Origin of the sequence: Cardinium endosymbiont of Oedothorax gibbosus, from assembly GCF_936981045.1 — a bacterium.
Classification (GTDB): domain Bacteria; phylum Bacteroidota; class Bacteroidia; order Cytophagales; family Amoebophilaceae; genus Cardinium.
Genome location: NZ_OW441264.1, coordinates 922,744 through 980,414, shown reverse-complemented (window position 1 = coordinate 980,414; position 57,671 = coordinate 922,744). Strand labels below are relative to the sequence as shown.

The window sequence follows — 57,671 nt, the reverse complement described above, 5'->3', positions numbered from 1 at the left end:
TTCCCAACGGACTATGTTACACCACTGATTCAGTAAGATAGGAAGATCTCTGTAAGATTGAATCCAATTTTTGTAGGTACTCCATATAATGGCTTCTGAGGTAGGGCGTACAATAAGTTCTTCCTCTAACTTAGCAGTAGGGTCGACTACCACACCACGACCATCTTGAGCCATCTTTAAGCGATAATGGGTCACAACGGCACATTCTTTGGCAAAACCTTCTACATGGTCCGCCTCTTTGCTTAAGTAAGATTTTGGAATGAGTAAAGGAAAATAACCATTTACATGGCCCGTTTCTTTAAAGGCAGCGTCAAAAATCGTTTGCAACTTTTCCCAAATGGCATAACCATAAGGTTTAATAATCATACAGCCCCGTACAGAAGCATTTTCTGCCAGACCTGCACGTACTACTAATTCATTATACCAAGCTGAAAAATTAGATGCTCTTGTAGGTAAAGGGGTCATATCTAAAGGAATTTTTATTGTACTTTTTGCTTGATCAAAGGAATGTATATGCTACTTTTTCTTGATAAGAAAATAGCCCAAAAATCAAGCCCTGTGCAAAAAGTTGCTGAAAGGACACCGGAAAAACAGAAGCCTCCATACGAGCCTAATTAAACTGTTTTTGGTTTCAGATGTAAGGTGCACTTTCTGATCACAACTTTTTACAAGGGGCGGTTTTTCTTGTTTCGTGTTGCCAGAAAGCTGAATAGAAGCAAGATATCATTCTTTTGATCAAGCAAAAAGCAGCATACAAGTTCTTTAATAACTAAAGAAAAACAAGCCTATAAGCCGGGTTCTGTAGTGTGCCATAGCACACTGCTTGTCATTTATCTGGAGCCATAATCACTTATGACCTCTAGCGGCCCACCCACATGTCTTAAAAACGAACGAGCAGCCCGTCACGCTATAGCGTAGACATGCCTATTTGGCCTTGCAATCCCTAAGGTTTACCCTGCCTCTATTGTCACCAATAGAGCGGTGAGCCCTTACCTCACCTTTTCACCCTTACTCTCTTATTACAGATAGCGGTTTGTTTTCTGTGGCACTTTCTGTCATATGGATTTGTCTCCATATGCCTTCCTGTTAAGAAGTAGGGTGCTCTGTATTGCCCGGACTTTCCTCTTTGACTTTAATAGCCAAAGCGACAAGCCAGCTTGTTTTTTCTATAATCAGTTGCTAATTTACAACGTGGAATAGCCTATTCCAACGGATACCACTGAAAAACGGTTTGCTTCTATCTGAAGACAACAAAACCATAACTGCCTTGCCCACAATATGATCTTCTGGAATAAACCCAATAAATCTAGAGTCGCCAGACTGATCACGGTTATCTCCCATTGCAAAATAATAATCCTTACAAAAAGTATAGTGTATTACCTCTTGACCATCTATCCAACATGCGGCTTTAGTGAACCGAATATCTTGCTTCCCCTCGAATCTTTCTATAGTAGTACGATACAATAGAATATTTTGCGCGTCCATTTGAATAACCATTCCCTTACTAGGCACCTGCAGCGGTCCAAAATTATCCTTGGTCCACCCCAAAGTAGGGTTAAAACCATAGATACTGGACGGAAAGACGCCTGCCTGATCTTCCACCAGATTTACTGACTGTATGAAAGTAGGCAGAATAGTAGTAAGTTGCTTAACTTTTTCTGGTGTAGTATAAATCGTATAGCCTTCACGACCGGGAACAGTAGACCGTATAGGGTTTCTAATACTATTTTTTTCAAACCAAGCAGTCGTCAAGATGCGCTTGGTTTTCATGAAATAACAATATTGCACCCTATCCGCTGGATCAGCTGGTGTATCGTTCACATAAAGTTGCTTGTGGACTATATGTACCAGATCACCAGGAAGTGCAATGCAACGCTTTATCCAATATTCCCGTAAATCAGGGGGGTCATGACCTTCGGTGGTATTAAAAACAATGACATCATTGCGTTTGATCTTACTCAATCCAGGTAAACGATATTGAGGCAATTCAATCCAGTCAAGGTAAGCAGGAATCCGTGTACCTGGAATCGTTCGATGGGTGATTGGAATTTGCAATGGAGTAGCTGGTGTACGGGCACCATAATGGAGCTTACTGACCAATACAAAATCTCCAGATAAAAGTGTTGGCTCCATCGAGCCAGAAGGTATAACATATAGCCCAATCACCATCCAACGAATTAAGGCAGCTACCATAGCGGCAAAAAAGACAGAACTTACCCCATTTCGAATGGCACCTACAGCTGAGCCAACCCCTCCCTGTTTTTTAGCTGCAAAAGAAGTCTTCATGCGTACGCCTCGTTATGAATAACAGCTACCATAGCTGATTAGTATGCAATATAACACACTCTTGGGAATTTTGCTAAAAAAAGGCTGGTCAGCTGCATGAATGGTGTATAAATGATTGTACTTTACATCTAAAAATAGAGCTAAACCACTAACCTAAGTTAACAACTTGGCAAAATTATAGCCCGCAGAAAGATGGAAAGACCCAAAGGACGCCGGTCCTCCTTATTTGGATGACCTAACAGATTATAAGGGCTCATACCTTTTGTTTCCAGAAGCAACCCATTCGGAAATTCGAAAGAGCCTCTACCTATAAACCCAAGTTTAAACCTTGGGTGATCTTTATCAAAGGTGATATTATCCTTCTTTAATTCCGTCCCAGTTGCGTCCATGGTTTTGTACACACCGCTAATACAAAAAAAAGGATGACGCCCCCCAAAAAAGCGACCATGGAAATAATCTTCTTTAAAATCTGGCCGAATAGCTCCAGTCCAGCTCCATATCAATAGCACGGGCAACCCAATGGTATATATCGAAGTGCTAAATTGCTCTTTCGTGCTTGTATCCACTTCTGTTTTTGTTAAACCACCTGTTAAGTACTGAACTGTTTAGCACATGTTAAGCATTTATTGCCAATAAACAAAATAAATTCACTAAACATCAATCCTTTATCCGTAAACGTTCCAGCTTCATTTAACTTGAGGAGAGGTTTAGGATTGCAATAGGTCAACTAAAAGAAGAAAAAACCGCCCCTTGTAAAAGCTTGCTCAACTTTTTGCACAGGGGTTAATTTTTTTTGCATACTTTTTGATCCAGCAAAAAGTATGATCAACATTCCTTTCTAGGTCAGGTTAACTGTCTCCTTAAATTCTTCATAACTGCCAGGAAATACCTTTACCTTTTTGTTTTCGATGTACCAAATTTTATTGGCGACCTGTTGAATAAAGCTACGGTCGTGTGATACAAATAAGCAAGTACCCTCATATTGTTGTAGGGCTTGTCCGAGTGCATCAATAGAATGCATATCTAAATGGTTGGTTGGTTCGTCGAGTAATAGAAAATTTGCTTGAGAAAGTAGTACAGTTGCTAAGGCAACGCGTGCTTTTTCTCCACCGGAGAGCACCTCTATTTTTTTAAATACATCATCTTTCGTGAAAAGAAACATACCCGCTATGGTACGAAGCGCTTGTTCTATCTGTTCCGTGCCATTACTATTATGGGTACGCAATGCCTCTATAATGGTATGCTCTAAATTTAAGGCTTCTAAGTGATGTTGTGCATAAAAAACCATCTCTACATTATTACCAAAGCTCCTTTGTTGCTGCTCAGCTAACGCATGCCCTGCTATAATACGCAACAGTGTGGTTTTACCACGTCCATTTGCACCAATTAAGGCGATTTTATCGCCCCTGTTGATTTCTACAATGGCATCTTCTAGAATCGATACGGAACCATACGATTTATGTATTTTTTCTATTACGGCAATAATTTTGCTTGGATTTTGCTTGATGGAAAATTGGAACTTTATGGTTTTACGATGCGCAACAGGTGCCTCTATTTTCTCTACCTTATCTAATGCCTTAATCTTAGACTGAACTAGTTTGGCTTTGCTAGTCTTTGCTCTAAAACGATCTATAAATTTTTGTGCGTGCTTCAGCTGTTTTTGTTGATTGGCATAGGCATTTTCCAGTAACGTACTCCTTTCTGATTTCTGTATTTCATAGTCACTGTAGTTGCCTACATAAACGGTAAATTTTTTATCAGCAATCTCTACAATTTTAGTAGTCGTACCATCTAAAAAGCTTCTATCATGTGAAACCACTATAAAAGCACTATCGTAGTTTTTTAAATAGGCTTCTACCCACTTAATGGAAACCAGATCCAAGTGGTTAGTGGGTTCATCCAATATCAACAAAGAAGGTTGTTGCAAAAGCAGTTTGGCAAACATAACCCGCATGCGCCACCCTCCTGAAAATTCAGAAAGAGAACGATCCAAATCTTTGGTTGCAAAACCAATCCCCTCTAACATGGCCTCGGTCCTTGACTGTATATCATATCCCCCTATCCGCTCAAAAGTTTCTTGTAGATTCGATAGCTGCCTCAGCAAATCATCCGAATAGTTGACCTCCATCTGTTGACACAAAGATTCAATCTTTTTTTGCGTAACCAATGCTTCACTGAAAGCTTGCATGGCTACATTGCGAATACTGTCCTGAGATTGATACGAAAGCAAGTCCTGGTTCAGAAAACCAATAGAGCATTCTTTTCTTCTGGTAACCTTGCCACCATCTGGTGTAAGGTCACCCGTAATAATCTTTAACAGCGTAGATTTTCCCGCCCCGTTAGGACCAATTAGGCCAATTTTATCTTTGGGCTTGATAGGAAGAGAAGCTGCATCATATAAAGTCCGCTTGCCCAAATGATAGGTAAGGTCATTGATTACAATCATGGAATTTATTAGCTTTTTCGAGCATGTTAAGGCAATGGTTGTACCACTTTTTGCCTGATACAAGGAATTTATACCTTACTTTTTGCTAGATCAAAAAGCAAGTAAAAAATCAAGCGTTGTGCAAAAAGCTGCTGTAATTGCCCCCGTAAAGATGAAAAACCAGCATCCGCCTTGCGGATCCAACCAAACTGATTTTCTGGTCCTTCTTAATGACAACTTTTTACAATACGCGTTTTTTTAGAAAATTACTAGTTATAAAAGGTGCACTTTCTAACCGCAATTTTTTACAAGGGGCGGTTTTTTTCGTAATTAGGGCCAACAAGTTCCATAACTGCTGAATGCATAATTCTATTTTCAATATACTATGTCTTGCAATAGCTACTGATTTTTTCCTTAAGTTCACACTATTGACCGTTTTATGCTATAGAGTGCAAATATAAGACAATTTTCATTACTATAATATGCTTACTGGATGGATAGCTGTATAGTAGGTTCTGTCGCGTTTATTCTAAAAAATGATTATTTTAGTATCGGTATTTAAAAAAGTAGTTATTATGTTTAATACTTCTCCCGAGTTATTACCATATTTTAAAGGTTATTGTTCTTCATCAGAAGTCATCCTGTTATTTGTATACATGAAGTGTCGTTTTTCCTTGAGCTATAGAGATTTGGAAGAGATGATGCGTATGAGAGGCGCAAGAGTTGATCATTCTACGCTACAGAGATGGGTTATTAAGTTTGTTCCTCTGATAGATAAAGCAGTAAGAAAAAGAAAACGACCAATTGGTAGTAGTTGGAAAATGGATGAAACCTATGTTAAACTAAACGGGAAGTGGATCTATTTATATAGAGCAGTAGATCGTTATGGTGATACAGTTGACTTTTTTCTATCTGATCATAGAGACAAGTCTTCAACGCTTTCTTTTTTTCGCAAGGCGATCACAGAAAATAATATTCCTAAGAAAGTAGTAATTGACAAAAGCGGTAGTAATAAAGCTGCCCTTGATGCGATCAATACAGATCTTGATCAAGATCATACCATTCAAATATTGCAAAACAAATATTTGAATAATAGAGTTGAACAAGATCATAGGTTTATCAAAAAACGGATAAAACCTATGCTGGGTTTTAAGAATTTTTATTCTGCTTCCATTACTATTTCAGGGATAGAAAACATTCGTATGATTCAAAAAGGACAAGTAAGAGGAGCTAAAAATCATCTTTCTACTTTTGAGAACTTTGCTATCTTAATGGCCGCATAATATCCAAAATTTGACTTAAACGAAAAACCTATACTAAGAAAACTATAGACGCGACAGAACCAGAAAGTGAACGATCCCTATTCATAATTGGAGTGAGGCTATGGCACATTTTTTGATTAAATTAGAAAATAGAATCTAATAAACCAAAAAAATAATTTACACACTTAATTGGACAGAGCCACATCATGCGCCATTTAATCTATAGGTTGATTATCTAAAATTATATAGTACTGTGTTGCATTTTAGATTTTTAAAGGTTTCAGTATCTATTGATCTGAGTTATTGGATCTTTTTATTATTGGTAATGGGTAATATAGGCGGCCAATATATTGAAAGCTTACTATGGTCTAGTATCTTTACCTTTAGTATACTCATCCATGAATATGGTCATGCGTTAACTGCTCTTTTTTTTGATGCAGAGCCCATTATTGTATTACAAGCTTTTGGTGGAACCACCCTCTTCAATACATCACGTACAACAGATAAACAACAATTTTTAATTACCCTTGCAGGGCCACTGTTTCAAGGATTATTGGCATTGATAGCTTATTTATTGCTTCAATTTAATATTTTTAGCAGCTATTTATTGAAACATCTGCTATTTGTGACGACGTATATCAATGGTAGATGGTTGTTGTTGAATTTAATACCCATTGCGCCACTTGATGGTGGCTGGTTGGTGCGTTATATACTAGAAAAAAGGTTTGGCCATAAGGGATATCTGGCCAGTATTATAATCGGACTGGTTGCTGCTGCCATGGCCATTCCTTTCTTCTATTTTCAAGGTTATCACTGGTTTTTTATCATACAGCTCTTTATATGTGGATGGCATTATTGTAAACTTTGGCAAAAAGAACGAGAATGGTAACAAAAGGGATAAGCATACATTTTAACCTTTAAAACCAAACCCTATTGTATGAAATGGAAATTTGGTTTATTCAGCCAAGCCCAGCTAGGGTTTATGAGCCTATTATTAATGGTAATGGGTATAGCTTGCAAAAGAGATGCACCTAGATATGAACCAGACCCTATTGATGATCAGGAATATATGGAAAGCCCTACCATAGGGCTAAATTGTAAAAAAAAGCCAAGTAAAAGTATACCTAACGAGGTTCAACCATGCGACCCGCTTGGGGATAAGCTGTTTCATTTTTGCCAAAGATTTGAAAATGTAAAGAAGCTTATAACAGATATAGGCTGGAACAAATACGTTACCTGTAGCGTGAGGCCACAGGATGATTTCACGGCATCCATAGCAGCTAAACTAGAAACAGTAAACCATGTTCGTAAAGGCCAACCTAATAGACTGCCCAATAGACTATTTATCTTTGTTGTAGAAAATCAAGAAGATGGCTCACGAGATGGCTGCATAGGAGCAGAGTCTATAACCATTAAATCCAACCGGGAATTACCGGACACCTTTGATTTAAAAGCATTTCTAATACATATTCCAGCAAATGATGTGGTACCAGAGCGCTTAGTTGCCTTGGTTAAATCGGAGCAAAACTGGTATTATTACAATAATAATGGTACTCGAACTGCTCTTTCTACTACAGGCGCGATGCATATAGCATCACAACACGGAACTATCTTTTTGTATGAAAAGATCACATAAATATATCCGGTTCAGCTACGTACCCATTTTAGCCAATGGTAGGGACGGTAAATGTATTTTAGCGCAGACGTGCAAAAGTGGTTAATAGATGGTTAGTATACTCCCCTGCTTATGGCCACCGATAAAAAATTTGGCGTGCAGTAAAATTAATGTCTTTTAATCAATAAGAAAACAGTATACAATTTACTGAAGCCCCCACCATTGGCTGAACAAATCTAACCAAACAGGGGGGTACAATGGGTTACTCCCTTGCTTTATGTTCCATAAATGGATCATCTTCAAGGTATTGTTTTTGCTTTTGCATCGCTCGTAATAGCCTATAAGCAGAGCCATATTTTTTTAAGTGGTAGTAGCCATAATACAAAGCTTGTGCAACTGCTTTATCTTTTTTGTCTTGTGCACGCGCTACTTTTAGGTAATACAAAGATTTTTTTAGATATTTTTCTAGGGCTGCTATAGTTTCTACCCACTTATTACCCGCCAATTCAGTTGCATTTTTTGTATGGATGTAGCCATATAAAGGACTTGTATAGGGTAGCATTCCTGCTTGTACCAGATGGTGCAAACTGCTGATCTTACTATGCTTAGCAAGGGGATGATCATATACTACCCATCTAAGGCTAGCAGAAAATGGTCGTGGGAACCAACCCATCCAAACGGGTAATAAGCAGTCAATCCCTATCCATTCCCTAGCATGGGACAATAGGCACCGCACCGTTACCTGCATAGACCCGCACCAGTCAACCAGTCTAGGATTTTCCAGTTGTGCCTTATCTCCTACTGACTTTAGGGTATGAACATATAGTTTTATGGCTTCATTATAAAATAAAAAACCTATCTGAAGAAGCGTATCATATTGATATGGATGATCTTTTAACACTTGTTGATAATAACGAATGGCCTCCTGCATACGCCCTTGATATTCCAGAAGATACGCATATGCATAACATGCATCTATCTTTTTATGTTGCACCCCAACCGCTAAAGAAGCAGCATAATCATTTATTTTTCCAGAAGCTTCATAAATTAGGCACTTTTCTTCTAATAACTCATTATTAAAAGAAAATTGAAGAAGTGCTGCATTAAGAATGGTTATGGCCTTATCAAAATTTTTAAGCTTATGATAATGAATAGCAGCCATCGCACGCGCAACTGCAAATTGTGGCCCTTGTACTGCTACATAGTCTTGATAATAACGCAACGCCGCTTCTGGCTGATCAGCATTATGATACACAATAGCCATATATAACAATGGCGTAGGTTTTTCCGGTAAAATACGCCTGCAAATAACAAATTGCTCGATTGCTTGATCAACCACCTCTTGCCTATAGTAGCCCATGCCCCTATTTAAGAAATAACGCCATAGCGCAGCTAGGTTGCCAACAGCAAAACTATGCAATTGTTTATTTTTTTGTAACCCCAATTTTTTAGCCTGCGCATAGGCTGCAAGTGCTTCATTCAATAAAGTGGATGCTTCTTCCGAAGCAATATGATCCCGCAAAAGTCGATCGTAAATAACGCCTCTATAATACCACGTAGCAGGATGGTTGACCAGTTTACTATCTTTAATCGCTTCATCTATAGCTAGTCGAGCCTGTTGCGCATTAGAGAGAGGGGATGGGTCAGCGGATTGGGAAGCATTGGCCGCACCATCTACCGATCCAACCATAGCCTCACCAGATTTTGCCTTAGCGCTTTTCTGCCTATCTTGGCCTTCAAAGATACGCACAATGCGCGCTATGGACGAAGGGATAGCAAAAATCTGATGGGGCATAACCAAACACATGAGCAAGCAACAAAGTGTATATATGCTTGTTTTATTGATTATCACCCAATACTTTTTTTTACCCATATTTTAATGTATTATTTTACCACTTGGCACCTGAACAGGCTTGCTAGCATAAAAACGCTTTCGATCGATTTTGTATTTGCTATAGACCTACCTCTTGCAAGGATCAGCGTGTGCAAATCATGTGTTAACCCTCACAAGGTAAAACAGAATTTTGAAAAAAATATACAAGTGAAATAAAAAAATAACCAAAGCGCACACTAGATCCGCCCATAAAATACCCATATACTGGACTGATGGTTCTGTCGCGTTTATTCTAAAAAATGATTATTTTAGTATCGGTATTTAAAAAAGTAGTTATTATGTTTAATATTTCTCCCGAGTTATTACCATATTTTAAAGGTTATTGTTCTTCATCAGAAGTCATTCTGTTATTTGTATACATGAAGTGTCGTTTTTCCTTGAGCTATAGAGATTTGGAAGAGATGATGCGTATGAGAGGCGCAAGAGTTGATCATTCTACGCTACAGAGATGGGTTATTAAGTTTGTTCCTCTGATAGATAAAGCAGTAAGAAAAAGAAAACGACCAATTGGTAGTAGTTGGAAAATGGATGAAACCTATGTTAAACTAAACGGGAAGTGGATCTATTTATATAGAGCAGTAGATCGTTATGGTGATACAGTTGACTTTTTTCTATCTGATCATAGAGACAAGTCTTCAACGCTTTCTTTTTTTCGCAAGGCGATCACAGAAAATAATATTCCTAAGAAAGTAGTAATTGACAAAAGCGGTAGTAATAAAGCTGCCCTTGATGCGATCAATACAGATCTTGATCAAGATCATACCATTCAAATATTGCAAAACAAATATTTGAATAATAGAGTTGAACAAGATCATAGGTTTATCAAAAAACGGATAAAACCTATGCTGGGTTTTAAGAATTTTTATTCTGCTTCCATTACTATTTCAGGGATAGAAAACATTCGTATGATTCAAAAAGGACAAGTAAGAGGAGCTAAAAATCATCTTTCTACTTTTGAGAACTTTGCTATCTTAATGGCCGCATAATATCCAAAATTTGACTTAAACGAAAAACCTATACTAACGAAAATATAGACGCGACAGAACCAATAAAAATGCCTTTATACATGGATTTTGTAGTTTTAGAGTATGGAAACGCCACGCTATACCCCAAGTGATATACAAGGCCTGCCTACATTGCCAGGTATTTATCTATTTTACAATCACAAAGAGGAGGTTATTTATGTAGGTAAAGCAAAAAATATAAAAAAAAGAGTGAGTGATTATTTTGCTGCTGGTAAAGTGCATAACCTAAAAACGGCACGTATGATTACGCACATTGCCTCTATTGCCTATACCGCTTTACATTCCGAATATGAAGCGCTTCTTTTAGAAAACAACCTGATCAAAGCGCTCCAACCACGGTATAATATTTTACTAAAAGATGGAAAAACCTATCCTTATTTATGTATTACAAATGATCGATTCCCTAAAGTGGTGATCACCCGTAAAACAGTACCTCCTTTGGGAAAATACTACGGCCCTTTTACCAGCGCTTACGCTATTAAACAAACCTTAGGGGTGGTCAAGAAGTTATTTACTTCCCGTACCTGCAACTATAATCTTTCGGAAGCAAATATAACCCAAAACAAGTTTAAAGTTTGCTTAGATTACCATTTGGGCCATTGTAAGGGTCCTTGCCAGGCTTTTCAAGATGAAATAAGTTATCAGATAGAGATAGATCAGATAGAGGCTTTGCTTAAAAATAATTTTGCTTCTGTAAAAAGGGTGTTCAAGGAACAAATGCTAGCAGCTGCCCAACTACTTGATTATAAACAAGCGCAACGTTTTAAGGAAAAGTTAATGGTATTGGATCAATACCAAGAGAAATCTTTAGTGATCAATCCGCTGGTTAGCGATTTGGATGTAGTAGCCATCATTTCAGATCAAAACCATGCTTTTATAGGTTACTTGCATATTAAGCAGGGGGCTATTGCTTTTACCCAACACCGTGTACTGACCAAAAAGTTGGAAGAGGAAGTGGCTGATTTAGTGCCTTTAGTAGTCTGTACGCTTCGTTCTTGCAGCAATAGTAGTGCGCCAGAAGTTTTGGTTAATCTTCCGATGAACCTAACGGTAGGACCCTTTTCTATAACCATGCCTAAGATTGGCGACAAGCGGAAATTGGTAGCGTTGGCGCTACAAAATGCCTTATTATGCAAAAAAGACTTTTTACATCAAAAATCTAATTTTCAAGAAAAACCTAATCTAACGCTTGTAACATTACAACATGATTTAAAGTTAAAAGGTGTGCCTTATTGGATAGAATGTTTTGACAATTCCAATATTCAAGGAGACCATCCAGTAGCTGCTATGGTTTGCTTTAAAGATGGCAGGCCTTCCAAAAAAGACTACCGTCGCTATCATATTAAAACCGTAGTAGGCCCTAATGATTTTGCCTCTATGTATGAAATCATCAAGCGACGTTATAGTCCAAAGGAACAAGAAAGATTACCTGATCTAATTGTAATAGATGGTGGCAAAGGACAACTCAATGTTGCCCTACGGGCGTTACAGGAATTGGGTATCTATAGCAAAGTAGCCATTATTAGTATAGCCAAACGATTAGAGAAGCTCTACTTTCCCAACGATCCCTTCCCCTTGTATTTGAATAAACAATCTCCTTCCCTTAAACTACTCCAACAGCTGCGCAATGAAGCCCATCGTTTTGCCATTACCTTTCACAGAAAACAACGTAGCAAAAGTACATTCCATTCTGCGTGGCAAGATATTCCTGGTATCGGTCCCAAAACATTAGATAGATTGTTACAGCAATTTGCTAGTCCTAAAGCGATTCAAGCCAGTTCTTTAGCAGCATTAGCCGCAATCATTGGTCCATCAAAAGCTAAGCTATTATATGATTATTTTTTAGCTCAAACTATTTTACCTGAAGATAGATCACAATAGATTATAGATTATAAATGTCAGGCTTTCTGCGTGCCATAGTGGTTATACCTACTTATAATGAACGGGAAAACATTGAGTCTTTATTAACAGCTATTTTTGCATTAAAAATAGGGGTACATGTGCTGGTAGTAGATGATCACTCCCCAGATGGCACAGCTGGTGTAGTGATCAGGTTACAACAACGCTATCCTCATCAATTACATCTTTTAAGTCGGCCTCAAAAAGAGGGATTAGGTCAAGCCTATTTAGCAGGGTTTGGTTGGGCACTCATGTATGATTACGATTATATTTGCAGCATGGATGCTGATTTTTCACATGCACCTCTTGATTTGCTTCAACTTTTAACCAGGTGTGCCACACCTACAATCGATATAGTCATTGGCTCCCGTTACATTACAGGTGGGCGTGTGGTAAATTGGCCCCTTTCTAGGATCTTATTATCCTGCATGGCCAACTGGCTTGCACGATCTATTACAGGCATGCCTATTAAAGATACTACAGCTGGATTTGTTTGTTATCGGCGGACCATATTGCAACATATTTTGAATAGGTCTCTTTCAAAAGCTATTTGTGATGAGCAATTTTTAGGACAAGAGCAGTCGAGCACCGAAGCGTACTCAGATATGTTTAAGAAGTATACACAAGCTTCGACAACAAAATTGCCATTAGCCATGGAGTTTCAAAAGAATCATAATATAGTTTCTGTAGGATATAGTTTTCAAGTAGAAATAAAATTTCTAGCTTATCAATATGGTGCCAAGCTGGTGGAATTGCCTATTACTTTTATAAATAGAGTACGGGGTAAGTCTAAAATGGGTTTAATAATGGCAGGGGAAAGCCTTTTTCGGCTTATTCAAATGAAGTGGCGGAGTTGGAAAAGACAATAAACGTCAATTCTAGATTAGATTTATTGTAAATCAGCTATATTTATACTAATTATAGAAGGTTTTTTGTCTTTTAGGCTATAAGCAGTTCCATGGAAAAGCCAAAATTAAAGTGTAGTAACGTGAGTTCGGGATTAGATTATTTTTTCATTTGATAATCAATATCAATGAAAATTTATAAAATTTGTTTTATTAGACAGTTAAATAGGTAGTTGAATAACAAATAATTCTGGTAATCAGTTTATTATATATATTATATTTATAACAATTAGATATAAAAACTTGTTAAATAGGTGCAAATATTAACTAAATAATTGATATTAAATTGTTGTAAATCAGTCAAATAAATCCCGAACTCACGTTAGTAGTAAAGTATACTGGACTGAAAAAATCGGACAAAAATATTTTAATTTATTTTCCGTATCGTTTAATTTGGTTCTGTCGCGTTTATTCTAAAAAATGATTATTTTAGTATCGGTATTTAAAAAAGTAGTTATTATGTTTAATATTTCTCCCGAGTTATTACCATATTTTAAAGGTTATTGTTCTTCATCAGAAGTCATCCTGTTATTTGTATACATGAAGTGTCGTTTTTCCTTGAGCTATAGAGATTTGGAAGAGATGATGCGTATGAGAGGCGCAAGAGTTGATCATTCTACGCTACAGAGATGGGTTATTAAGTTTGTTCCTCTGATAGATAAAGCAGTAAGAAAAAGAAAACGACCAGTTGGTAGTAGTTGGAAAATGGATGAAACCTATGTTAAACTAAACGGGAAGTGGATCTATTTATATAGAGCAGTAGATCGTTATGGTGATACAGTTGACTTTTTTCTATCTGATCATAGAGACAAGTCTTCAACGCTTTCTTTTTTTCGCAAGGCTATCACAGAAAATAATATTCCTAAGAAAGTAGTAATTGACAAAAGCGGCAGTAATAAAGCTGCCCTTGATGCGATCAATACAGATCTTGATCAAGATCATACCATTCAAATATTTCAAAACAAATATTTGAATAATAGAGTTGAACAAGATCATAGGTTTATCAAAAAACGGATAAAACCTATGCTGGGTTTTAAGAATTTTTATTCTGCTTCCATTACTATTTCAGGGATAGAAAACATTCGTATGATTCAAAAAGGACAAGTAAGAGGAGCTAAAAATCATCTTTCTACTTTTGAGAACTTTGCTATCTTAATGGCCGCATAATATCCAAAATTTGACTTAAACGAAAAACCTATACTAAGAAAACTATAGACGCGACAGAACCGCAAATATTAACTAAATAATTGATATTAAATTGTTGTGATATTAAATTGTTGTAAATCAGTCAAATAAATACAAAACTCACGTTGATAATCTTTGCCTCACCTTGATCTATTATATCACTTATGCTTTTACCATCAATCCCTGCTGAGCCTTGATTTGCTTTGACTTGACGCCAAGCTTCCCAAAGTACATCTTTTAGATAAATTTTATCATATAACGTGAGTTCGGGATTTGTTTGACTGATTTACAACAATTTAATATCAATTATTTAGTTAATATTTGCACCTATTTAACAAGTTTTTATATCTAATTTTATAAATATAACATATATAATAAACTGATTACCAGAATTATTTATTATTCAACTACCTATTTAATTGTCTAATAAAACAAATTTTATAAATTTTTATTAATATTGATTATCAAATGAAAAAATAATCTAATCCCGAACTCAGGTTAGTAGGTTGATTTGTAACGGCTGTAATAATATTCTTGTCAAGAATAATTATATTTGTCCCTATCTATCTTTACGAAGAAGCGTTATGGTGTCAACCATAGCTTATTTCTTACGTTTTTACTAGCCTAAATTTTTCTTTGCTCTATATGGTTTTAGATAAAAATCAACTTGCTCGATTGTTCTTGATATCGGCAGGTTTTCTGGTTTATTTCTATGTGTTTAAACCTAAATTAGATACACACCCTGTTACACCTCCTGCCAGCACTACGCATCAGACGATGCGCCCTTTGGGTGGAATGGATGGATCCAGTCCATTGGTTTCTACTCCATTTTCCACTGCGATACAGGGAGAGGAAAAGTACATAACTATTGAGAATGAGTTATTTAAGGTAGTACTTGGTACGAAGGGTGGTACCATAAAGAGGGTTATACTTAAGAAGTTTAAAGACAAGCATGGGTCAGAATTGGTCTTATTGGATGAGCAGAGCAGTAATATGGGTCTTTCTTTTTCCTATCAAAATGTACGTATAGAGACCAAGGCTTTGTATTTTCAAACCCAAGCTAAGCCTGTTTACGAACTCAAGGCGGCTCAAGAGGCTAAAATAGTTTTCCGACTGGAATTAACGCCATCTCAATATTTAGAGCAATCTTTTTCGTTTTCTGGAAATAGTTATCAAATCAACTATGATTGGCATGCAGTTGGAATACTCGATCCAAACGCTCATGCTTCTTTCTGCTGGAATATAAATATGAAAAGTTTAGAGGCTGATGATAAAGCAGATGCTTCCAGAAGTACGGTACATTATTATTTATTGGATCAGACTTTTGATAAATTAAAGGAATCCTCAACAGAGGTTGAAAAAAAGAAAATAGAAGCCTCCATCAAATGGGTTAGTATTAAGCAACGTTTTTTCTCTTCTGCGATTATTGCTGACGATGCTTTCGCTGCAGGGGAGCTCCGCATGGAGCCAGTGGTGTCACCCGATGTCACCAAGTCTGTCCATCTATCCCTTCCACTATCTGTCAAAGATAAAGCAGTAATCCATAGCAAATTCATTTTTTTCTTTGGACCCAATGATTATAAAATCCTTAAAAAGGTTACGAAAGGATTTGAGCAAAATCTACCTTTGGGGTGGCCGGTTGTCAAGTGGGTGAATCAGGGGGTGATTATTCCGCTCTTTTCTTTTTTGGAAAAGTATTTTTCTAATTATGGGTTCGTCATCTTCTTATTGGTTATTATCATCAAGTTGCTTTTAATGCCACTTTCCTATAAATCTTTTATTTCTATGTCTAAAATGCAATTGCTAAAACCAGAATTGGATAAGATAAAGGAAAAATATAAAGATGACTTACAAAAAGCTCAAATTGAGCAGGTAGCTCTTTATAGAGCATTCGGCATTAATCCATTGAGTGGCTGTATGCCTATTATGCTCCAAATGCCTATTCTGATGGCTATGTTTCATTTCTTTCCTCATGTGATTGCACTGCGGCAAGCTTCTTTTTTATGGGCAGATGATTTATCAACTTATGATAGTGTGATGCGGCTTCCTTTTACGATACCCGTCTATGGTAATCATGTTAGTTTATTTACATTGTTGATGGTCCTATCAACCATTTTATATACCCGGTCTAGTAGTCAAAGTGGTCCAAAGGAGGGCCCTATGAAGGGATTATCCTATATTATGCCCATTGCCTTTATGTTTGTCTTAAATACATTTCCTGCTGGTTTAAGTTTTTACTATTGTATTTCTAATGTTATGACTTGGTTGCAGCAGAAGTTTATAAATTATTGGGTTGATGCAGATAGTATTAAGGAAAAGTTGATGACTAGGCAACAAAAGGTAAAACAGCGTGGTAAGCTTTCTTTTCAATCTAGGGTTGCTGCTTCTATTGAGGCCAATAATAAGAAAAAAAATAAGGTCTAGTAATGATCCTAATCGGATCAAGTGAGACCATGATCTCTTCCTAATGATCAGGCATAGGCATCCTGCGTTAGGGTGATCTTCTAGTATTAAATCTATGATTGCGCAACTTATAGGAAAATTACTGCACAAAGAACCCACTTATGTTATTTTAGATGTAGGAGGCGTAGGTTATGGCTTGCATATTTCCCTATATACTTTTGATCAAATAAAAGCCTTAAATAGCTGTACCTTGTTAACGGTTATGCAAGTAAAAGGTGAGACCTCTACGCTTTATGGTTTTTATACGATAGAAGAAAAATCATGGTGGTTTCACCTTATTTCTGTTAGTAGCATTGGCCCAAAAACTGCTTTAACCATCTTATCTTCCCTGACACCATCAGCGTTACATAAGGCTATTCTGAGTAAGGATGCGCGTTTGCTTACTGCTATTAAAGGTGTAGGCGCAAAAGCTGCGCAGCGATTGATACTGGAATTATCGGATAAAGCGCAAAAACTAGATTACATCCAAGATGTAGCCTTTCCACAACCGACCGAAAACAAAGTAGATCAAGATGCCGTAATGGCTTTAACCAAATTGGGACTTACCCCAAAAGTGGCAGAAAAGGCGATTGCAACGGTAAGGGAACAGGTCTACACCCCACTTACGTTAGAAGAACTGATTAAAAAGGCCTTGCAGCCACATCCTGTAACTAATTGATGCCTTTAATATAAAGGGAATGCCTCTTTTTTAATGGGTGCAGTTATGAAAACTTCATTCGGTGCTTTGACCACATTGCTTATGAAAGCTTCTTTTTATATCCTTCACTGTTTCTGCGTCAGGTAGGTATGGTGTTTTATAAGCGCTCGGAAGAGCAATCCTATAAATTTTTTTTACCACTTTCTTGAACAGATGCGATCGGTAGCCATTCGCTATAGCATTTTGCTCTGGAATCTCCACAGTTACACGTCTAACCATTTTCCACATACCTGGGAAAAAGTCAAACACTTGCTTTGTGGTTTTTGGCTTCATATAGGTATTATATATAATAGAACGAACCTTTTGGCACATGGATCGCTGAACTTTTATGGATATAATTTTGGAGCTTGATATAGCTTAGTTGATCCGGCCCATTGCAAAAAACTTCTCCGTTCGTTCTTGGAGTAAGGTGTCAATAGATTTACTGGATAATTTTTTTAAATGGTTGAAAATACTTTCCTTAATAAGTGCTGCTGCGGCTGGCCAATCTCTATGTGCACCCCCTATTGGTTCTTTAATAAGTCCGTCTATTAAACGAAAATTAAACATGTCTTTGGCAGTTAATTGCAACATTTCCGCAGCTTGTTCCTTATAATCCCAGCTTTTCCAGAGAATAGAAGAACAAGATTCAGGTGTAATAACAGAGTACCAAGCATGTTCCAGCATCAGTACATAGTCACCTATTGCAATGCCTAAAGCCCCACCTGATGCGCCCTCTCCAATGACAATGGATATAATAGGCACACGTAGGCCAAACATCGCTTGAATATTGCTGGCAATGGCTTGTGCTTGGCCACGTTCTTCTGCTTCCAGTCCTGGGTAGGCACCAGGTGTGTCTATAAAGGTAATAATGGGTTTATTAAATTTTTCTGCCAAACGCATCAAACGAAGTGCTTTGCGGTATCCCTCTGGATTCGGCATGCCAAAGTTTCGCATTTGGCGTTCCTTGGTTGTTCTTCCTTTTTGGTGACCAATGAACATCATGGTTTGCCCATTTATGGTACCAAACCCACCTACCATTGCTTGATCATCTCCTGCACAACGGTCTCCATGTAATGCCACAAAATGTTCTGTAATTTGCTGGAGATAGTCAAGCGTGTAGGGTCTATCTGGGTGGCGGGCCAGCTGAACTCGTTGCCACCTGGTTAGATTTTGAAACGTTTTCTTTTGTAGCGCTTTTATATCATTGGCTAATTTAGCAATCGAGGCTATAAGCGCTGGTGCATTTTGCGCTTTAGTGGCTTCTTGCATCCTAGCAAGCTTTTTTTCAAGTTCAACAATGGGTTTTTCAAAATCTAATAGCATACATATAGAGATCTGTTAAAGCCTCATGGAAGGGCTCGTTGCTTCTGACTAAAAAATCAAGTAATCTTTTGTTATAAACGCCCCCTACCAATAGGATGGGCAATTTGCCAATGTTCCTCCTAACTTTATAAACAAATCTAATACTTTTTTAGCATAACCTAGTCTATGCATAGGGTTGGTGTAATTTTTATACTCAGTGATTCATCCATTCCCTATAACTTTTTCACTAAATTGCAACTTGTAACGTGGGTTCGGGATTTATTTGACTGATTTACAAAAATTTAATATCAATTATTTAGTTAATATTTGCACCTATTTAACAAGTTTTTATATCTAATTTTATAAATATAATATATATAATAAACTGATTATCAGAATTATTTATTATTCAACTACCTATTTAACTGTCTATAAAACAAATTTTATAAATTTTTATTAATATTGATTATAAAATGAATAAAATAATCTAATCCCGAACTCACGTTTGTAGTGTTTTAAATTATAGGTCTAATTAGGTAGATATAGATGAAAAAGTACAAAACCCAACCGCAGCTCAATTTGCTAGAAATTGCAAAGGAAATCGGCCTTATTTGGGAAGAACAAAAAACATTTGAGCGCTCTATGCAGCAGCGTGAAGGCGATGCGCCTTTTGTTTTTTTTGAAGGTCCTCCTTCAGCCAATGGCGCACCGGGTGTACATCATATTTTAGCCATGACGGTGAAAGATCTCTTTACTAGGTATAAGACCATGCAGGGTTATTGTGTGCGTCGCAAAAGTGGTTGGGATACCCATGGTTTACCGGTAGAGCTTCAAGTGGAAAAGAAATTAGGTATTACCAAGGAAGATATTGGTAAAAAAATTAGCATTATTGACTACAATGAGGCATGTCGCGCAACGGTTATGGCTTATAAGAGTGAGTGGGAAGCGTTGAATAAGCAGCTAGGCTATTGGAAAGACAACCTGAATCCTTACATCACCTATGAACGCGATTATATCGAGTCTGTTTGGTACTTGCTAAAAGCACTTTACAATAAAGAACTGATCTATAAAGGGTATGCCATACAGCCTTACTCACCTACTACCGGAACAGGACTAAGTTCCCATGAGTTAAACCAGCCAGGTTGCTATAAATTGGTCAAAGATATTTCCATTGTGGCCCAATTTAAATGCAAAGAAAATGAATATTTGCTCGCCTGGACGACTACGCCATGGACCTTGCCTGCCAATAGTGCCCTAGCGGTAGGAGCTACGATTAACTATGTTAAAGTAGCGACCATCAACCCCTATACGCACCTTCCTATTCAGGTTATCTTGGCGGAAGATGCCGCGAAACGTTTTTTTACAGGTAAGCAGGCTAGCTGTGATGGCTATCAGCCTGGTCACAGATCCGATCGCACTACTTTACCTTGGGAGATTGTGGCCCGTTATACAGGGGCAGATTTAGTAGGTTTGCGTTATGAACAGCTTTTGCCTTATATACAGCCCAAAGGGGAGGCTTTTAAAGTGATTGCAGCTGATTTTGTAACCACTACAGAAGGTACTGGTATTGTGCATATTGCGCCTACTTTTGGTGCAGATGATTATCGTATTGCGCAAAAAGAAAATATTGCTGCGATTATGGTAACTAATTCAGCAGGCGAATCTGTTCCAATTGTAGATAGGCAAGGTCGTTTTGTACCAGAAATTACTGATTTTTCTGGACGTTATGTCAAAGCTGCCTATGAAGAAGATACCACTTTACTTGCTGTAGATCTACTGATTGCTGGTAAACTCAAGCAAGAAAATAAAGCCTTTAAGGTAGAAGAATATGAACACAGTTATCCCCATTGTTGGCGTACCCATAAACCTATTCTCTACTATCCACTAAATGCCTGGTTTATTAAAACTACAGCTTATAAGGAATTATTGATTGAATTAAACGATACCATTCAATGGAAACCTGCCGCCGTAGGCAAAGGACGATTTGTTAATTGGCTAGAGAATCTGGTAGATTGGAACCTAAGTCGTGAACGCTATTGGGGTATTCCACTCCCTATCTGGCGTACTGCTGATCAAAAAGAAGAAAAATGCATCAGTTCTATAGCTGAACTTATGTTTGAAGTAGAGCAAGCTGTATTGGCTGGCTATATGAAAGAGCAGTTACCGAAAGATATTGATTTACACCGTCCCTATGTAGATGATATTGTACTAGTCAGTAGTAATGGATTGCCTATGTATCGAGAGACGGCTGTCATAGATGTTTGGTTTGATTCCGGTGCAATGCCTTGTGCACAATGGCATTATCCATTTGAAAACCAAGAAATGTTTGAAAAAGGTTTTCCTGCTGATTTTATTGCAGAAGGGATAGATCAAACCAGAGGGTGGTTTTTTACCTTGCATGTTATTTCCACCTTACTTTTTGAAATACCTGCCTTTAAAAGTGTAGTAGTCAATGGACTTGTATTGGATAAACATGGCAATAAAATGTCTAAAAGCCTTGGTAATACCATTGATCCAATGGAACTATTAACCCAATATGGCCCAGATGCCATACGTTGGTATATGATTAGCAATGCTAATCCGTGGGATGATTTAAAGTTTGATACGGCAGGTGTAGCGGAAGTAGTACGTAAATTTTTCATTACGCTCAACAGTACCTATAATTTTTTTGCTCTTTATGCCAATCTAGATCAGTTTTATTTTAATAAAAGTGTGATTGCCCATAGTGCTTTAACAGAAAGTGACAGGTGGATTATTTCCCGCTCTCATACACTCATTAAAACGGTAACAGAAGCCTATGATCATTATGAGCCTACACTAGTGTCCAGAATGATTCAAGATTTTGTAGTAGATGATTTAAGCAACTGGTATGTACGGCTCAATAGAAAAAGGTTTTGGAAAAACATCCAAGATAAAGACAAAGAAGCCGCTTATCAAACCCTCTATCATTGCCTTATAACGGTTGCCAAGCTCATGGCACCTATAGCGCCTTTTTATGCAGATTATCTCTATCAAGCATTGAATCATGTTACTGAAAAAGAAAAGCACAGCTCTGTACATTTATCAGATTTTCCAGTAGCAGCAGCAGAAGCTTTAGATTTAATCCTAGAAACAGAGATGGGTCAAGTACAAAAAATTGTTTCTCTAGCACATGCTTTACGTAAGAAGCATAAAATTAAGGTCCGTCAACCTTTACCTAGTATCCGCATTTCGGGTCTATTTGTTTCAGCTGGATGGTCTCCTTTAGAAACGTTGATTAAAGCAGAAATTAATGTCAAGCAAGTGCATTATTTAGATGATGCTTACAACCTTAAAAAGGCTAAGCCTAATTACGCTCTTTTAGGCAAGCGGTATGGCCATAAGATGAAACACCTTAGTGAGGCTATTTTAGCTTTAACACCAGCTGAAATTTATGCTTTAGAGCAGGGTAATACCCACGTATTACACTTGCAAGATGAGGTAATTCATCTAACCTTGGCAGATATATCGATTGTTACAGAAGATATACCCGGATGGTATGTGTCCACAGAGGGTAAAATAACCATTGCACTAGATACGACCTTGGATGATGCATTGCAGGAAGAAGCAATGGCACGTGAATTTGCACACCGCATTCAGCAATTGCGTAAAGCGCTGAACTTCGATATTCAAGATAAGATAATAATTGATATTCAAGAAGATAAAAAGCTTATAGGGCAGGCTATTGCCATTTATAAAGATTATATTTGTACGGAAACGCAAGCAGTACAACTACAATTTGTGCCTAAACTAGAAGGATCTGAAGTTGATATAGAAGGTGTAATGGTATCGGTTCGACTGAGCAAAGTGGAATAAGCCATTTTTATCTTACTTACATCTTAGTAGTCATTGTATTGCATTATCTGTCTGTGCAAGCTTTATCGAGTAGATACAGGGATTACTCCCTGCACCCCTCAGGGAACCGGGCTTACAGATTTCCCATATCCGGCTCTTCAATATGAACTTAGATCAAAAAATTATCAAACCAAGGCCGTTGCAATAGAAAATTTTACATGGTTTTACTATAATAATTCGGACATATTTGTAATGTTTCTAGACTAGAAATATTATTGTTTAACGTGAGTTCGGGATTAGATTATTTTTTCATTTGATAATCAATATTAATAAAAATTTATAAAATTTGTTTTATAGACAGTTAAATAGGTAGTTGAATAAAAAATAATTCTGATAATCAGTTTATTATATATATTATATTTATAAAATTAGATATAAAAACTTGTTAAATAGGTGCAAATATTAACTAAATAATTGATATTAAATTGTTGTAAATCAGTCAAATAAATCCCGAACTCACGTTAAAAGTAACTATTAGGCGATAATTACCTCTATCTTATAAAAACTTAGTTTTCTATTGCAACGGTCTCAGCCTGTAAAAGTATGGGTTATAGCAGAGATCGCTATTACCGGTTTAACCTGAGTTCGGGATTAGCTTGTTAAAAAATAGCTTTAAAAAGCTCCTTTATGTTTTAAATTTGGAGATAAAAAAATACTAACCAGATTATCCAAAGGAGCCAGTTATGAATGTAGAAAAGTTAGTTGAAATATATTATGCTGTTAATGAATTTCTCATAAAATTTATGCCGTATATGGAAAAACAACTGTTAACCAACTCTAAAAGAAAACCCACTAGAACTTGTTCATTAACTTTGAGTGAAATAATGACTGTTCTTATTGCCTTTCATGTGATTAGTTTTAGAAATTTTAAGTCTTATTATATTCATTTACAGCAATTTCATTCTAGTGAATTTGGAAAGTTAGTAAGCTAGAATAGATTTATAGAACTGATCCAAAGAACGTTAGTTCCCTTGTACTGTTTTACACAAAGTCTTTCTAAAACAAAAACAGGTTGTTATTTTATGGATGCAACAGCCATCAAGGTTTGCCATATCAAAAGAGCCTATACGCACAGGGTTTTTAAATCGATTGCTACTAAAGGTAAAACCAGCACCGGTTGGTTTTTTGGATTAAAGTTGCACTTGATAGTCAATGATTTAGGAGAAATTATAAATTTTCAACTGACCACAGGTAAAACTAATGATAGGCTTCCTGTAGAAAATTTATGTAAACACTTGATGGGTAAAATGTTTGCCGATAAAGGTTACATAAGCAAAGATTTATTTGAGAAACTGATCGAGAAAGGCGTGGAACTCATTACCCAGATCAGAAAAAATATGAAAAATGCTTTTATGCGACTCTGGGATAAACTGATGCTTAGAAAACAATCTATAAACGTGAGTTCGGGATTTATTTGACTGATTTACAACAATTTAATATCAATTATTTAGTTAATATTTGCACCTATTTAACAAGTTTTTATATCTAATTTTATAAATATAATATATATAATAAACTGATTATCAGAATTATTTTTTATTCAACTACCTATTTAACTGTCTATAAAACAAATTTTATAAATTTTTATTAATATTGATTATCAAATGAAAAAATAATCTAATCCCGAACTCACGTTATAATTGAAACTATTATAGATCAGCTCAAAAATATTAGCCAGATAGAACATTCCAGGCATAGAAGCATACCTAATTTTCTAGCCAATTTGATAGCTGGAATTACAGGTTATGCACTAAAAGAGAAAAAACCTTCTATAACTAATATATATATGACTGGTTCACAATACGTCTAATCCCGAACTGAGGTGGTTTAAGTCCTTGTATGAACTAGGTGGTCAGGAGGCACTACATGAGATAAGCCGCAAGAAACCCATTCTAGCTAATAGAGTAGATCCTATCATAGAAAAAGCAGCAGTAGATATGGTCATAGACTATCCAGCCTATGGTCAACTTAGAGTATCCAACGAGTTAAAACAGAAAGGTATATTTGTCTCTCCTGGCGGCGTAAGATCTATCTGGTTACGCAATGACTTAAACAATATAAAGAATCATAATATAACAGTTTTATTGATCGTATGATGTTATACGCTTCCCCTTTATTTCATAGAAAATCCTATTATTTAAGAGAATATAAAATGCTGTTTTGATACTTAAAATCTATAATATGAGCTATTAATCCTTAACTTGACGCCTATGGTTTACCCAACACTTCCTGCAAGGGGGGCTTTCAGCAAATTACATAGGGCTTGATTTTTTGCACATTTTTTATCAAGCAAAAAGCGTGATATAAATACCTTATTTACCCTGACTTGGACAGATATGAAATAATGAACCAATGCGAAACGGATCTTGTTAGTGTATTAGCTGCTAGTTAGCGATTCTGGTAATATACGATAAAACAGGTACAAAAAATAATTATACCGGCTCCTAAACAAGTACTAAACGTTGGCCATTCTTTAAAAAAAAGATAGCCTAATAAGATGGAAGTCACCCATTCGGTATACTTCATAGGCGCTAAGGAAGCCGCATCTGATCGTTCTAAAGCTTTTAATAGGAAATAAAGAATGAGATTGCTACCAATGCCCAGTACGCTTGAAAAGCATAGTTCAAATAGGGTAGGTGTTTTCCAATAATAGTAGGCTACTGGTAGCATACAACAGGAGGCGACCAAATTGGAGAAGAAAAGCATGGAAAGGATAGGCTCCTGTGCAATATACTTTTTATTAATAATATCCAATGAGGCAAAAATAACGGTTGCCAGAATACACGATAAGGCAGCGCTATTATACATAGTAGGACGCAATATTAAAGCCATGCCTATACAAGTCAATACTGTAGCCATCCATATAGGCGGGGCAACTTTTTCTTTAAGAAAAATTCTTGCTAAGATCAATACAAAAATAGGATTGGTAAACCCGATTACCGTTGTACTACTCATGGTCATTTGAGTGAGGCTATAGGCATACAAACCCATGGCAATAGATAAAAATAACCCCCGAAATAGATGTAGCAGTGGACGTTGTGTTTTAAAAGATCCCCTATGGTAGATAATAGGCACTAAGACCAAGCTACCAAAGGTAAAACGAAAAAAACAGATTTGGCAAGCGGTTAGCCCCGTGATTAAATACTTGGTAACCAAATCATTCAAGCAACTTGAAAGTATACTGAGCAATAACCAAAATAATGATTGTAGGTAAGTGGTGTGATACATCATTTTTAAATGATAGATCTCTTGTTAAAAATCTCTATACGGTTGTTGTAGAAAACGTTCTGCATCTAGTGCAGCCATACAACCTGTGCCAGCAGCAGTTACAGCTTGTCTATAATGGGGATCTTGAATGTCTCCAGCCGCAAAGATACCAGGAATATTGGTGTGCGTAGTGCGTTTCTTGGTTTGAATATAACCTTGGTCGTCTACTGTTATATAAGGTAAAAAGGGTAAAGTGTTGGGTTGATGACCTATTGCAACAAATAAGCCAGTAGCTTCTATAATAGTGGTCGCCTTAGATAGGGCATGAATGACTTCTATGGCTTTTACATGCTCTTGGCCTATAATATCCTTCACTTCTGTATCGAACCAGATTTGAATGTTGGTGTTTTTAAAAACCCGTTCTTGCATAATTTTACTAGCACGCATTTGGCCTTTACGCACTAAGAGATGGACCCTTTGGCAAAGGTTGGCTAAATAAAGCGATTCCTCTGCAGCCGTATCTCCTCCACCCACTACGGCAACGCTTTTGCCCCTAAAAAAGAAACCATCGCAAATGGCACAGGTAGAAACCCCTTTCCCATATAGTCTTTTTTCTGCAGGTAAACCCAGCCATTTTGCAGATGCACCAGCAGCAATAATAACAGATTGCGCAAGCAGCTCTACACCGCTATCTAGTATTAATCGCCTTGGATAGGTAGCAAAATCGACTTTAGTGATGGTACCCGTTTTCACAATAGCGCCAAATCGTTCTGCTTGCGCTTGAAAGTCTTCCATCATAGTAGGGCCCGTTACACCATTTCTATAGCCAGGGTAATTCTCTACATCCCCCGTAATGGTTAATTGACCACCTGGGTTTGGACCTTGGTATAGAATCGGATGCAGGCCTGCCCGGGCAGCGTAAATAGCAGCTGTATAACCAGCTGGACCTCCTCCAATAATAACGAGTGGCATAGGAGACATAGATTTTTATGAATGGTATGGGATTAAAGGGTGTAAAAAAACGTCTCTTTGTAGAAAGTTACCAGCAGGAAATCTGCCCTTAAAGATGAATAGAAAATCAGTTTAATAAGGCCGTTGGGCGGTTTCTAATTTTCCATCTTTCAGGGTAGACCTTCAGCAATTTTTTGCACCAAGGCTTGATTTAGCTACTTCTTTATGAAGAAAAAAGTAGCCTATATTACCCTAGGTAGCACTTGAGTGTTTCGCTACTAACGGCTGCTTTTAGTTTTTTAATGCATCTTTCTTTTATTTGACGCACGCGCTCCCTTGTTAGTCCAAGGCGGCCCCCTATCTCTTCTAGAGTCAGTATTTCTGTATTGTTAAGCCCAAAATAATAGCAGAGCACATCACGTTCTCTAGGGGTAAGTATGGCCAATGAACGTTGGATTTCTTTACACAAAGAATCATTCATTAATTCACTATCTGGCTTTTTTTCTACGTCGCTTTCCAAGACATCTAATAGGCTGTTTTCTTCACCCTGTAAAAAGGGGGCATCTACGGAAATGTGACGTCCTGCAACCTTTAACGCACCGCGTACCTCTTCCGGATCGACCTCTAAAAACTGAGCCAGTTCCTCAACAGTGGGCTCTCTTTCATACTTTTGCTCCAAGCGAGAAAAAGTTCTCGAAATTTTACTAAGCGAACTAATGCGATTCAATGGCAAGCGTACAATTCTAGCCTGTTCCGCTAGGGCTTGCAAGATGGATTGCCTAATCCACCAAACGGCATAAGAGATAAACTTAAATCCCCTCTTTTCGTCGAACCGCTGAGCAGATTTAATAAGACCCAGATTGCCTTCATTAATCAAATCACTCAAAGATAGTCCTTGATTTTGATATTGCTTGGCTACAGAAACCACAAATCGAAGATTGGCCTTGGTGAGCCTTTCAAAGGCAGCTCTATCTCCCATTCTAATTCTTTTAGAAAGTTCAACCTCTTCATCAGCATTGAGCAGTGGAACCCTGCCAATCTCCTGAAGGTATTTGTCTAAGGACTGACTTTCACGATTTGTGATCTGTTTGCTTATCTTCAGTTGTCTCATGGTTTCCTAAGTTAAAGTTAAATACATGTGAAAAATATTTAGTAAATGCTACCTATTATCCTCCAGCTGCTGCAACATCAAGCAGTACTTTACGGGATAATCTATATTTACCTGTTTTAGGGTCTACTCCAATAAGCTTTACTTGTAATTCTTCTCCAATTTCCAATACCTCTTCTAAATTTTCAGTACGTTCTAAGCGGACTTCTGAAACATGTAAAAAGCCATCTTTACCAGGAATAAACTCTACGAATGCGCCATAGTTCAGCACAGACTTAACTTTTCCTATATATACTTCACCAATGGTTGGCTTGGCAGCAAGCCTCTTTATTCTACCAACGGCTTTTTGCAACATTTCTTGGTTTCCGGCAAATATGGTAACAATACCCTTATGACCCTGTTCTACAATATTTATATTGGTATAGGTCTCTTTTTGAATTTCTTGTATAACCTTTCCACCTGATCCAATAATGGCACCAATCATCTCTTTTTCAACTTCTATAGTGACAATTTTAGGGGCATGTGGCTTACTATCTGAACGAGGGGTAGCTATGGTTTCTTTCATTTTTTGAAGAATATGTAACCTTCCTGCTTTTGCTTCTTGTAGGGCTTTTTCGAGCATTTCATAGGAAATACCAGCCACTTTCATATCCATTTGGCATGCTGTAATCCCTTGGTGGGTACCTGTTACCTTAAAATCCATGTCACCGATCTGGTCTTCATCTCCCAGAATATCAGATAAAATAGCAAAGCGACCTGTAGCAGAATCTGTAATCATTCCCATAGCAATGCCTGAAACGGCTGCTTTAATAGGAATACCTGCATCCATTAGCGCTAAGGAACTGGCACAAACGGTGGCCATAGAAGAAGATCCATTGGATTCAAGAATGTCAGATACCACACGTATGGTGTATAAGTTTTCTTTGTCAGGTGGTAGAACAGCTTTTAGTGCCCGCATAGCTAAGTTGCCATGACCTATTTCCCGACGAGAAGGCCCTCTATTGGGTTTCACTTCTCCAGTAGAAAAGCCAGGGAAATTATAATGGAGCATAAAACGATTGTAGCCATCTTCCATAGCTCTATCAATGATTTGCTCATCGAACTTGCTTCCAAGTGTAACCGTAGTAAGAGATTGTGTTTCACCTCTTATAAAGAGTGCAGAACCGTGTGCAGATGGCAGGTAATCTATTTCAGATTCGATGGGTCTAATTTGGTCTAATAGACGACCATCTAAACGAATGTGCTCATTTAATATAAGCGCTCGAGTGGCTTGATTTTGGAGTTCAAGCAGAAATTCCTTCTGCTGCGCAGCAGCTAGTGCCCCACCATTTTGATCTTTGGCAAGCTGTTCATTGTAACGATGCGCTACTGCCATAAAAGCTTCTTTGCGCAGCGCTTTAGAAGGTATATGTTGTTTGGCAACCGCATATAGATCAGCATAAATGGCGTCACGTAAAGCAGTTGGATAGACTACGGTACTATGCACATCGCCAGCTTGATCTATTTTTTTTTCAATGCCAACGGCTTCCATAAGTTCTCGTTGGACTTGACAGTGTAGCTTAATCGCATCATGGGCATAACGAATGGCCAGTAGCATATCCGCTTCTTGGACTTCACGCATTTCACCCTCTACCATTAATATATGATCATCACTGGCCGCTACCATAAGGTTCATATCGGCTTTTTCAAGCAGATTAAATGGTGGATTGATTGAAAAAACACCATCTACACGTACTACACGTACTTCAGAAATAGGTCCATGGAATGGAATAGAAGAAACAGATAAAGCGGAAGAGACCGCTAAGGCAGCAAGTGCATCTGGCAAAATGGTCTCGTCAGCAGATATCAAAGATATATTTACTTGAATTTCACTATTAAATCCTTTTGGGAAAAGAGGGCGAATGGCACGATCAACTAATCTAGCGATTAAAATTTCATGGTCTCCTAGCCTACCTTCCCGCTTTAGAAAGCCTCCAGGTATTTTACCAGAGGCAGCAAATTTTTCTTGGTAGTCTACAGAAAGGGGTAAAAAGTTAAAGGCGCTTTCTTCTGCAGCTGCTTTAGCCACTACGGCGGCTAAAAGCATCGTATTACCCATCCGGATTAAAACGGAACCATCAGCTTGAGTAGCTAACTTACCCGTTTCTATAGTAATGATCCGATTATCTGGTAACTGTATTGTTTTTGAAATCAGCGTTCTGAGCATATAGGTACGATGGAATGATGTATATAATGGCATCAAATGGGTTAAAGAGTAGGGAAAATATATAATCAAACTTTTCCCCTAAAACTTTGTGCATAAATTGGATGTAGGAAAATTTTTGGAAATAACCAAATGCCATGAAATGGCAGAAAAGATGCACTACTTTCTTAAACCAAGGCTGGTAATGATATCTCTATAGCGACTTAAGTCTACTTTTTTAAGATAGGCTAATAACCTTTTGCGCTTACCTACTAACTTCAAAAGACCTAATTTTGTAGCGTAATCTTTCTTTTTAACACTTAAGTGTTCCGTTAAATGTTTAATTCTATATGTAAATAATGCAATCTGCGATTCAGAGGAACCACTGTCTTGCTCAGATTTTTGAAATCCAAAGGTTTTAAAAAGCTCGCTTTTGTCGGAGTTGTTGAATCCAAAGGTTTTAAGAAGCGCTTCTTTAGTTTCTTGATTTTGATTGGTTAACTTCATAGCGTTTATTACAGTAAATTTAAACCTGGCCTAAGCAAATTTAACCATAAAATCATCCATTGGCAAATTTAAATTTGGGTTATAGCTATTACTTAATTTTTTATTTGTTTAAAATTGGCCTAAAGTAGGCCAGTAGGGCTGATGCTCATCTTGTTTTTTTAAGCAATCCTGGTAAGTTCGTCAACACATTGAATCCTTTCTTATCTACTTTTTTCATGATTTTATAGATCATATCAAACTGTTTGAGCAATTGATTCACCTCTTGGGTAGTTTTCCCGCTGCCACGTGCAACACGTTCACGACGGCTTCGATCTATAATATGGGGATTTTGTCTTTCTTTAGGTGTCATAGAGGCTATGATTACTTCACAGTTTTTAAATAGATCCTCTTCTAAGGGTAGATCTGGCATTATTTTTCCTAGGCCTGGTAGCATGCTCACCATTTCTTGTAGATTGCCCATTTTTTTAATTTGCTGAATTTGTTTGGCCAAATCTTCCAAATTAAATTGATTGGTTTTTATTTTTTGCTGTAAGCTACGTTGTTGTTCTTTATTATAGACTTCTTCTGTGCGTTCTACAAAGGAGATCACATCCCCCATGCCCAGAATACGACTGGCCATGCGGTCTGGATGAAAAAGATCTAGATCCTGCATCTTTTCACCTGTACTGATAAACTTAATAGGTTTATGTACTACACTACGAATGGAAAGTGCTGCACCTCCACGGGCATCTCCATCTAGCTTGGTAAGTACTACACCATCAAAGTTAAGCTGCTCATTAAAAGCTTGCGCCGTAGTAACTGCTTCTTGGCCTGCCATAGCGTCTACGACAAAAAGTGTTTCAGAGGGGTTTAAGCTTTCTTTAAGCATGCGAATCTCCTGCATCATCCCTTCGTCAATAGACAAACGACCTGCGGTATCTACAATCACAAGGTCCATAGCCTTATTTTTAGCTTCTTGAATAGCATTTTGCGCAATAGTACAAGGATTTTTTTCTTCTGGCTCTGTATAAACGCTTATATTAAGCCCCGCGCCTAGTGTTTTAAGTTGGTCAACTGCTGCGGGTCTATAGACGTCACAAGCCACTAAGAGGGGTGTTTTGTTTTTCTTTTTGTAGTAATGTGCCAACTTACCTGTTAAAGTTGTTTTTCCGGCCCCTTGTAGTCCGGCTATCAATATTATAGCTGGATGACCCGTAAGACGCACTTCACTATGTATGCCACCCATTAAATCCGTTAAGGCATCCTGGACTAGCTTTGTAAAAAGCTGACCCGGCGAAACAGATGTAATCACATTGGTTCCAATGGCTTTTTGTTTAATATCATCTGTGACTTGCTTGGCTACTTTGTAATGTACGTCTGCCTGAACTAGACTTCTACGGATTTCTTTTATAGTAGAAGCAATGTTTATTTCTGTAATACGACCTTGCCCTTTTAAGGACTTTATGGCTTTTTCTAGATTTTTACTAAGACTCTGAAACATAATATATGTAATTTTTGTTCCTCCGGTTGGCTTATGAAATGGTTTGGTAGTGGAGCGTAGTGCAATTTTGTTCTTGTAAAATCATTTCAGCGATGGTTTGAACCGCTTCTAACGCAATCTGCCTAATGTACTCAATTTTCTTGTTTACTAAGTTGGTATCACCTTGTAAGGTAGCTACTGCCAATTCTTGTGCACGATGTACGAGATTTACTTGACCAAAGATTAATGCTGCCTCCATCTGATTTTTTACTTTTTCTAATGCAGTAGGGGTTGTATGCTTGATTTTTTTCAATACTTCTATTAAAGCGCTTTCCGATGCTTCGAATGGTACATTTGGGGCTAAACTGCCACTAATGACCAATAGGCCGGGGTCAAATGATTCTGTAGTATAGGCGTCTATTCTAGTATAAAGGGCTTGTTTGTCTACAAGGTTTGCATGTAGCAAAGCAGACTTTCCTTCGTTGAGTAGGTAGCATAATATTTCTGCTGCATAGTAACCAGACATACCTTTGCCTGGCATATGGTAGGCTTTATACAGTATAGGGAAGGGTACAGCCTCTTGAACTACTTTTCGCCTAGGTAGCACTTGATCTGGTTCTTGAGGTAGGGATCTATGGTAAGGAGGGCCAGCTAGAATGGGTTCAAACCATTTTTTACATAATTTGGCTACTTGTGATTGGGTCACCTTGCCCGCAACTACTAAAATCGCATGATTGGGTCTATAGAATTTGTAAAAAAAGGCTTTTACATCATCCATAGTAGCACCCTCTATGTGGCTTAATGATTGACCAATGGTGGGCCATTTGTAGGGATGTGTTGTATAGGCCATATTGGTTAAATGGTGCCATGCATCACCGTAAGGTTGGTTGAGATAATGTTCTTTAAACTCCTCTATTACTACTTTGCGTTGTACTTCTAGTGATTTTTCATTAAATGCAAGTCCAAGCATGCGGTCGGACTCAAGCCAAAAAGCTGTTTCTAGGTTAATAGCAGGTAGGGAACAATAATAATTGGTTAAGTCTGTAGTCGTATAGGCATTGTTGTCACCGCCTACTTGTTGTAAAGGGGTATCGTAAACGGGAATGTTACAAGATCCACCAAACATCAAGTGTTCAACCAGGTGGGCAAAACCTGTTTTTAAGGGGTGCTCATCTCGCGCGCCTACGTCATACATTAGGTTCATTACCGCAATATGGCTGGTTGGATCTTCATGTACAATAACTTGTAGGCCATTGGATAAAGTAAATTTTTCGAAATGAATCATTTTTATATAAGGTCAAATTGCTATAGCTTATTCCATTCGCTAATGGGTGGCAGGGTGGTTGGGTTAACCATGCCATGAAAAGATTGATACACACGCCCAATCAAATGAATATGGGTAAAAAGGCCTTCAGATAGTCGCATAAAGGTTACTTGCAGTTTGCCGCCTTTAGTGATTACGGTTATAGGGCTGTTTAAGCCATAATAGGCACTGAAAACCAGGGCGCTAGCGACTGCTCCTGTACCACAAGACAGTGGTTCTGATGCCAATCCACATTCACACGTGCGGACTAGAATAGTATCTTCTTCAGCTAATTGCACAAAATTGAGATTGACACCCTCTTTTTCGAATGGGTGCCTATTTCTTCTTGGGAAACCAACTTCTTGCATATTAACAGTTTGAATCGCATCTACCCTCTCTACATAATGGCGTGTGCCATTGTCCAGGAAATAGCCGCTGTCTAGTGGTTGAATCACATCTACATCCTGTAAGGTTAAGTACACTAGGTCATTACATATATAACCTGTGTGTAAGCCGTCTATAGCGATAAAATCAGCTTTTTTATCCACGATGCCTAGTTGCTGTGCATAGTGAAGCGCTGACCGACTGCCATTAGCACACAGCCCCCCACCTTGGCTACCATCTGCATTATAGTGCAATAGGGCAAAGTCACAACCTATCTTTTTTTCAATGGTAATGATCCCATCTGCACCAATACCAAATTGGCGATGGCACAGTTTTTGGGTTACCATAGGGCTATATGTACAATACTGATCTTGGAAATTATTAATGATAATAAAATCATTTCCGCAAGCTTGATACTTGGCAAATCTAAGTTGCATGGAGACCATTTATAAGTTCAAGCGGGTATACAAGCACCTTCCTGAAAAAAATTCCAATATAGCCCATTTACCCTATGCACTGTCATACATCATTTACATCTGAAAATCGTTGTTAAAGGATATAAAACGAATGCAATAAAAAACTGCAAGATATAAAAATAATTTTTTAAAGTATATGGTAAAAACATCTGAAAAATTAGTGCATGTATGGTTATGTACTCTGGTTTAGGTGAAATGTAGAGGATCAGTAATGTAAAGCATAGCTATGTCGGTTCATTGCACAATGGTTGCACTTGTAGTGGTTCTGTCGCGTTTATTCTAAAAAAAGCACTAAAAACGTGAGTTCGGGATTTATTTGACTGATTTACAACAATTTAATATCAATTATTTAGTTAATATTTGCACCTATTTAACAAGTTTTTATATCTAATTTTATAAAAATAATATATATAATAAACTGATTATCAGAATTATTTGTTATTCAACTACCTATTTAACTGTCTATAAAACAAATTTTATAAATTTTTATTAATATTGATTATCAAATGAAAAAATAATCTAATCCCGAACTCAGGTTATTAGTAAAAGGATAGCAGATGGCAGTATGTTGAAGCTAATTAAACAAACCCTAACAACGTCAATAGTAAAACAAGGTAAAATTACATGCAAGAAAGTTGGAGTACCGCAAGGATCACCAATATCACCGTTGTATAGTAATATCTACCTAAATGTTATAGACCAAGTGTGGCACTCAAGGGGGTATCCAGAAAAGCTAAGCGCAACCTTGCATAGGTATTGTGATGATGCAATTTTGGTATGTCGTAAGAGTGCTAGCTTAGCGCTGGAGAAATTCATAGAATTAGTAAAGAGGTTATCGCTCATTATTAACCACCAAAAGACACGAATAACGAAACTGAAAGAAGGCTTTAACTTCATAGGTTTTTACTTTGTAAAAAGAAAGAGTCCAACAAGTGGCAGAAATAGCATTTATACGTGAGTTCGGGATTTATTTGACTGATTTACAACAATTTAATATCAATTATTTAGTTAATATTTGCACCTATTTAACAAGTTTTTACACCTAATTTTATAAAAATAATATATATAATAAACTGATTACCAGAATTATTTGTTATTCAACTACCTATTTAACTGTCTATAAAACAAATTTTATAAATTTTCATTGATATTGATTATCAAATGAAAAAATAATCTAATCCCGAACTCAGGTGAAGAAGACTGTCGGACCGCCGTATTCGGGAAAACTGAACGTACCTTGGGATGAGAAGGGAATGGGTAAACAATGAAGAATCAAGTTAGTCAGCTACTGTATTGCGAGCAATCAGAAGCAATAGATATGCTTAATTTTAAGTGGTCCAACCATTTCTTTACTCTAGACCATTGTAGAGATAGAAAACATTCCTATGATTCAAAAAGGACAAGTAATCGGAGCTAAAAATCATCTTTCTACTTTTGAGAATTTTGTTATGCTAATGGCCGAATAATAACCAATATATATCCAAAACTTCACTTAAAACGTGAGTTCGGGATTTATTTGACTGATTTACAACAATTTAATATCAATTATTTAGTTAATATTTGCACCTATTTAACAAGTTTTTATATCTAATTCTATAAATATAATATATATAATAAACTGATTATCAGAATTATTTGTTATTAAACCACCTATTTAACTGTCTATAAAACAAATTTTATAAATTTTTATTAATATTGATTATCAAATGAAAAAATAATCTAATCCCGAACTCACGTTTAAAAGAAAAGCTTTTACTTATGCCCGTGCGAGCATGGGCATTAACGATATCTTAGCTCGACATCTTTTTTCCGGGTAGGTTAAAGTTCGAGTTGAGATAGATCGGTACTCTGACACAGTTTAGGGAATACTTCCTCCTAAGGCTTATTTAAAGCACAGTTTTAAGATATATTTACAATATAATCAAGGGATCTATTTCGAGCATCTCTTTAACCAAGTTTTCAACTTATCTACTATAGAGCAGTAATCCCAGTAATTCTAAAAGCTTATGTCCCTATGTGGGTCATATTGTGCTACCATGATACCAAATTCATGTAGAAAATTTAACCCTTCCTCACAATCCAGGTTTTTATAGGCTGCATAAGAATCCTTGTATACAACTTTTTTAATATCTACACTAAATATAAGGCGGGCACAAGGCAGACATGGCGAAAGGGTAGTGTACAGCACACCATCTTTTACACTGACATGATTGGTTAATGCATAAAGAACAGCATTTTGTTCTGCATGAATGGCTAAAGAACAACTCCCTTTTATATTCCTAGCACAACCTGTTTTAGGCCATATTTCATCGCAATTATAGGACCCTGTTGGTGGGCCATTGTATCCTATGGAAATAATTCGGGTATCTTTTGTTAATACAGCACCTACCTTCTTTTTAACGCAATGTGAGCGTTCGGCCAATTGAATGGCCAATGACATAAAAATATGATCAAAGGTAGGTTTTGGGGGCATTAATTTTTTTACTATGGCGACATTTATCTTATATGAACCAGGCGTCTGAACAGGCAATAGCGTCAACTTAAGGGTTTATTGGTTAGCAAACTCTTCTAAAAACATGATTCCGTCTAGGTTTATCGACCTTATCTCGACTATATAATCGACTTATCCGGATTTTAATTTTAGCACGTATACTGGCTCTATTAAAAAGTCTCTGAAAGCTCTTGGGAGAGCAATCGCCAACAAGAACCTGATACAGTTTCTGCCTCATTACACCAAATAAAACGGAAAAGTTTAACCGATATTGAGCAATTTGGTCTGGGTTCCAAGCGCCTTGTCTATCACACATATGAAGTGATAGTATATTACACATCACTAAGTGTGCCCAAAACTCTTGTAGTACGGCATCTAAGTTTTTTCCAGAGAAATTCTCTAATTCTGAACCTATCTTAAGTCGTTTATAACACTCCTCTATGTGCCACCTTAATAGGTATGCTTTGCTGATATCGTCTGCAGTAAATTTTTCTCGGTCAAAAAGAGAGGTAACCAATACTTCCAGTTTGTCGTTGGGTAAACTAAGGGCTATGACCCTTACTTTTTGGCCGATTGTCTTGGAATTATTTGCCAACATAAAATCAAAATCTGATTTACCAGATGAAACCATTTTCCATAGATTGGTATAATTTTTTTCTTGCACACGAAAAATAAAGTCTGTTTGGCAAGCATTATGTTGCTCAATAAACTTTATTGAAATATAACCACGATCATAGATGAATAATAGTTTTTCTTGCTCTAATGAACGCAGTTGGTTAATTACTTCAGGTAATTGTTCTTCTGCCATTGTTTGCTCTCCCACATGCCAAGGTGCAAAACGTGCACTGATAATCAGAGAAGTACATAAATCAACGAAAAGGGAACCTCTAGCCAATGAAAGCATAGTGCCTGTAGTTCCATTCGGGTTAAGGCGACCAAACTTAGAGACGATTTCTTGAGAACCAGGCAAGCGAACTGAGGAGCCATCTCTAGCAATAACTCTATAACCTCTCCATGTTCCATATGAGGTATCACCTTGATAAGCTGTTTGAAGGCTTAAATCCAATAATTCTTTAAATCCTGTATGAGCAATTTTATATCTTGCTTTTGAAAAAGCTTGCTTGGATGGGGGAATTTTAAAAGTTGATGGTTCCATAAGTTCACACTCTATACCTAAACTTTTTTAACTAACCTCAAAATCATAGAAAATACCACTGGAAATGTAAGTTTTCTCCTGCGTGTGAAACTATTTTTTGCCAAACAATGCTTCACTGGAAACTTACGCAAGTGTATGGTATCTTTAATTCGTAAAATAATATTTTTCCCTTTCTCTACCATGTCTTTATATAAAAAAGTACATTTTAAACTTTATTCATCAAATAATACAGAAGGAAAGTATTTTTTATAGAATTAAAAGACAATTATAGGTAGATACTTGAAGGGAAAAACCAAACAATACTAAACAAATAATTACTCATATTTTCCCTTAAGTTGACGCCATTGACCGATCATATAGGTTGGAAGCAACTTACGCAAGCATTGGGGGACCGGGTACAATTAGTAGGGGATGATCTATTTGTGACCAATCCCGTACGCTTAAAGAAGGGCATAGAAGAAAATTTAGTGAATGCAGTGCTGATTAAATACAATCAGATAACGTGAATTCGGGATTAGATTATTTTTTTATTTGATAATCAATATTAATAAAAATTTATAAAATTTGTTTTATAGACAGTTAAATAAGTAGTTGAATAACAAATAATTCTGATAATCAGTTTATTATATATATTATATTTATAAAATTAGATATAAAAACTTGTTAAATAGGTGCAAATATTAACTAAATAATTGATATTAAATTGTTGTAAATCAGTCAAATAAATCCCGAACTCACGTTAATTATCATAAAGCAACTGATACAATAGAAACAATAGACTTTAGCCATTTTACGAAAGCAGCCAAAAGCTTCATGATAACTGTGGAATATCTTTCCTTAGATGGTAAATTGCAACCATAAGTATAGTTTGATGCTTGAAGTGGTTCAAAAACCACAGCTATTCAATTTGTACCAACGTACCATTTACATAACCTATCTAACCTACTTATTATAGTGTTTATGGCCATTCCTTCTTATACAGAAGCTAATATCCGCTCCCTAGCCTGGCAGGAACATCTCCGGTTGCGCCCTGGCATGTATATTGGGAAATTAGGAGACGGTAGCCTGCCAGATGATGGCATCTACATATTGATCAAAGAGGTCATTGATAATAGTGTAGATGAATTTGTAATGGGTTATGGAAAAAAAATTGAAATAAAAATATCTGACGATAACCAAGTTTCTGTTCGAGACTTTGGAAGGGGTATTCCATTAGGAAAAGTAATAGACTGCGTGGCTAAAATTAATACAGGAGGAAAATATGATGGCCAAGCTTTTCAAAAGTCTGTAGGTTTAAACGGAGTGGGTATAAAAGCAGTGAATGCGCTTTCAGAATATTGTAAAATACAATCTTTTAGAGATGGATTAACCAAATCAGCCACTTTTTCTGCTGGCGTTCTGTTAGAAGAATCAGAAATTCTGCCTACTAATGAGCCAAATGGAACGCATGTTATATTCAAACCAGATTGTGCTATTTTCAAGCAATTTTCTTTTGTACCCCAATATATAGAAGAACAAATAGCCCATTACACCTTTTTAAACACAGGACTTATTTTTAACCTAAATGGTAAGCGATACCATTCTCGAAATGGGCTTTTGGATTTATTACAAGCCAAAACAGCAGCTGAAACCTATGCTTACCCGATCATCCATTTTAAAAAACAGGATATTGAATTATCGCTCACACACCACCATACGCTCTCTAACGAGGTTTATTATACCTTCGTCAATGGGCAATTTACTCCCCAAGGGGGGGGGCATTTAAATGCTTTAAAAGAAGCCATTGTACAAACCGTACGGGCATTTTATAAAAAAGAGTTTGACGCCATTGATATTCGAGGAGGGTTAATAGCTGCACTTTCCATTAAGGTTCAAGACCCTATTTTTGAATCCCAAACCAAGACAAAGCTTGGCTCACAACAGATGGGCCCTGAAGGGCCAACCATTCGTAGTTTTATTATTGCTTGTATCAAAAGTGAATTAGATAATTATCTACACAAAAATCCATCCGCAGCCGAAATATTACAAAAACGTATTCTACAATCTGAACGTGAACGTAAGGAAATAGCTGGCATTAAAAAATTGGTCCATGAAAAAACAAAAAAAGCCAATCTACACAATAAAAAACTAAGGGACTGTCATATTCATTTTAATTCTAAACATCCCCATCGCGTGCAGAGTACTATTTTCATTACAGAAGGTAATTCTGCAAGTGGTTCTATTACTAAATCCCGTAATGTTGAAACCCAAGCTGTATTTTCATTGCGGGGCAAACCATTAAATTGCTTTGGACAATCCAAAAAACTGGTTTATGAAAATGAAGAGTTTAATCTATTACAGCATGCTTTAAATATTGCCAATGGGCTGGATGGATTGCGTTACAACAAAATCGTTATTGCTACAGATTCGGATGTAGATGGCATGCATATCCGGTTACTTATATTAACCTATTTTCTACAGTTTTTTCCAGAACTGGTCTATAATGGACACCTCTATATACTGGAAACACCTCTTTTTAGAGTACGCAACAGAAAGGCAACCCATTATTGTTACAACGAACAGGAAAAAGAGGTAGCCATCAAGTCACTGGGTGCACAACCTGAAATTACCCGTTTTAAAGGGCTAGGAGAGATATCTCCTGATGAATTTACACATTTTATAGGAGCAGCGATTCGGCTGGTGCCTGTAACACCAGCTACCAATAGCGCCTTAGAAGATTTACTAACCTTTTATATGGGAAAAAATACACCAGAGCGGCGGAATTTTATTATTCATAATCTTAGAATAGAAGAAAACCTACCTGAGCTGTAACAAGCAATATGTACCTTACTTTTTACGTGAGTTCGGGATTTATTTGACTGATTTACAACAATTTAATATCAATTATTTAGTTAATATTTGCACCTATTTAACAAGTTTTTATATCTAATTTTATAAATATAATATATATAATAAACTGATTCCCAGAATTATTTGTTATTCAACTACCTATTTAACTGTCTATAAAACAAATTTTATAAATTTTCATTGATATTGATTATCAAATGAAAAAATAATCTAATCCCGAACTCACGTTTTTTGCTTGATCAAAAAACAGCAAAAAATCAAACGCTGTGCAAAAAGTTGTTGCAACCACACTGGGAAACACAGAAGCTGCCATGTGGCCCCCATTAAACTGATGTTCTCCTTAGCTGTAAGGTGCACTTTCTGATCGCAACTTTTTACAAGGGGCGTTTTTTTTGGTTTTAGGTAGTCTTACCAAATAACGTGAGTTCGGGATTTATTTGACTGATTTACAACAATTTAATATCAATTATTTAGTTAATATTTGCACCTATTTAACAAGTTTTTATATCTAATTTTATAAATATAATATATATAATAAACTGATTACCAGAATTATTTGTTATTCAACTACCTATTTAACTGTCTATAAAACAAATTTTATAAATTTTTATTAATATTGATTTTCAAATGAAAAAATAATCTAATCCCGAACTCACGTAAATAAGAAAAAGATTATACTGGACAGATTTATAAAATCTAAGAAATATACTATTTTATCTAATCATCAATAACATTTATGCCTTAAGTTGACGCCATTGGCTGAACGGGTAGAGTGGTCTCGGCAGGAATCGAACCTGCATCAAAAGTTTAGGAAACTTCTATTCTATCCGTTGAACTACGAAACCAGTGCCCGACTAATTTAGGTGATTGTGGACTTTTTTCAACTATATCATACATAGTCGGCGTAAAACGCATACAACTACAGGAACCTCTTGATCAGTTTGATGCAATCGATTATCACTATAAATCATATAAACCAATCCCAAATGCATCTATAGCAGGCCTCGTTACAGAGACGATACGGATGATATGCTAGATTTTTTACATAAATTAAAGTTCTATACATAAAGTAATCTAAAATAGAGGTTCATTCGTACCTATTCAAGCCAGTGGCAAATAAGGCATGTATCACACTTTTTTCTTAATCAAAAAGTGTGCAAAAAATCAAGCCCTCTGCAAAAAGTTGAGTAACTCTTCACAAGAGGCGGTTTTTTATGTTTTTCGTAGTATTTCCATACATATTTGCACCAAACCAACCTATGCGCGGAAGAATTATTGTAGGATTAGATCCTGGAAGTGTAATTATAGGCTTTGGTATTATTCAAGAAGGGGAAACGGGTAGTGCCATAAAGCTAATAGAACATGGTGTTTTTCAATTAAAAAAATACAAAGAGCATATGTTACGGATGCGTCATATTTATTTATATATGACGGAATTGTTTCAAAAACATGTGCCAGATGAAGTAGCTATTGAGTCGATTTTTTATGGAACCAATGTACAATCTATGCTTAAGTTAGGCAGGGCACAGGGGGTAGCGATTGCAGCAGCCTTAGCTTGTGAAATACCTGTTACAGAATATGCGCCACGTAAGGTCAAACAAGCTGTTACTGGAAATGGAAATGCTTCAAAGGAACAAGTTGCTGCTATGGTTGGCCATCTGCTTAACATACCTACCCCATCTACTTTTTTAGATGCGTCAGATGCGCTAGCGATAGCTTTGTGTCATAGCCAACAACGCCTATCTGTCACTGCTAAAATCAAAAGTTGGTCGCAATTTGTAGCAGCGCACCCCAATTGCAAGCGATCCTCTTGTTAAGAGCTGAATCATCTCCATACCATAACCACCATCTACTATTCCATCTTACCTTTTATTTTTTTATTTGATCATAAAGTGTTTATCATCTATTGGCTGAATCATAAATATAATGTCTCTATACACCTATACCTTCTTCACCTAATTTGATATGAACGTGAGTTCGGGATTTATTTGACTGATTTACAACAATTTAATATCAATTATTTAGTTAATATTTGCACCTATTTAACAAGTTTTTATATCTAATTTTATAAATATAATATATATAATAAACTGATTATCAGAATTATTTGTTATTCAACTACCTATTTAACTGTCTATAAAAAAAATTTTATAAATTTTTATTAATATTGATTATCAAATGAAAAAATAATCTAATCCCGAACTCACGTTTTTATCAAAAAAAAGTAACTTTATAAAAGTTGCACACAGCTTAAAAAAGCAGGTTTAATACAAACATTTAATAGATTTGATAGATGGAAAAAAGACTGCTTAGAAAGCAGTAAACGCATTAAAATTGTATTCATTAATGAAGTGCAGCTGTCAAGATTTAAGCTTACAGCTGGTATATATTTAGGCGTTAGGGCTTCTGATAAGTAATACCATTAACACAATAATTTTCTAACTGGTAAAATTATTCGTAAACTTGGACATTTGTTACTCCCTAAAAGGATAGATCTAGTAAGGAGGTCTATATTCCTTAGTAGTTATACATAAATTATAGAAACATGGCACATCCAAAGAAAAGATCATCTGCTTCCAGAAGAGATAAAAGAAGAACACATATTAAGTGTGCGATGCCCGCTCTTGTCGTTTGTCCTGTTACCGGTGTGGTACATACACCACACCGTGCATTTTGGCATGAAAATAAAATGTATTATAAAGGCAAAGTCGTGATGCATACGGCAGGCACTCAATAATTGATTATGCTGTTTTACTTTGTTCGCTTTTGAACAGGAAAATTTTTTTTACCAAATCTGTTCAGTAGATGAAAATAATCAAATGTGCCTCCATTGCAGGTGTATCTGGATATGTGCCAGACTATGTGTTGACCAATAGAGAATTGGAGCAGATGGTAGATACCAGTGATCAGTGGATTACTACTAGAACGGGTATTCAAGAAAGAAGAATCCTAAAAGGAAAGGAGCTGGGTACCTCGTTCATGGCCATACAAGCAGTAAAAGATTTGCTGCAAAAAACAGCTACCGATCCTGCTACGATAGATCTCCTCATATGTGCGACCATTACGCCAGATAGGATTACCCCTGCTACCGCTAATATTATTGCCCATGCGGTGGGTGCTGCTCATGCTTTTAGTTACGACTTACAAGCTGCTTGTTCAGGTTTTCTTTATGGACTCGATACAGCAGCTCAATTTATTGCCTCAGGTAGAGCCAAAAAAGTAATTGTAGTAGGCGCGGATAAGATGTCTTCTATTACCAATTATGCAGATCGGGCTACCTGTATTCTTTTTGGGGATGGTGCGGGTGCCGTACTGGTAACAGCACATGATGCAGATAGTGGTTATGGTATTATAGATACCATCTGCAAAACAGATGGTGCAGGGCAAGACTTGCTCTATCAAAAAGCAGGAGGCAGTAGGCTGCCCGCTTCACACGAAACCGTGAATGCGCAAGCACATTACATTCACCAAGATGGCCAAAATGTATTTAAGGCAGCTGTTACGGCTATGTCAGACGTAGTAATAGAAATTATGGCTGGTAATCACATTGCCGCAGCAGATATTACCTATCTAGTGCCCCATCAAGCCAATAAACGCATCTTACAACTTGTAGCCGATCGTGTGGCCATTCCTATGGAAAAGGTTATGCTGAACATCCATAAGTATGGCAATACAACAGCCGCAACCATTCCACTTTGCTTGTGGGATTACGAACAAAAACTAAAAAAAGGTGATAAGTTGATTCTAACTGTTTTTGGAGGCGGATTTACCTGGGGCGCCATATATATGGTCTGGGGATATGATGGTTGTAAACCTATGTAAGGGTTTGTATATATAAGGCAAAAATATATTTTTAAGTAGTAGCAATAAGCTTAACATATTATGGCAAATACAAGTGATATTAAAAATGGCCTTTGTATTGTATTGAACAATGATATTTACAGTGTCGTGGAATTCCAGCACGTCAAGCCAGGTAAGGGAGCGGCCTTTGTTAGAACCAAATTAAAGCGTTTAACCAAAGAAAGCCAAATTGACCATACTTTTAACGCAGGTGCAAAAATTCATATCGCACGCATCGAACGCAGACCCTACCAGTTGCTCTATAAGGATAGTGCAGGGTACACTTTTATGCACACGGAGACCTTTGAACAACTAACCATTCAGCGATCGCTTATTAATACACCTCAATTCTTAAAAGAAGGACAACATGTGGAAGTCGTTTACTACGATGATGAAAACGTGGTATTAAAGTGCGAATTACCCCCATCTGTGTTATTGCGGATTACCTATACAGAGCCAGGGCTCCGAGGCGATACCGCTACGAAAACATTAAAGCCAGCTACCTTAGAAACAGGTGTAGACATTAGGGTCCCTTTATTTATTAATAATCAAGATCTTATAAAAGTAGATACCCGTACCGGTCTCTATATGGAGCGTGTAAACGAGCAGAAAAAGTAAGTATGAAAACCAAAGAAATTCACGAGCTGATTGACTGTATTACCAAGTCAGGGTTAGAAGAGGTGCATATTGAAACAGAGAACATTAAAATTCATGTTAAAAGGAGTATGCCCATCCCTGGGCATCTCGCACCACTTGCGCCCAATGCGCCACCGCCTTCAATACCTACGCAAACAGTAGAAAATAGCCGCAATTATATAACGATTAAATCCCCAATGATTGGTACTTTTTACCGATCACCTAACCCTGAAGAAGCCCCATTTGTAAAAGAAGGAGATGCTATTGTAAAAGGGACCAAGCTCTGTATTATAGAAGCTATGAAGCTCTACAATGAAATAGAGTCAGAAGTTACGGGCAAGATCGTTCAAATCTTGGTTGATGATGTCTCTCCTGTGGAATATGATCAACCACTTTTTGTAGTAGATCCAGTTACCGAATAAATATCACATCCATCCTTATTGAACCAGTTTGATCGGTTCTGTCTCGTTTATTCTAAAAAATCATTATTTCAGTATCTGCAGTTAAAAAAGTAGTTATTATGTTTAATATTTCGCCCAAATTATTACCTTATTTTAAAGGGTTCTGTCGCGTCTATAGTTTTCTTAGTATAGGTTTTTCGTTTAAGTCAAATTTTGGATATTATGCGGCCATTAAGATAGCAAAGTTCTCAAAAGTAGAAAGATGATTTTTAGCTCCTCTTACTTGTCCTTTTTGAATCATACGAATGTTTTCTATCCCTGAAATAGTAATGGAAGCAGAATAAAAATTCTTAAAACCCAGCATAGGTTTTATCCGTTTTTTGATAAACCTATGATCTTGTTCAACTCTATTATTCAAATATTTGTTTTGAAATATTTGAATGGTATGATCTTGATCAAGATCTGTATTGATCGCATCAAGGGCAGCTTTATTACTACCGCTTTTGTCAATTACTACTTTCTTAGGAATATTATTTTCTGTGATCGCCTTGCGAAAAAAAGAAAGCGTTGAAGACTTGTCTCTATGATCAGATAGAAAAAAGTCAACTGTATCACCATAACGATCTACTGCTCTATATAAATAGATCCACTTCCCGTTTAGTTTAACATAGGTTTCATCCATTTTCCAACTACTACCAATTGGTCGTTTTCTTTTTCTTACTGCTTTATCTATCAGAGGAACAAACTTAATAACCCATCTCTGTAGCGTAGAATGATCAACTCTTGCGCCTCTCATACGCATCATCTCTTCCAAATCTCTATAGCTCAAGGAAAAACGACACTTCATGTATACAAATAACAGGATGACTTCTGATGAAGAACAATAACCTTTAAAATATGGTAATAACTCGGGAGAAATATTAAACATAATAACTACTTTTTTAAATACCGATACTAAAATAATCATTTTTTAGAATAAACGCGACAGAACCATATTGAACACGCCTAAAATTAGAAAGTTTGTATTGATTTTTTTAAAAATTTTTTATAAAATTGAGGGCTATATTTTTTTCTTAAATAAACGGCCTAGCCAATTATGTTAATGCATAGAACAAACAATCCATCCAACCTGGTGGCCGATGAGGAGGGTAAAGCCGCCATTCTAATAGCCCTGGTTACCCCCCAGCAACCTCTAACCAAAACAGAAGAATATCTTACAGAATTAGCCTTTTTAGCAGATACTTGGGGACTGAAAGTTGTTAAACAATTTATGCAAAGGTTAGATTATCCACATGGTGCTACTTTTGTAGGTAAGGGGAAAGTAGAAGAAATAGCTGCTTTTATAAAAGCAGAAAAAGTTGATTACGCTATTTTTGACGATGAGCTTTCTCCCTCACAAGTGCGTAATTTGGAAAAATTACTATCCTGCCAGATATTGGATAGAAGTTTGTTGATCCTTAATATCTTCTCCATACGTGCCCAAACCAAACAAGCGAGCACACAGGTAGAATTGGCGCAATATCAATATTTATTACCACGACTTACCAGAATGTGGACCCACCTTTCAAGTCAAAAAGGGGGTAGTGCAGGCATGCGTGGCCCTGGTGAAAAAGAATTGGAAACGGATAAAAGAATTATTCAACACAAAATCACCAAACTGCGTGAAAAGTTAGCAAGTATCGCACAACAATGTATTACCAGGCGTAAGGGACGGGTGGATTTGGTGCGTGTTGCATTGGTAGGGTATACTAATGTAGGAAAGTCTACTTTGATGAAGCTGCTATCCAAGTCAGACATCTTGGTTGACAACAAACTATTTGCTACAGTAGATGCTACTGTACGTAAGGTAGTATTAAATGACAAACCTTTCTTACTAACCGATACGGTAGGCTTTATTCGGAAACTACCCCATACATTGGTGGAATGTTTTAAATCTACATTGACAGAAATTAAAGAAGCAGATTTGCTACTACATATAATAGATGCATCACATAATAGTTTTCAAGAGCAAATAAATATAGTCAATCAAACTTTAGCAGAAATAGGTGCAGATAACTTGCCAAGAATTTTAGTATTCAACAAGATTGACATGATCAAGCAAAATAAGGAAAATATGTTAAGAGCTACCCACGCAACAGATACACCAATAGAAGTTGCTTTAAAAACAGGTGCATATAGCAGTACGATCAATGGTTATCCTGCAGTGTTTATCTCCGCAACACAAGACCTACATATCGATCTTTTAAAAGAAACGATTACAAAAGAAATAGAACGGATTCAGGTAGCAAGATATATAAAAGCTAGCTATTAGCTTAGGCATGTATATGCTACTTTTTGCTGGATAAAAAGGTAGGTTTCCCTTACTTTTTCCTTGATCAAATTTTTATTTCGTAACATTTCCACACCGCTCAACGGGGTACTTTTATGGAAATAAAATGGAAAAAAAGTATTTTACCATTCAGGAGGTAGCCCGCCATTTTGGCGTAGCACCTTCTTTGATACGTTTTTGGGAAAAAGCCTTTAGTGGAATCCTTCACCCCAATAGGAATAGTAAGGGGGCTAGGAGGTATCAAGAAAAGGATATCGCTCAGTTGCGTTATATCTATACACTGGTTAAAGAAAAAGGATATAGCTTAGCAGGCGCACGTAAAGTGATTCAGAAACATGGTAATACGCTTACCATTACGCCAGAAGAGGTTGTTCAACGATTACGTGCATTGCGTTCTTTCTTGGTGGCTTTAAAGGGTTCTGTCGCGTCTATTATACTGGACTGAAAAATTCGGACAAAAAAGGGTTCTGTCGCGTCTATATTTTCGTTAGTATAGGTTTTTCGTTTAAGTCAAATTTTGGATATTATGCGGCCATTAAGATAGCAAAGTTCTCAAAAGTAGAAAGATGATTTTTAGTTCCTCTTACTTGTCCTTTTTGAATCATACGAATGTTTTCTATCCCTGAAATAGTAATGGAAGCAGAATAAAAATTCTTAAAACCCAGCATAGGTTTTATCCGTTTTTTGATAAACCTATGATCTTGTTCAACTCTATTATTCAAATATTTGTTTTGAAATATTTGAATGGTATGATCTTGATCAAGATCTGTATTGATCGCATCAAGGGCAGCTTTATTACTACCGCTTTTGTCAATTACTACTTTCTTAGGAATATTATTTTCTGTGATCGCCTTGCGAAAAAAAGAAAGCGTTGAAGACTTGTCTCTATGATCAGATAGAAAAAAGTCAACTGTATCACCATAACGATCTACTGCTCTATATAAATAGATCCACTTCCCGTTTAGTTTAACATAGGTTTCATCCATTTTCCAACTACTACCAACTGGTCGTTTTCTTTTTCTTACTGCTTTATCTATCAGAGGAACAAACTTAATAACCCATCTCTGTAGCGTAGAATGATCAACTCTTGCGCCTCTCATACGCATCATCTCTTCCAAATCTCTATAGCTCAAGGAAAAACGACACTTCATGTATACAAATAACAGGATGACTTCTGATGAAGAACAATAACCTTTAAAATATGGTAATAACTCGGGAGAAATATTAAACATAATAACTACTTTTTTAAATACCGATACTAAAATAATCATTTTTTAGAATAAACGCGACAGAACCGATCGTTATGGTGATACAGTTGACTTTTTTCTATCTGATCATAGAGACAAGTCTTCAACGCTTTCTTTTTTTCGCAAGGCGATCACAGAAAATAATATTCCTAAGAAAGTAGTAATTGACAAAAGCGGTAGTAATAAAGCTGCCCTTGATGCGATCAATACAGATCTTGATCAAGATCATACCATTCAAATATTTCAAAACAAATATTTGAATAATAGAGTTGAACAAGATCATAGGTTTATCAAAAAACGGATAAAACCTATGCTGGGTTTTAAGAATTTTTATTCTGCTTCCATTACTATTTCAGGGATAGAAAACATTCGTATGATTCAAAAAGGACAAGTAAGAGGAGCTAAAAATCATCTTTCTACTTTTGAGAACTTTGCTATCTTAATGGCCGCATAATATCCAAAATTTGACTTAAACGAAAAACCTATACTAACGAAAATATAGACGCGACAGAACCCTTTTTTGTCCGAATTTTTCAGTCCAGTATAATAGACGCGACAGAACCTAAAAAAGTACAAAAGATAATATCGGCCAGTCATTTTTTTTATTTTATAGAAAAAAGCTTAAGTTTGTTAAGGTTTATCCCCCCTAATTTAGAAGGGGTTATGATTCTTTAGCTTATAGAAATATATGTATGCAATTGTAGAAATAGCTGGGAAACAATTTAAAATTTCCAAAGAGCAGTGGCTTTACACCCCTAAATTGCAAAGTGAGGTGGGTGCTTTGCTCACTTTTGATAAAGTTTTACTTTTAGATGATGAAGCGGGAGCGGTGACCGTTGGTGCACCTACGCTAAATGGGGTAACGGTCAAAGCCAAGGTATTGGAACATACCAAGGCAAACAAAATCATCGTCTTTAAGAAAAAAAGACGAAATGGATACAAAGTAAAGCGAGGGCATCGTCAAGATCACACGCGGATTGTTATTGAAGATATTACAAACTAATATAATAACATGGCACATAAGAAGGGAGCCGGTAGCTCCCGTAACGGAAGAGATTCAGAAAGTAAGCGGCTCGGTATAAAAAAATATGGTGGAGAAGCGGTAATACCTGGTCATATCATTGTCAGGCAAAGGGGTACCCGTTATTATCCTGGTAAAAATGTTGGCTTAGGTAGGGATCATACTTTATTTGCCTTAACGGATGGCGTGGTTATCTTTAAAAAGAAGCGTATGCGGTCTGTTGTTTCGATAGATGGTCTATAGTCTATTGCTGTTACACACCTGTTCCTAATAATAGGCAAAAAAATAATCCATTAACTATTTGCAAACTAGATTTGCTAGAAAGGTAATACTATGGCTGTAAAAATAAGATTAGCTAGATGCGGCAGAAGGCATCTAGCAGAATATGACATCATTATAGCTGATGCAAGATCGCCACGAGATGGTCGTTTTATAGAAAAAATTGGGAGCTATAATCCCAACACAGCACCTGCAACGGTTAAACTTAATGAAACCAACGCATTGAAATGGCTTTTTCAGGGTGCACAGCCTACCGATACCGTTAGAACCCTTTTGTCCAAACAAGGTGTTATGCTTAAAAAGTATCTTCAAGTAGGCGTCATAAAGGGGGCCATCACTCAAGAGCAGGCGGATGAAAAATTTGCTAATTGGAAGGCAGATCGGGCAAAAAAAATGCTTAATACGTGAGTTCGGGATTAGATTATTTTTTCATTTGATAATCAATATTAATAAAAGTTTATAAAATTTGTTTTATAGACAGTTAAATAGGTAGTTGAATAACAAATAATTCTGATAATCAGTTTATTATATATATTATATTTATAAAATTAGATATAAAAACTTGTTAAATAGGTGCAAATATTAACTAAATAATTGATATTAAATTGTTGTAAATCAGTCAAATAAATCCCGAACACACGTTTAATCACTGCGGTTAGTGCAATCTTCCCGTATGGATCCGCCTCGATATTCGGTAGTTGCGTGGTAATCTTACAATTAAATTCATTTCGATCAAAAAATAGTTAATTAATGAATAAGGAAAATATTATGGCTCAAGTAGTAGCCATTGTTGTTGATAAGCTCAATGTTTCAGCTCAAGAGGTTTTGCCTACAGCACATTTTGTAAATAACTTAGGTGCTGATTCTCTAGACCAAGTAGAGTTGGTCTTGGAGCTTGAAAAAAAATTTAATGTATTCATTAAGGATGATGAAGCGACCAATCTACAAACCGTGGGTAGTGTGGTAGATTATTTAGAAAAGGCTTTGGCACAACGTAAGGCTTAGCTCACCTTTTTTATGTTACCAACAAGAGTAGTTATTACAGGATTAGGTGCCCTTACGCCCATTGGCAGTAATGTTGAGGCATACTGGAAGGGGTTGGTCTCCGGTCAAAGTGGTGCGGAGCTCATCACTAGGTTTAATACGGCTCAGCATAAAACTAAGTTTGCTTGTACCTTAAAAGGCTATGATCCCCATAACTACCTTGATGCAAAAGATATCAGGCGGATGGATCCATTTACCCAGTATGCGATGGTAGCTGGGGATGAAGCCATACAGGATGCCGCATTAACCACCTCTTTAGTAGATAAAGAACGCGTAGGCGTTGTGTGGGGCTCTGGCATAGGCGGTTTAGGTACTACAGAAGAAACCGTTTTGGAGCTTGCTGGAAATGGTATGGATCCGAAAATCAACCCTTTTTTTATTCCCAAGATTATACCAAATATCCCTTCTGGTCACCTGTCCATTAAATATGGATTTAAGGGACCCAACTTTGCCACAGTAGCCGCATGTGCTTCTGCAGTAAATGCTATAGTGGCTGCGTTTCAGTTGATTAAATTAGGCGATGCAGATGTAGTGGTAGCAGGTGGCTCAGAGGCACCTATTATTCAAATAGGTATGGCTGGATTTAATGCATTAAAGGCCCTCTCTACGCGCAATGCAGACTACCCAACCGCTTCACGTCCCTTTGATAAGACAAGGGATGGCTTTGTGATGGGAGAAGGAGCAGGTGCTTTAGTCCTTGAATCTTGTGCGCATGCTCAACAAAGAAAGGCCAAAATTTACGCCGAAATAGTAGGTGTAGGGATGTCTGCAGATGCCCATCATATTACCGCACCAGATATGGGAGGCGTAATTTTAGCATTGCAACGCGCATTAATCAGTGCCGGGCTTTCACCAGATTGTATAGACTACATTAATGCCCATGGAACCGGCACCCCATTGGGCGATATCAATGAGATAGAGGCCATTCAGCATGTATTTGGTGCCCATGTTTATAAGTTAAATATTAGCTCGACCAAGTCAATGACTGGTCATTTGCTGGGTGCAGCGGGCGCTATAGAGTCTATTGCCACTGTTTTAGCATTGTTACATCAGGTGGTGCCTCCAACGATTAACCATAAGGTATTAGATGAGGCCATTGATCCACGGATCAATCTGACGTTACACAAGGCAGAAGCAAGATCTGTTGTATTTGCGCAAAACAATGCCTTTGGTTTTGGTGGGCATAATGTTTCTATAATCTTCAAAAGATGGGAAGGCTTCTAAATTTACTCCAGTATTTTTTTAAAAAGCGAGATTCTGATACGCAACAATTAGTCTCTTTTGTAAGAACTGTTACTGGAATGATTCCTTTAAATCTAGCTTTATATAAGGTAGCCCTTCAACATAGCTCTATAGAAGAAGGATATACCTCCAATGAACGACTCGAATTTCTAGGAGATGCTATATTATCTGCGATTGTTGCAGATTACCTCTTTAAGAGGTATCCCTTAAAAGAAGAGGGTTTTTTAACAGACATACGATCAAGGTTGGTCAATAGGGATTCCTTAAATGGATTGGCACGTAAAATTCATTTAGATAAGTTATTGCATTACGATACGAATCTTGTAAAACGCAGTGGCCATAAATTTATTTATGGCAATGCATTAGAGGCGCTTATTGGGGCTGTTTACTTAGATCATGGTTATGACCGCTGTCAAAAATTTGTTATTGAGCGTCTTATAGTCAATTATATAAGCCTCAAGGAGCTTATAGAGCATGATACCAACTTTAAGAGTAGGATCATTCAATGGGCACATAAACACCACCGTCAAGTAATTTTTAGGATCCTTGAGGAAAAACAGTATGAGCACTATAAAGAATTTACCGCTCAGGTGCTTATAGATGCAAAAGTTATGGGAGAGGGGACGGGTAGAACCAAAAAATGTGCTGAACAAATGGCCGCCCAGCAAGCCTTACAATATACAGAGCAAGTAGAATAAAACATCTATCACTTATCTTTAACTTTGATGGGGGCCTATTGCAACGGCCTCAAAGGTTCTGTCGCGTCTATAGTTTTCTTAGTATAGGTTTTTCGTTTAAGTCAAATTTTGGATATTATGCGGCCATTAAGATAGCAAAGTTCTCAAAAGTAGAAAGATGATTTTTAGCTCCTCTTACTTGTCCTTTTTGAATCATACGAATGTTTTCTATCCCTGAAATAGTAATGGAAGCAGAATAAAAATTCTTAAAACCCAGCATAGGTTTTATCCGTTTTTTGATAAACCTATGATCTTGTTCAACTCTATTATTCAAATATTTGTTTTGCAATATTTGAATGGTATGATCTTGATCAAGATCTGTATTGATCGCATCAAGGGCAGCTTTATTACTACCGCTTTTGTCAATTACTACTTTCTTAGGAATATTATTTTCTGTGATCGCCTTTCGAAAAAAAGAAAGCGTTGAAGACTTGTCTCTATGATCAGATAGAAAAAAGTCAACTGTATCACCATAACGATCTACTGCTCTATATAAATAGATCCACTTCCCGTTTAGTTTAACATAGGTTTCATCCATTTTCCAACTACTACCAACTGGTCGTTTTCTTTTTCTTACTGCTTTATCTATCAGAGGAACAAACTTAATAACCCATCTCTGTAGCGTAGAATGATCAACTCTTGCGCCTCTCATACGCATCATCTCTTCCAAATCTCTATAGCTCAAGGAAAAACGACACTTCATGTATACAAATAACAGGATGACTTCTGATGAAGAACAATAACCTTTAAAATATGGTAATAACTCGGGAGAAATATTAAACATAATAACTACTTTTTTAAATACCGATACTAAAATAATCATTTTTTAGAATAAACGCGACAGAACCCTGTCGCTTCTATATTTTCGTTAGTAACGTCTTTTCTTTTAAGTGGGCTCTGTCCACTTAAGTGTGTAAATTAGTTTTTTGATTTTATTCAATTCTGTTTTCAAATTTAATTAAAAAATGTGCCATAGCCTCGCTCCAGTTATGAATAGAGGTGGTCCATTTTCTAGTCATGTAGTTAATAGTTAGATATAATGTTTTAAAAACAGCTAGATCGTTAGGGAACACTTTTTTATTTTTGGTAACTCTACGAAATTGGCTATTTACAGATTCCAAACATTTGTTGTGTAAATGACCTTACGTATGGCATTAGGGTACTGTAAAAATACCATCAGATTATCCCAGTTAGCATACCAAGATTGGGCTATTTGTGGGTATTGTTGATTCCACTTAGTAGCAAAAGCTTCTAAGGCCATCAATGCTTCTTGCTCGGTAACTGCTGTATAAATTGGTTTTAAATCAGCAACTAATACCTTTCTATGTTTATAAGAAACATACTGCAAACTACCCCTAATTGCATGAACAATACAGAGCTGATGTTCCGTTTTTGGGTATACAGCAGCAATGGCCTCAGACATGCCTGACAAATTATCTGTACATGCAATGAGCATATCGTTCATACCCCGATTTTTGAGTTCTGTTAAATTGCCTAACCAAAATTTAGCCCCTTCATTTTCACTCATCCAAAGCCCTAAAACATCCTTTATGCCAGATCTATCTATACCTAAAGCGACATAGATTGCCTTGTTGATGATGCGCTTATCTTGTCTAACTTTAACTACAAAGCAATCAAAAAAAACAATAGAATAGACTGATTCTAAGGGACGATTTTTCCATATCTTAACATCTTCAATAACAGAGTCTGTGATGTTACTTATCAGGCTTTCACTTACTTCTGCGCCATATAATTCCTGTATTTGAATCTGAATATCTGACAGACTCATACCTTTAGCATGTAAAGATAAGATCTTATCATCCAAACTAGGAATTCTTGTTTGACGATTAGGCAATAAAATAGGTTCAAAAGTCGATGCTCTATCTCTGGGTACTTCAACCGATATAACGCCATTATCAGTAATAACTTGCTTACTGGATAATCCATTACGTACATTCTCTGAATCACTACGTGCATACTTATTATAACCTAAATGGTCATCCATTTCTGACTGTAATGCTTTTTCTACAAGACGCTTACTTAATTGTTTGAGTAAGCCGTCTTGATCAAAAAGTCTGGAAAGGTCTACACCTGATTCTATCAGTACATCTATGGCCTTGCTTATCCCATCTTTAACTGTCTCTTTTCTTTTTATTGTTTTAAGTGTTATGATTTAAGTAAAGATAAATCCTAAAAAATATTTACACACTCAAAACAAAAGACCCTTTTGGATATATATTACGTGAGTTCGGGATTAGATTATTTTTTCATTTGATAATCAATATTAATAAAAATTTATAAAATTTGTTTTATTAGACAGTTAAATAGGTAGTTGAATAACAAATAATTCTGGTAATCAGTTTATTATATATATTATATTTATAAAATTAGATACAAAAACTTGTTAAATAGGTGCAAATATTAACTAAATACCTGAGTTCGGGATTAGTTTGTTAAAAAATAGCTTTAAAAAGCTCCTTTGTGTTTTAAATTTGGAGATAAAAAAATACTAACCAGATTATCCAAAGGAGCCGGCTATGAATGTAGAAAAATTAGTTGAAATATATTATGCTGTTGATGAATTTCTCATAAAGTTTATGCCGTATATGGAAAAACAACTGTTAACCAACTCTAAAAGAAAACCCACTAGAACTTGTTCATTAACTTTGAGTGAAATAATGACTGTTCTTATTGCCTTTCATGTGATTGGTTTTAGAAATTTTAAGTCTTATTATATTCATTTACAGCAATTTCATTCTAGTGAATTTGGAAAGTTAGTAAGCTACAATAGATTTATAGAACTGATCCAAAGAACGTTAGTTCCCTTGTACTGTTTTACACAAAGTCTTTCTAAAACAAAAACAGGTTGTTATTTTATGGATGCAACAGCCATCAAGGTTTTCCATATCAAAAGAGCCTATACGCACAGGGTTTTTAAATCGATTGCTACTAACGTGAGTTCGGGATTTATTTTACTGATTTACAACAATTTAATATCAATTATTTAGTTAATATTTGCACCTATTTAACAAGTTTTTATATCTAATTTTATAAATATAATATATATAATAAACTGATTATCAGAATTATTTTTTATTCAACTACCTATTTAACTGTCTATAAAACAAATTTTATAAATTTTTATTAATATTGATTATCAAATGAAAAAATAATCTAATCCCGAACTCACGTTACTAAAGGTAAAACCAGCACCGGTTGGTTTTTTGGATTAAAGTTGCACTTGATAGTCAATGATTTAGGAGAAATTATGAATTTTCAACTGACCACAGGTAAAACTAATGATAGGCTTCCTGTAGAAAATTTGTGTAAACACTTCATGGGTAAAATATTTTCCGATAAAGGTTACATAAGCAAAGATTTATTTGAAAAACTGATCGAGAAAGGCGTGGAACTCATTACCCAGATCAGAAAAAATATGAAAAATTCTTTTATGCCACTCTGGGATAAACTGATGCTTAGAAAACGATCTATAATTGAAACTATTATAGATCAGCTCAAAAATATTAGCCAGATAGAACATTCCAGGCATAGAAGCATACCTAATTTTTTAGTCAATTTGATAGCTGGAATTACAGCTTATGCACTAAAAGAGAAAAAACCTTCTATAACTAATATATATATCACTGGTTCACAATACGTCTAATCCCGAACTGAGGTTAATAAAGTCCTGCAATCTAACAAAAGCTTCACTGGAATTCGTATGTTTAAAATAGTTAACCCATCCTAACACTACTGGTTTTATTTGCTTGATGAATGTTTGAGGTTTGATTGGTGCTTTTCTACAAGTCAGGTATTTTAGTCTGTTACGGATGCTTTGTTGGGATTGTTTCGTTGGAAATACATAAATACTATTTCTGCCACTTGTTGGACTCTTTCTTTTTACAAAGTAAAAACCTATGAAGTTAAAGCCTTCTTTCAGTTTCGTTATTCGTGTCTTTTGGTGGTTAATAATGAGCGATAACCTCCTTACTAATTCTGTGAATTTCTCCA

General features: G+C 36.5%; 44 protein-coding genes, 1 tRNA gene, 1 other RNA gene and 10 pseudogenes (2 of these 56 only partly in view). 33 read left to right on the top strand and 23 right to left on the bottom strand.

The features are described from left to right. From proS to NBW36_RS04585, 4 genes are all read right to left on the bottom strand, one after another. Positions 1–465 carry the 5' portion of a proline--tRNA ligase gene (gene proS, locus NBW36_RS04600; RefSeq protein ID WP_250238084.1) on the bottom strand. It extends 1,008 nt beyond the left edge of the window, so the window shows 465 of its 1,473 coding nt (coding positions 1–465); the start codon lies at positions 463–465; its stop codon lies beyond the left edge, outside the window. 307 nt (positions 466–772) lie between these two features. Next, positions 773–1,164, bottom strand: an RNA gene (gene rnpB / locus NBW36_RS04595) — RNase P RNA component class A. Between the two features lie 15 nt (positions 1,165–1,179). After that, positions 1,180–2,286, bottom strand: a complete 1,107-nt coding sequence (gene lepB, locus NBW36_RS04590; RefSeq protein ID WP_250238083.1) for a signal peptidase I — start codon at positions 2,284–2,286, stop codon at positions 1,180–1,182. 838 nt (positions 2,287–3,124) lie between these two features. Continuing rightward, positions 3,125–4,795 (bottom strand): ABC-F family ATP-binding cassette domain-containing protein, encoded by a 1,671-nt coding sequence (locus NBW36_RS04585; protein ID WP_305883058.1) that lies wholly within the window; start codon positions 4,793–4,795, stop codon positions 3,125–3,127. 491 nt (positions 4,796–5,286) lie between these two features. Here NBW36_RS04585 and NBW36_RS04580 point away from each other — a divergent pair, with 491 nt between their 5' ends. From NBW36_RS04580 to NBW36_RS04570, 3 genes are all read left to right on the top strand, one after another. Beyond that, positions 5,287–5,994, top strand: a complete 708-nt coding sequence (locus NBW36_RS04580) for an IS6 family transposase (RefSeq protein WP_250239162.1) — start codon at positions 5,287–5,289, stop codon at positions 5,992–5,994. 232 nt (positions 5,995–6,226) lie between these two features. Next, complete coding sequence (locus NBW36_RS04575; protein ID WP_250238081.1) at positions 6,227–6,862, top strand: site-2 protease family protein; 636 nt, start codon at positions 6,227–6,229, stop codon at positions 6,860–6,862. 93 nt (positions 6,863–6,955) lie between these two features. Further along, entirely contained in the window at positions 6,956–7,609 is a 654-nt protein-coding gene (locus NBW36_RS04570) for a hypothetical protein (protein WP_250238079.1), read from the top strand. A 241-nt stretch (positions 7,610–7,850) separates the two neighbouring features. Here NBW36_RS04570 and NBW36_RS04565 read toward each other — a convergent pair whose 3' ends face one another. Then, on the bottom strand, positions 7,851–9,461 hold the full coding sequence (locus tag NBW36_RS04565) for a tetratricopeptide repeat protein (RefSeq protein ID WP_250238077.1): 1,611 nt from the start codon (positions 9,459–9,461) through the stop codon (positions 7,851–7,853). Positions 9,462–9,760: 299 nt separating this feature from the next. On the opposite strand from NBW36_RS04565, the gene NBW36_RS04560 reads away from it, so the two are divergent. The 6 genes from NBW36_RS04560 to ruvA all read left to right on the top strand — a co-directional run bounded on the left by NBW36_RS04560 (position 9,761) and on the right by ruvA (position 17,617). Continuing rightward, entirely contained in the window at positions 9,761–10,468 is a 708-nt protein-coding gene (locus NBW36_RS04560; RefSeq protein WP_250239160.1) for an IS6 family transposase, read from the top strand. Between the two features lie 102 nt (positions 10,469–10,570). Continuing rightward, positions 10,571–12,388 (top strand): excinuclease ABC subunit UvrC, encoded by a 1,818-nt coding sequence (uvrC, locus tag NBW36_RS04555; protein WP_250238075.1) that lies wholly within the window; start codon positions 10,571–10,573, stop codon positions 12,386–12,388. A gap of 14 nt (positions 12,389–12,402) precedes the next feature. Then, positions 12,403–13,275 carry a glycosyltransferase gene (locus NBW36_RS04550; protein ID WP_250238073.1) on the top strand — a complete coding sequence of 291 codons (873 nt, stop codon included), beginning with the start codon at positions 12,403–12,405 and terminating at the stop codon, positions 13,273–13,275. A gap of 495 nt (positions 13,276–13,770) precedes the next feature. Beyond that, a complete protein-coding gene (locus tag NBW36_RS04545; protein ID WP_250239146.1) occupies positions 13,771–14,478 on the top strand; it encodes an IS6 family transposase in 708 nt (235 codons plus the stop codon). 663 nt (positions 14,479–15,141) lie between these two features. Next, positions 15,142–16,920 (top strand): membrane protein insertase YidC, encoded by a 1,779-nt coding sequence (yidC, locus tag NBW36_RS04540; RefSeq protein ID WP_256465613.1) that lies wholly within the window; start codon positions 15,142–15,144, stop codon positions 16,918–16,920. Between the two features lie 94 nt (positions 16,921–17,014). After that, on the top strand, positions 17,015–17,617 hold the full coding sequence (gene ruvA / locus NBW36_RS04535) for a Holliday junction branch migration protein RuvA (protein ID WP_250238071.1): 603 nt from the start codon (positions 17,015–17,017) through the stop codon (positions 17,615–17,617). Positions 17,618–17,671: 54 nt separating this feature from the next. Here the strand turns inward: ruvA and NBW36_RS04530 are convergent, their stop codons facing one another. Continuing rightward, positions 17,672–17,929: a hypothetical protein gene (locus NBW36_RS04530; protein ID WP_250238070.1), complete on the bottom strand. Its 258-nt coding sequence runs from the start codon at positions 17,927–17,929 to the stop codon at positions 17,672–17,674. 84 nt (positions 17,930–18,013) lie between these two features. Then, entirely contained in the window at positions 18,014–18,961 is a 948-nt protein-coding gene (locus NBW36_RS04525; protein WP_250238069.1) for an acetyl-CoA carboxylase carboxyltransferase subunit alpha, read from the bottom strand. Positions 18,962–19,486: 525 nt separating this feature from the next. On the opposite strand from NBW36_RS04525, the gene ileS reads away from it, so the two are divergent. The 4 genes and pseudogenes from ileS to NBW36_RS04505 all read left to right on the top strand — a co-directional run. Continuing rightward, positions 19,487–22,774, top strand: coding sequence for an isoleucine--tRNA ligase (gene ileS / locus NBW36_RS04520; RefSeq protein WP_250238068.1), 3,288 nt, complete (start codon positions 19,487–19,489; stop codon positions 22,772–22,774). 722 nt (positions 22,775–23,496) lie between these two features. Beyond that, positions 23,497–24,207: pseudogene (locus NBW36_RS04515) on the top strand (IS982 family transposase); the annotation flags it as partial. 230 nt (positions 24,208–24,437) lie between these two features. Continuing rightward, positions 24,438–24,623: pseudogene (locus NBW36_RS04510) on the top strand (transposase); the annotation flags it as partial. A 16-nt stretch (positions 24,624–24,639) separates the two neighbouring features. Then, positions 24,640–24,876, top strand: a pseudogene (locus tag NBW36_RS04505) (IS481 family transposase); the annotation flags it as partial. 325 nt (positions 24,877–25,201) lie between these two features. Here NBW36_RS04505 and NBW36_RS04500 read toward each other — a convergent pair. From NBW36_RS04500 to NBW36_RS04465, 8 genes are all read right to left on the bottom strand, one after another. Next, the gene (locus tag NBW36_RS04500; protein WP_256465612.1) at positions 25,202–26,041 is read right to left on the bottom strand and encodes a DMT family transporter; all 840 of its coding nucleotides are present in this window, start codon (positions 26,039–26,041) and stop codon (positions 25,202–25,204) included. A 24-nt stretch (positions 26,042–26,065) separates the two neighbouring features. After that, positions 26,066–27,001, bottom strand: coding sequence for a thioredoxin-disulfide reductase (trxB, locus tag NBW36_RS04495; RefSeq protein ID WP_250238066.1), 936 nt, complete (start codon positions 26,999–27,001; stop codon positions 26,066–26,068). A 217-nt stretch (positions 27,002–27,218) separates the two neighbouring features. Beyond that, positions 27,219–28,082 (bottom strand): sigma-70 family RNA polymerase sigma factor, encoded by an 864-nt coding sequence (locus NBW36_RS04490; RefSeq protein ID WP_250238064.1) that lies wholly within the window; start codon positions 28,080–28,082, stop codon positions 27,219–27,221. A gap of 55 nt (positions 28,083–28,137) precedes the next feature. Beyond that, on the bottom strand, positions 28,138–30,285 hold the full coding sequence (gene pnp, locus NBW36_RS04485; protein ID WP_250238062.1) for a polyribonucleotide nucleotidyltransferase: 2,148 nt from the start codon (positions 30,283–30,285) through the stop codon (positions 28,138–28,140). A gap of 156 nt (positions 30,286–30,441) precedes the next feature. Next, entirely contained in the window at positions 30,442–30,768 is a 327-nt protein-coding gene (gene rpsO / locus NBW36_RS04480; RefSeq protein WP_250238061.1) for a 30S ribosomal protein S15, read from the bottom strand. Between the two features lie 145 nt (positions 30,769–30,913). Next, complete coding sequence (ffh, locus tag NBW36_RS04475) at positions 30,914–32,248, bottom strand: signal recognition particle protein (RefSeq protein WP_250238060.1); 1,335 nt, start codon at positions 32,246–32,248, stop codon at positions 30,914–30,916. 31 nt (positions 32,249–32,279) lie between these two features. Further along, positions 32,280–33,512: a M16 family metallopeptidase gene (locus tag NBW36_RS04470; RefSeq protein WP_250238059.1), complete on the bottom strand. Its 1,233-nt coding sequence runs from the start codon at positions 33,510–33,512 to the stop codon at positions 32,280–32,282. Positions 33,513–33,532: 20 nt separating this feature from the next. Beyond that, positions 33,533–34,351 carry a diaminopimelate epimerase gene (locus NBW36_RS04465; protein WP_250239144.1) on the bottom strand — a complete coding sequence of 273 codons (819 nt, stop codon included), beginning with the start codon at positions 34,349–34,351 and terminating at the stop codon, positions 33,533–33,535. A gap of 604 nt (positions 34,352–34,955) precedes the next feature. Between NBW36_RS04465 and NBW36_RS04460 the strand changes: the two genes are divergently transcribed. Both NBW36_RS04460 and NBW36_RS04455 read left to right on the top strand, forming a co-directional pair. Beyond that, positions 34,956–35,348 (top strand): reverse transcriptase domain-containing protein, encoded by a 393-nt coding sequence (locus NBW36_RS04460; protein WP_250238057.1) that lies wholly within the window; start codon positions 34,956–34,958, stop codon positions 35,346–35,348. Positions 35,349–35,748: 400 nt separating this feature from the next. Continuing rightward, a pseudogene (locus NBW36_RS04455) lies at positions 35,749–35,856 on the top strand (IS6 family transposase); the annotation flags it as partial. Between the two features lie 530 nt (positions 35,857–36,386). On the opposite strand, the gene NBW36_RS04450 reads toward NBW36_RS04455, so the two are convergent. Together NBW36_RS04450 and NBW36_RS04445 are read right to left on the bottom strand one after the other, a co-directional pair. Then, entirely contained in the window at positions 36,387–36,863 is a 477-nt protein-coding gene (locus tag NBW36_RS04450) for a deoxycytidylate deaminase (RefSeq protein WP_250238056.1), read from the bottom strand. An 82-nt stretch (positions 36,864–36,945) separates the two neighbouring features. Further along, a pseudogene (locus NBW36_RS04445) lies at positions 36,946–38,219 on the bottom strand (IS4 family transposase). A gap of 168 nt (positions 38,220–38,387) precedes the next feature. Between NBW36_RS04445 and eno the strand changes: the two are divergent. Further along, positions 38,388–38,537, top strand: a pseudogene (gene eno, locus NBW36_RS04440) (phosphopyruvate hydratase); the annotation flags it as partial. A gap of 460 nt (positions 38,538–38,997) precedes the next feature. Next, complete coding sequence (locus NBW36_RS04435) at positions 38,998–40,848, top strand: DNA topoisomerase IV subunit B (protein WP_250238055.1); 1,851 nt, start codon at positions 38,998–39,000, stop codon at positions 40,846–40,848. 809 nt (positions 40,849–41,657) lie between these two features. On the opposite strand, the gene NBW36_RS04430 is transcribed toward NBW36_RS04435, so the two are convergent. Further along, positions 41,658–41,729, bottom strand: a tRNA-Arg gene (locus NBW36_RS04430). A gap of 414 nt (positions 41,730–42,143) precedes the next feature. Here NBW36_RS04430 and ruvC point away from each other — a divergent pair. The 5 genes from ruvC (at position 42,144) to accB (ending at position 45,782) form a co-directional block, all read left to right on the top strand. Next, positions 42,144–42,701 carry a crossover junction endodeoxyribonuclease RuvC gene (gene ruvC, locus NBW36_RS04425; RefSeq protein ID WP_250238053.1) on the top strand — a complete coding sequence of 186 codons (558 nt, stop codon included), beginning with the start codon at positions 42,144–42,146 and terminating at the stop codon, positions 42,699–42,701. Between the two features lie 728 nt (positions 42,702–43,429). Next, positions 43,430–43,621 carry a 50S ribosomal protein L32 gene (gene rpmF / locus NBW36_RS04420; protein ID WP_250238051.1) on the top strand — a complete coding sequence of 64 codons (192 nt, stop codon included), beginning with the start codon at positions 43,430–43,432 and terminating at the stop codon, positions 43,619–43,621. Positions 43,622–43,689: 68 nt separating this feature from the next. Next, a complete protein-coding gene (locus NBW36_RS04415; RefSeq protein WP_250238049.1) occupies positions 43,690–44,706 on the top strand; it encodes a beta-ketoacyl-ACP synthase III in 1,017 nt (338 codons plus the stop codon). A 60-nt stretch (positions 44,707–44,766) separates the two neighbouring features. Next, entirely contained in the window at positions 44,767–45,342 is a 576-nt protein-coding gene (efp, locus tag NBW36_RS04410) for an elongation factor P (protein ID WP_250238047.1), read from the top strand. A 2-nt stretch (positions 45,343–45,344) separates the two neighbouring features. After that, positions 45,345–45,782 (top strand): acetyl-CoA carboxylase biotin carboxyl carrier protein, encoded by a 438-nt coding sequence (gene accB, locus NBW36_RS04405; protein ID WP_250238045.1) that lies wholly within the window; start codon positions 45,345–45,347, stop codon positions 45,780–45,782. Between the two features lie 199 nt (positions 45,783–45,981). Here the strand turns inward: accB and NBW36_RS04400 are convergent, their stop codons facing one another. Then, the gene (locus NBW36_RS04400; protein WP_250239135.1) at positions 45,982–46,689 is read right to left on the bottom strand and encodes an IS6 family transposase; all 708 of its coding nucleotides are present in this window, start codon (positions 46,687–46,689) and stop codon (positions 45,982–45,984) included. 174 nt (positions 46,690–46,863) lie between these two features. Between NBW36_RS04400 and hflX the strand changes: the two genes are divergently transcribed. Together hflX and NBW36_RS04390 are read left to right on the top strand one after the other, a co-directional pair. Continuing rightward, positions 46,864–48,072, top strand: coding sequence for a GTPase HflX (hflX, locus tag NBW36_RS04395; RefSeq protein ID WP_250238043.1), 1,209 nt, complete (start codon positions 46,864–46,866; stop codon positions 48,070–48,072). A gap of 124 nt (positions 48,073–48,196) precedes the next feature. Then, complete coding sequence (locus tag NBW36_RS04390; protein WP_250238042.1) at positions 48,197–48,535, top strand: MerR family transcriptional regulator; 339 nt, start codon at positions 48,197–48,199, stop codon at positions 48,533–48,535. Between the two features lie 79 nt (positions 48,536–48,614). Here the strand turns inward: NBW36_RS04390 and NBW36_RS04385 are convergent, their stop codons facing one another. After that, positions 48,615–49,322, bottom strand: coding sequence for an IS6 family transposase (locus tag NBW36_RS04385; protein WP_250239143.1), 708 nt, complete (start codon positions 49,320–49,322; stop codon positions 48,615–48,617). 64 nt (positions 49,323–49,386) lie between these two features. Between NBW36_RS04385 and NBW36_RS04380 the strand changes: the two are divergent. The 7 genes and pseudogenes from NBW36_RS04380 to rnc all read left to right on the top strand — a co-directional run. Beyond that, positions 49,387–49,791 (top strand): annotated as a pseudogene (locus tag NBW36_RS04380) (IS6 family transposase); the annotation flags it as partial. A gap of 234 nt (positions 49,792–50,025) precedes the next feature. Next, positions 50,026–50,340, top strand: a complete 315-nt coding sequence (rplU, locus tag NBW36_RS04375) for a 50S ribosomal protein L21 (protein WP_250238040.1) — start codon at positions 50,026–50,028, stop codon at positions 50,338–50,340. Between the two features lie 9 nt (positions 50,341–50,349). After that, on the top strand, positions 50,350–50,601 hold the full coding sequence (gene rpmA, locus NBW36_RS04370) for a 50S ribosomal protein L27 (protein ID WP_250238037.1): 252 nt from the start codon (positions 50,350–50,352) through the stop codon (positions 50,599–50,601). A 90-nt stretch (positions 50,602–50,691) separates the two neighbouring features. Continuing rightward, on the top strand, positions 50,692–51,045 hold the full coding sequence (rpsP, locus tag NBW36_RS04365) for a 30S ribosomal protein S16 (protein WP_320412870.1): 354 nt from the start codon (positions 50,692–50,694) through the stop codon (positions 51,043–51,045). 342 nt (positions 51,046–51,387) lie between these two features. Next, entirely contained in the window at positions 51,388–51,642 is a 255-nt protein-coding gene (acpP, locus tag NBW36_RS04360) for an acyl carrier protein (protein WP_256465574.1), read from the top strand. 12 nt (positions 51,643–51,654) lie between these two features. Beyond that, positions 51,655–52,905: a beta-ketoacyl-ACP synthase II gene (fabF, locus tag NBW36_RS04355; protein WP_250238034.1), complete on the top strand. Its 1,251-nt coding sequence runs from the start codon at positions 51,655–51,657 to the stop codon at positions 52,903–52,905. Then, positions 52,890–53,621 (top strand): ribonuclease III, encoded by a 732-nt coding sequence (rnc, locus tag NBW36_RS04350; RefSeq protein ID WP_250238033.1) that lies wholly within the window; start codon positions 52,890–52,892, stop codon positions 53,619–53,621. The genes fabF and rnc overlap by 16 nt, the downstream gene beginning before the upstream one ends. 115 nt (positions 53,622–53,736) lie before the next feature. Here the strand turns inward: rnc and NBW36_RS04345 are convergent, their stop codons facing one another. Next, entirely contained in the window at positions 53,737–54,444 is a 708-nt protein-coding gene (locus NBW36_RS04345; RefSeq protein WP_250239142.1) for an IS6 family transposase, read from the bottom strand. A 148-nt stretch (positions 54,445–54,592) separates the two neighbouring features. Continuing rightward, positions 54,593–55,761, bottom strand: a pseudogene (locus NBW36_RS04340) (IS256 family transposase). Positions 55,762–56,197: 436 nt separating this feature from the next. Here NBW36_RS04340 and NBW36_RS05740 point away from each other — a divergent pair. Beyond that, positions 56,198–56,611: pseudogene (locus tag NBW36_RS05740) on the top strand (transposase family protein); the annotation flags it as partial. Positions 56,612–56,856: 245 nt separating this feature from the next. Further along, a pseudogene (locus tag NBW36_RS05735) lies at positions 56,857–57,324 on the top strand (IS982 family transposase); the annotation flags it as partial. On the opposite strand, the gene ltrA reads toward NBW36_RS05735, so the two are convergent. Further along, positions 57,310–57,671, bottom strand: the 3' end of a protein-coding gene (ltrA, locus tag NBW36_RS04330) for a group II intron reverse transcriptase/maturase (protein ID WP_250238031.1). 829 nt of this gene lie beyond the right edge of the window; only the last 362 of its 1,191 coding nucleotides appear in the window; its start codon lies off the right edge, out of view — the gene reads right to left on this strand; it ends in the stop codon at positions 57,310–57,312. The pseudogene NBW36_RS05735 and the gene ltrA sit on opposite strands and share 15 nt — an antisense overlap.

What these genes read in the sequence shown, in the direction of transcription:
- NBW36_RS04390 (WP_250238042.1), top strand. Translation starts at nt 48,197, where the DNA reads ATGGAAAAAAAGTATTTTACCATTCAGGAGGTAGCCCGCCATTTTGGC.
- NBW36_RS04500 (WP_256465612.1), bottom strand. Translation starts at nt 26,041, where the DNA reads ATGTATCACACCACTTACCTACAATCATTATTTTGGTTATTGCTCAGT.
- rpmF (WP_250238051.1), top strand. Translation starts at nt 43,430, where the DNA reads ATGGCACATCCAAAGAAAAGATCATCTGCTTCCAGAAGAGATAAAAGA.
- trxB (WP_250238066.1), bottom strand. Translation starts at nt 27,001, where the DNA reads ATGTCTCCTATGCCACTCGTTATTATTGGAGGAGGTCCAGCTGGTTAT.
- uvrC (WP_250238075.1), top strand. Translation starts at nt 10,571, where the DNA reads ATGGAAACGCCACGCTATACCCCAAGTGATATACAAGGCCTGCCTACA.
- rnc (WP_250238033.1), top strand. Translation starts at nt 52,890, where the DNA reads ATGGGAAGGCTTCTAAATTTACTCCAGTATTTTTTTAAAAAGCGAGAT.
- NBW36_RS04435 (WP_250238055.1), top strand. Translation starts at nt 38,998, where the DNA reads ATGGCCATTCCTTCTTATACAGAAGCTAATATCCGCTCCCTAGCCTGG.
- ruvA (WP_250238071.1), top strand. Translation starts at nt 17,015, where the DNA reads ATGATTGCGCAACTTATAGGAAAATTACTGCACAAAGAACCCACTTAT.
- NBW36_RS04560 (WP_250239160.1), top strand. Translation starts at nt 9,761, where the DNA reads ATGTTTAATATTTCTCCCGAGTTATTACCATATTTTAAAGGTTATTGT.
- lepB (WP_250238083.1), bottom strand. Translation starts at nt 2,286, where the DNA reads ATGAAGACTTCTTTTGCAGCTAAAAAACAGGGAGGGGTTGGCTCAGCT.
- rpsO (WP_250238061.1), bottom strand. Translation starts at nt 30,768, where the DNA reads ATGAAGTTAACCAATCAAAATCAAGAAACTAAAGAAGCGCTTCTTAAA.
- rplU (WP_250238040.1), top strand. Translation starts at nt 50,026, where the DNA reads ATGTATGCAATTGTAGAAATAGCTGGGAAACAATTTAAAATTTCCAAA.
- NBW36_RS04345 (WP_250239142.1), bottom strand. Translation starts at nt 54,444, where the DNA reads ATGTTTAATATTTCTCCCGAGTTATTACCATATTTTAAAGGTTATTGT.
- accB (WP_250238045.1), top strand. Translation starts at nt 45,345, where the DNA reads ATGAAAACCAAAGAAATTCACGAGCTGATTGACTGTATTACCAAGTCA.
- ffh (WP_250238060.1), bottom strand. Translation starts at nt 32,248, where the DNA reads ATGTTTCAGAGTCTTAGTAAAAATCTAGAAAAAGCCATAAAGTCCTTA.
- NBW36_RS04460 (WP_250238057.1), top strand. Translation starts at nt 34,956, where the DNA reads ATGTTGAAGCTAATTAAACAAACCCTAACAACGTCAATAGTAAAACAA.
- NBW36_RS04465 (WP_250239144.1), bottom strand. Translation starts at nt 34,351, where the DNA reads ATGCAACTTAGATTTGCCAAGTATCAAGCTTGCGGAAATGATTTTATT.
- NBW36_RS04385 (WP_250239143.1), bottom strand. Translation starts at nt 49,322, where the DNA reads ATGTTTAATATTTCTCCCGAGTTATTACCATATTTTAAAGGTTATTGT.
- NBW36_RS04470 (WP_250238059.1), bottom strand. Translation starts at nt 33,512, where the DNA reads ATGATTCATTTCGAAAAATTTACTTTATCCAATGGCCTACAAGTTATT.
- NBW36_RS04550 (WP_250238073.1), top strand. Translation starts at nt 12,403, where the DNA reads ATGTCAGGCTTTCTGCGTGCCATAGTGGTTATACCTACTTATAATGAA.
- acpP (WP_256465574.1), top strand. Translation starts at nt 51,388, where the DNA reads ATGAATAAGGAAAATATTATGGCTCAAGTAGTAGCCATTGTTGTTGAT.
- NBW36_RS04580 (WP_250239162.1), top strand. Translation starts at nt 5,287, where the DNA reads ATGTTTAATACTTCTCCCGAGTTATTACCATATTTTAAAGGTTATTGT.
- NBW36_RS04530 (WP_250238070.1), bottom strand. Translation starts at nt 17,929, where the DNA reads ATGAAGCCAAAAACCACAAAGCAAGTGTTTGACTTTTTCCCAGGTATG.
- rpsP (WP_320412870.1), top strand. Translation starts at nt 50,692, where the DNA reads ATGGCTGTAAAAATAAGATTAGCTAGATGCGGCAGAAGGCATCTAGCA.
- NBW36_RS04490 (WP_250238064.1), bottom strand. Translation starts at nt 28,082, where the DNA reads ATGAGACAACTGAAGATAAGCAAACAGATCACAAATCGTGAAAGTCAG.
- hflX (WP_250238043.1), top strand. Translation starts at nt 46,864, where the DNA reads ATGCATAGAACAAACAATCCATCCAACCTGGTGGCCGATGAGGAGGGT.
- rpmA (WP_250238037.1), top strand. Translation starts at nt 50,350, where the DNA reads ATGGCACATAAGAAGGGAGCCGGTAGCTCCCGTAACGGAAGAGATTCA.
- NBW36_RS04545 (WP_250239146.1), top strand. Translation starts at nt 13,771, where the DNA reads ATGTTTAATATTTCTCCCGAGTTATTACCATATTTTAAAGGTTATTGT.
- NBW36_RS04450 (WP_250238056.1), bottom strand. Translation starts at nt 36,863, where the DNA reads ATGCCCCCAAAACCTACCTTTGATCATATTTTTATGTCATTGGCCATT.
- NBW36_RS04525 (WP_250238069.1), bottom strand. Translation starts at nt 18,961, where the DNA reads ATGCTATTAGATTTTGAAAAACCCATTGTTGAACTTGAAAAAAAGCTT.
- NBW36_RS04565 (WP_250238077.1), bottom strand. Translation starts at nt 9,461, where the DNA reads ATGGGTAAAAAAAAGTATTGGGTGATAATCAATAAAACAAGCATATAT.
- pnp (WP_250238062.1), bottom strand. Translation starts at nt 30,285, where the DNA reads ATGCTCAGAACGCTGATTTCAAAAACAATACAGTTACCAGATAATCGG.
- yidC (WP_256465613.1), top strand. Translation starts at nt 15,142, where the DNA reads ATGGTTTTAGATAAAAATCAACTTGCTCGATTGTTCTTGATATCGGCA.
- NBW36_RS04415 (WP_250238049.1), top strand. Translation starts at nt 43,690, where the DNA reads ATGAAAATAATCAAATGTGCCTCCATTGCAGGTGTATCTGGATATGTG.
- ruvC (WP_250238053.1), top strand. Translation starts at nt 42,144, where the DNA reads ATGCGCGGAAGAATTATTGTAGGATTAGATCCTGGAAGTGTAATTATA.
- NBW36_RS04400 (WP_250239135.1), bottom strand. Translation starts at nt 46,689, where the DNA reads ATGTTTAATATTTCTCCCGAGTTATTACCATATTTTAAAGGTTATTGT.
- efp (WP_250238047.1), top strand. Translation starts at nt 44,767, where the DNA reads ATGGCAAATACAAGTGATATTAAAAATGGCCTTTGTATTGTATTGAAC.
- fabF (WP_250238034.1), top strand. Translation starts at nt 51,655, where the DNA reads ATGTTACCAACAAGAGTAGTTATTACAGGATTAGGTGCCCTTACGCCC.
- ileS (WP_250238068.1), top strand. Translation starts at nt 19,487, where the DNA reads ATGAAAAAGTACAAAACCCAACCGCAGCTCAATTTGCTAGAAATTGCA.
- NBW36_RS04570 (WP_250238079.1), top strand. Translation starts at nt 6,956, where the DNA reads ATGAGCCTATTATTAATGGTAATGGGTATAGCTTGCAAAAGAGATGCA.